The sequence below is a fragment of the Magnetospirillum sp. genome (assembly GCA_027532905.1).
Lineage (GTDB): Bacteria > Pseudomonadota > Alphaproteobacteria > CACIAM-22H2 > CACIAM-22H2 > Tagaea.
Genome location: JAPZUA010000001.1, coordinates 1414039 through 1470086 on the forward strand (window position 1 = coordinate 1414039; position 56048 = coordinate 1470086).

Consider the following 56048-nt stretch of genomic DNA (forward strand, 5'->3'; position numbering starts at 1 on the left):
AAGTTCACGGAGCGCGGGGCAGTCGTGGCGTCGGTCGCACTGCTGAACCAGCCGCTCGGCGGCAAACCTGCGCGCATCGCGATCGAAGTGCGCGATTCCGGTATCGGCATGACGCCAGACCAGACCGCCAAACTCTTCCGCGCCTTCACGCAAGCCGATTCCTCGACCTCGCGCAAATTCGGCGGCACGGGTCTCGGCCTGTCGATCAGCCAGCGCTTGGCCGAGATGATGGGCGGCGAAGTGGGCGTGCGCTCCACGCCCGGCGAGGGCTCGACCTTCTGGTTCCATCTGCCCGCCGACATTCTCGAAAAAGCGCCTTCGCGCCCGACCGTGGACATCTCCGACGCCAAAGTCGTGGCATTCGGCTTCGACGGGGCCGCGCGCCAAGCGCTCGAACATGTGCTGCGTACGGCCGGCATCGCCATTCCGCCGCAGCACGATCTCGAAACCGAGATCGACGGCGACATTGCGGCGTTGCCCAAAGATGCGCTGCCGATCGTGCTGCTGCGTGGGGCGTCGAGCGAAGCCATCGAGCTTTCGCGCCGCTTGACGCAAGCGCATCCCGAAGCGCGCGCCATTCTGGCGGCCCCGCGCACGCTGGCCTCGACGCTCAAAGCGGCCCCCGAGGCAGGCGCGTTCGACGCCATCACCATGCCGCTGCGCCGCCAGCGCGTGTGGCTTGCCATCGCCGCCGCCCTCGACCGCGCCAGCCTCGACCAGGCGCGTGCGGCGACCACGACCAGCGACGGCAACTTCCTGCCGCCCGCGCTCGAGGCGGCACGCGCGGCGAACGTCGCAGTACTCGTCGCCGAAGACAACAAGACGAACCAATACGTGATCAAGCGCGTGCTCGACCGCGCGGGCTTCGCCTCGCGCTTTGCGTTCAACGGCGTGGAAGCGCTGAAGATCATGGATGCCGAGCCCGGCTACGGGATGCTGCTGACCGATTACCACATGCCCGAAATGGACGGCATGGTGCTGACGCGCACCTTGCGCGCACGCGAAGCGGCGGCCGGTGCGCGCCGCATGCCGATCATCGTGCTGACGGCCGACGCATTGCCCGAGACTGGCAAGCTCGTGTCGGATGCGGGCGGCGACGACTATCTGACAAAGCCGATGCGCTACGAGATCGTGCGTGCCGCCCTCGAGCGCTGGCTGCCCGCCGGCATGGGCTTGCGCAAAAACGCCTCGAGCCGTGCGGATGAAGCCGCACCAACTGCGGCCACCGCCGCGCCCGAAGCCCCGCCTATCGACCGCGCGGTGCTCGAAGACCAGCTCGGCTCGAAGAGCGACGACGACATCCGGGCGGCCCTGCAGTTCTTCTGGGAATCCTCGAGCCAGGGACCCGCCGATCTTGACGCGGCCCTTGCGACCGGCGACGCCAAGGCCGTGCGCGAAGCCGCCCACGCGATCAAGGGTACGACGGCATCGGTTGGGGCCGCATGGCTCGCCGATCTGTGCCGCGAGGCCGAAGATGGTGCTCGAGCGGGCGATCTTGCGCGCGTACGCGCAGTTTCGCCGCAGATTCACGCTGGCTTTGCCCGCCTCGGCCGCTATATTTCCACCTTCTGAGCACAAGACATGCGAGGACAAGCATGAGTGGCACTTTCGACCGGCCTTTGACCGGCATGCGCGTCCTGGTGATCGACGACCAGAAATTCATCCGCGGCATGATCGCCCAAGGCCTCAAAGGCTTCGGCGCCCAGGTCGTCGAAGCGAGCGACGGGTTCGAGGGGCTCTCGATCCTCGGGCTCGGCGAGGAGATGGCGGGCGGCAGTGCGCTTGACGCGATGAAACAGCAGCGCCCGGACATGTTCCAGAGCAGCGGCATGCATGGGCGCCAGAACATCGACTGCATCGTGACCGACATCCGCATGCTGCCGATGAACGGGCTCGAAATGCTGAAGGCCATCCGCGCCGGTTTCACGGTCGCCAAGCGCGACATCCCGGTCGTGATCATGTCCGCGCATTCGGACGAAGCGCTGATCGGGGCCGCGATCGCGCTCGACGCGCACGGTTTCGTCTCGAAGCCCGTAAGTCAGAAGGCGATCGCCGACCGGCTGATCCGCGCGCGCAAAGTCGCGATGCCGCTCAAACCCGCCGAAGTCTACCGCATGCTGATCATCCCCGAACTCGACGCGGCAATGATCGAAACCGACGTCGGGCGGCTTGCCGAAAGCGTGGTCGCCGTCATCCGGGCGGGCGACGTTGCCGCCGCGACGGGCCAGCGCGCGATTTCGGTTCCGCTCGCCGAGCTGATGATCGGCGATGCGCTGGCCGAGAATCTCACGACGGCGGCCGGGCGCTTGGTCGCCCCCTCGGGCACCAACGTGACCGAAGTGCTGCTGTCGGCCTTGCGCGACCTGTCGGCGGTAATCGAGCTCAAGCCCGCCGTGATGGTCCGCCGCAAAGTCGTGTGAAGCTGCTGCCGCTCAGGCGGCCGACAGCCATTTGGTTTCGAGCGTTTTGAAGAACCCGGCCGCCGTCTTGGCCTGCACCCAAGCGTTGACGTAGGCGCGCCATTCCGGCTCGTCGGGCGGCAGACCAAAAGCACCCGGGCGGCGATCGCGCGGATCGCGCGCGGCGTCGGTCAGCACGAGCTGGCGATTGCGCTTGACGAGCATTGCGGCATCGACATTGCTCGTCAAAGTAAGATCGGCAAGACCGTCGAGAACCTCGCGATAGCCGGTCGAAGGGGCGGCCAAAGCGCGCACATTGGCGCGCGGAAAGTGGCGCTTGGCAGCTTCCTCGAACGCCGTTCCGGCGGTCACGGCCACGCGCACGCCGGGCGCGTTCATGTCGTCCCAGCTTTTGAGGCGCAAGGCCGCAAGGCGCGAGACGACCGGCACGCTCGAAAATTCGAAATAAGGATCAGCGAAGGCGATCTGCGCTTCGCGCGCGGGCGTCACGGATGCGCCCGAGAATATGTCGAACCGGTTGTCGCGCAAGGCCGCCACGAAGCGCCCCCATTCGGTCGCGACCCATTCGACGCGCACGCCGATGTCGGCGGCGAACTGCGCCATCGCGTCGATGTCGAGGCCGCGATATTCGGCTGCACCTGCGATGCGGAAACTCATCGGCTCGAAATCGCCGGTGGTGCCCACGCGCAACGTGCCGCGCGCGCGGATTGCCTGCAAGCGCGCACCCGAAGCTTGGCCACCCCCCGATTGGCCAAAAGCCGCAGGCGCCCCCAGCGCCAACAACCCGGCACTGCTGCCGAAAATGAAATTTCGCCGTTCCATGCTCACCTGCTTCGCAGTTCTACTCTGGGATAACGCAGGCGATTGCCGCGCACAAGGCTGCCGACATTGCAGCAGGGTTGCCGCTGCACTAACGTCGCGCCAAACGGGAGTGAAGTCGTGACGAGCGTCAACCAGCCGCAGATCGATCTTTGGGATGGCCGTGTGGGCGCCAAATGGGCGGCGATGCACGAAGCGCTCGACGCCATGTTCGCACCGGCCGCCGAGTTTCTCGCCGCGCGCGTGGTCCCGGTTGCGGGCTTACGCGTGCTCGATATCGGCTGCGGCAACGGCGATCTGTGCGCGCGCCTGCTCGCCCAAGGGGCAGACATGACCGGCATCGACGTATCGCACGCGATGCTGGCAGTCGCGGCCGCCCGCACGCACGGCAAAGCAGCACTGGTGCGCGCCGACATCGCCGATTGGCGAGCACCCGTTCCGTTCGATCTCGCGGTGTCGCAGTTCGGGCTCATGTTTTTCGCCGACCCGGTCGCCGCCCTTGCCGCAATCGCCGCCACGCTACGGCCGCAAGCGCGACTGGTTTTCACCTGCTGGCGTGGGATGGCTGAGAACGACTGGGCCGCAATCCCGCTGGCGGCAGTCGCCGATCTGCTGCCGCCATCGGCGCCGCTCAATCCAAAAGCGCCGGGACCGTTTTCGTTCGCCGACCCGGCCCATGTCGAAAAAATACTGACGGGGGCGGGCTTTGCCGGGATCTCGATCGCGGCGCACGATTTCGACGTTTGTTTTGCGGCAACGGGCGGCGTTGCGGCCGCAGTCGATTTGGCATTGCAGATCGGCCCTGCGAGTTCGGCCCTTGGGGGCACCGACAAAACTGTGCGCGCGGCGGCGGCCGAACGCCTGCACGCCGCCTTGGGCCGCCACGAAAAGAACGGGGCCGTCGCGCTCGGCGGTGCGATCTGGCTTGTCGAAGCCTCGCGCGCCTAAACCACCACGTCGCCTTGCGGCAGCGGCAGTCCGCGCGATACGGCTTGGATATTGGCGAACATGCGCTTGACGGTGGGGGCGAAACTGTCGGCCGTCATCGCCGCGATGTGCGGCGTGATCACGAGATTGTCGAGCCCGTAGAGAATACTGTCGGCCGGCAAGGGTTCGACGGAGAACACGTCCATGCCGGCGGCGTGGATGATACCTTCGCGCAAGGCGCGTACGAGATCGGCCTCGACCACCACGCCGCCGCGCGCGACGTTGATCAGGATCGCCGTGCGTTTCATCGTCGAGAGCGCGGCAAAATCGATCATGTTCGCAGTCTGCGGCGTGAGCGGGCAATGCAGGCACACGACGTCGCTGGCGCTGAGGAGTTCTGGCAAGCCTACGAACCGCCCGCCGGTGGCGGCTTCGATTTCGGCATTCGCGCGATTGCGCTGCGTGTAGAGGATCGTGCAGCCGAACCCCGCCAGCAGTTTTGCCACAGTCTGGCCGATGGCGCCGAAGCCGACGAGACCGACGGTCTTTTTCGACAGCATGAAATTGTCGCGCGGCAAGCGACCGCCGCGCCACTCGCCGCGCTGCAGATGCAGATGCCCGAACGCGATATGGCGCAAAGTCGCAAGGATCAGCCCCAGCGTGAATTCCGCGACCGAAACGGCGTTTGAGCCCGTCGTGCGCGCGACCTTGATGCCGAGTTCGCGGGCGGTTTCGATGTCGAGATTGTCCACGCCCACGCCCCATTTGTGCAGGAGCTTGAGCTTTTTGGCGGCGCGCAGAACGTCGCCCGTGACCGCCAACTGGCCGGAAATCGCATAGTCCGCATCGGCAAGGATTTCCTTGAGATGGTCGTCGCCCCGCGCCGTCCCGTGCGTCAGCACAAAACCTTCGGGCAGCAAAGCGCGCAGACGCGCCGCACTCGCATCGCTCAACATATCGACGACGACGATTTTTTCGGCCATTGGCTACACCGTGAAACGCACGCCCGGGCGCGCAAGACCGCCCGAAACGGCCACCGGCGTACCGTCCGCGCGCCAGCACGCCGCCCCCGTAAGCATGCCGTCTTCTTCGAAGCGCACACAACCCATTCCGCCCGCGATGCGCTTGACGCGCTGGATGCGATGGCCGCGACGCGCCAGCTCTTCGGCGACCGGCTCGGCAATGCCGAGCTCGATCTCAAGCACGCCGCCCTCAGTCCAGATGCGCGGCGCTTCGACGGCTTCCTGGGCGCTCATGCCGTGGTCGATCAGATTGACGATCGCCTGCATCGCCGACGGGAAGATGCGCAAGCCGCCCGGCAAGCCCAACGCAAAAACCGGCTTGCCGTTGCGTTTGACGATCGTCGGCGCCATCGAGGTGTAGACGCGTTTGCCCGGTTCGATCGACAGCGCGTTGCCCGGATGCGGATCGAAATTGTGCATGTAGTCGTTGGCGGCGAGCCCCGTGCCCGGAATCGCCACGCAAGCGCCGAACACGCCGTTCAGCGTCTGCGTGCTCGCCACGATGTTGCCGAACGCGTCGGCGACCGTCACATGCGTGGTGTTGGCGGATTCGCCGGCGGCCAAACCCGGGCCCCAATCTCGCGTGCGCTCGAGCTTGAGATCGCGCCCGCGCGTCGCCGCGTAATCCTTCGAGACGATCCGCGCGACCGGCACGTCGACGAAGGCCGGATCGGCGGTGGCGACCGCGCGATCCGCAAAAGCGATGCGCATGACTTCGGCCAATAGATGCGTGGCATCGGCCGAGCCGAAGCCCATTTTTTGGAGATCGTATGGCTCGAGCAGATTGAGCATCTGCGCCACATGAACGCCCGCCGAAGACGGCGGCGGCGGGCCGACGATTTCGTAGCCGCGATAGCTTCCCGCGACCGGTGCGCGCTCGATCGGTCGGTACGCGGCTAAATCCTGCGCATCGACCAAACCGCCATTGGCGGCCATGTAGGCGACAAGTGCCTGGCCGAGCGGCCCGTCGTAAAGGGCTGCAGGGCCTTGCTCGGCGACCATACGCAGGCTTGCCGCCATATCGGCGCGCACCACGCGCGCACCGGCCGCCAAGGGCGCACCGCCCGGCAAGAAAGTCGCCGCATAGGTGGGATCGTGGGCAAGATGCGGTGCCATGTCGGCCACGCAATCGGCCAGATACGACGTGGCGCGAAAGCCCGTCGCAGCAAAACGGATCGCGGGAGCGACCGCTTCGGCCAGCGGCATCGTGCCGTATTTGTCGAGGGCCAAACACCAACCCGCCAAAGCGCCCGGAACAGCCACGGCAAGCGGGCCGAATTCGTTGGCGCGGCCTTTGGTGTCGCGCCGTTTGGCAAGCTCGGTCGAAACGGGTTCGTACATGTCGGGCCGCGCTTTGCGCGGTGCAGTCCCGAGCGCATCGATCACGCGATGGCTGCCGTCGGCAAGCCTTATATGCGCAAGGCCGCCGCCGAGCGGGCCCACCATCATCGGCTCGACCACGCTCAGCGCAAACAATGCCGTGACGGCCGCGTCGATCGCGTTGCCGCCGGCAAGCAGACATTCGGCTGCGGCGGCCGAGGCCAGCGGATGGTTCGTGACGACCATGCCGCGCGAGCCCATGGCCGGGCGCTTTTCGCAGACAAAATCCACGCCCATGGCCAACTCCCTCGCGTTTGACTTCCCCGCCGATCGACCGCAGCTTAGGCACAAGCAACGATACGGTCAAAACCGGGGAGAGACGATTCCGACATGCCAGCAGCCGAAGCCTCATCAGCCCTCAAACGCTTCACCGTTCTCGACCTCACGCGCGTGCGCGCAGGCCCCGCCTGCGTGCGCCAGCTGGCCGATTGGGGTGCCAATGTCGTGAAGATCGAACTGCCGCTGCATATGGAAGACGGCGACCCGATGGGATCGGCGCGCGACGGGGCGGATTTCATGAATCTGCACCGCAACAAGCGCAGCCTCACGCTCGATCTCAAAGCGCCCGCAGGCGTGGCGCTGTTCCGCCGGCTTGTTGCCAAAGCCGATGTCGTCGTCGAAAACTTCCGGCCCGACGTCAAAGACCGGCTCGGCATTGCCTACGACGATCTCAAGGCGATCAATCCGCGCATCGTCTATGGTAGCATTTCGGGCTTCGGACAGGACGGGCCCTATGCGACGCGCCCCGGCTTCGACCAGATCGCACAAGGCATGGGCGGGCTCATGTCGGTGACCGGCCTGCCGGGGCAAGGCCCGCTGCGCACCGGAATTCCGCTGGCCGATCTCACGGCGGGCCTGTTTTGCGCGCTTGGGATCCTCACAGCCCTGCTCGAACGCGAGGTTTCGGGCCAAGGCCAATGGGTGCAAACGTCGCTGTTGCAAGCACAGGCCTTCATGCTCGATTTCCAGGCCGCGCGCTATCTCGTGGCGGGCGAAGTGGCGGGCCAAGCCGGCAACAACCATCCGACCATCATCCCGACCGGCGTGTTCCAGACACGCGACGGATATCTCAATCTCGCCACGACCGGCCAGGCGATCTGGGAGCGCTGCGCGCAGGCGATGGATCTCGGCGGCTTGATCGCCGAGCCCGCCTACGCCACGCCCGAGCTGCGTTCGGCCAATCGCGACGCGCTCAATGCGGCCCTGCAAACACGCTTTCGTGATCTCGACACAGCCCAATGGATCGCGAAGCTCAACGAAGCCGGCGTGCCGTGCGGGCCGATCTACCGGATCGACGAAATGTTCGCCGATCCGCAGATCCAGCATTTGGGCGTGGCCCAGCATGTGGCCGACAGCGATCTTCGGCTGATGGGGCAGCCTGTGGCCCTAAGCCGCAGCCCAAGCCGCCTTGCGAGCGCCCCGCCGCCGCGCGGCGGCCACAGCGATGAGATTTTGGCCGAATTCGGCTTGGCTGCCGCCGAGATTGCGGCCCTCAAAAAAGCCGGCACGATCTGAGGAGCGAATAAGACATGACCGAGCGAATTTTGGCGCGCAAAGACGGCCGCATTGGAATCCTCACATTCAACAATCCCGAGAAACGCAACGCCCTGTCGCTCGAGATGTGGCAGCGCATGGGCGAAATTCTCGACGCGTTTGCGGCCGACGCCGATTTGCGCGTCGTGGTGCTGACGGGAGCGGGCGACAAGGCATTTGTGTCGGGCGCGGACATCTCGAAATTCGCCAGCGAGCGCGCATCGGCCGAAGCGGCGGTCGTCTACAACGAGACCGTCGATCGGGTCTGCGAGCGTCTCTACGCGTTCCCGAAACCGACCATCGCGATGATCAACGGCTTCTGCATGGGCGGCGGGCTCGCGATCGCGGTCTCTTGCGACATGCGCGTGGCAAGCTCCGAAGCCGTTTTTGCGCTGCCGGCCGCGAAGCTCGGCCTTGGCTACGGCTATGCGGGCTTGCGCCGCTGCATCGAAACGATCGGCCCTGCCGCCACGAAGGAAATCTTTTTCACTGCCCGCCGCTTCGGCTGCGAGGAAGCGCTGCACTGGGGCCTTCTCAACCGCGCTGTCGCCCCCGAAGCGCTCGCGGCAACGGTCATGGAGATCGCAACCACGATCGCCGACAACGCGCCGCTGACCGTCGCGGCCGTCAAACGCATCGCAGTCGAGATCCTGAAAGATCCGGATTCGCGCGACATGGCCGCCTGCGAAGAAATGGTCGCCGCATGTTTTGCCAGCGACGACTACAAAGAAGGCCGTGCGGCTTTTCTCGAAAAGCGCAAACCGCACTTTCGCGGCCGATAGCTCACGAAGGGGGCAACAGCCCCGCCGTTGCGGCGAGCTTGCGCACGGCTTGCACGAGTTCGCTCGGCAAAAATGGTTTCGAGATCGCCGCATTGGCGCCAAGCCGCACCGACATGCCGAGGAAATCCGAGCGCTGTCCGGCAATGCCGCCCGACACGACGAGGATCGGCATGAAGGCGAAGCGGTCGCGCAGGCTGCGGATCGTTTCCATGCCCTCTTTTTCCGGCATGAACAGATCGGTCACCACGATGTCGACCGGCTGCGCCAGCGCTATCTTGAGGCCGACCGCGCCGTTTTCTGCCGATAGCGTCTGGAAGCCTGCGCGCTCGAGCGCTTCGACCATGACGTCGCGGAAGAACGGATCGTCTTCGATGACGAGCACGACGAGGGGCTTCGACTTGTCCCCGGCGATTCGGGGCGCGGCATTGTGCGGGTCCACGTTTGTCATCCTTCGGTTCTCGTATCGATAGTCTGGGCCGCGAAGCTGCGGAAATGCTGCGCACGCAGGCTGAACGTGGCGATCGCGTCGCGCAGCGTCTCGGGCGAAGCGTCGAATGCGATGCGCTCAAGCGTTTCGGCGGCTTCGCCGAGGCCCGCCGCACCGACCATGCGCGACGAGCTTTTGAGGGCGTGGCCGAGGGCTGCGACCTTAACCACATCGCCGGCCGCAAGGGCCTGGTGGAGCGAACGCATTTCGGGCTCTAGGGTTGCCGCGAAGCGCCCGATCAAGGTTGCGGCAAAGCCCGCACCGCCGTCGGCTTCCAGCGTGCCGATGCGCGCGCGATCGATCCACGTGGCCGGGTCTGCGGCCGGTGCAGCCGGTTGCGGCGGCGTACGCGCAGCCCGCACGAGTGCGGAATCGGCCAAGGCTTCGCAAAGTTCGGCCGCACCGACGGGCTTCGTCAGAAACCGGTCCATGCCGGCGCGCAGACAGGCGTTGCGGTCGGCGGTGAAAGCGTTGGCCGTCAACGCAACGATCAGAGCGCCCTTGTTCGGGCCACTGCCGGCGCGGATTTCGCGCGTCGCGGCAAGTCCATCGATACCCGGCATCTGGACGTCCATCAGAATCGCGTCGTAGCGACGCCGGGCGGCGGCTGCGACCGCTTTGGCACCGTCGCCGACCGCGTCGACCTTGGCGCCCATCTGCTCGAGGATGCGCACGATGCCGTAGCGGTTGACCTCGTTGTCTTCGGCAAGCAGCAGCCAAGCGCCGTCGAGCCGTTCGGGCGGCGGCGGTACGGCAAGGCCGGACGCGGCCCCGACAAACGGCGGCAACGGCAGCACAAGGCGGAATGTGGCACCCCGCCCCGCGTCGCTTTCGACCGTGAGCTCTCCCGCCATGGCGATCGCAAGGCGGCGGCTGATCGCCAAGCCCAGGCCAGACCCTTCGTGGCGCCGCGCGCTGGACGAATCGACCTGGGCGAAGTCCTCGAACAGATGCGTCTGCGCGTCGCGTGCGATGCCGGGTCCGGTATCGGTCACGGCGAAGGTCACGAAGTCGCCCGCTGCCGACACCGCGACCGAGACGCGGCCGGCCATCGTGAACTTGATCGCGTTGCCGACGAGGTTGGTGAGAATCTGGCGGATGCGTACCGCGTCGCCCACGCGCACGCCGCGCGCGGAATCCGCGATCGAGACGTCGAGTTCCAGACCCTTTTTATGCGCCGTCGCGTCGAGCGGATGGATCGAATCGTTCGTCAGCAACGCCAGGTCGAACGGGTGGCGATTGAGGGTGATATCGGAAATCTCGAGCTTCGAGAGATCGAGAATGTTGCCGACCACGCTGATGAGGTGCTTGGCCGATCCGCGTGCATAGGAGACCTGCCGGCGCCCTTCTTCGTCGAGAGCGCCCTCGTCGAGCAAACCCAGCATCGACACGATGCCGGCAAGCGGCGTGCGCAACTCGTGGCTCATGTTGGCAAGGAAGCGCGTTTTGGCTTCGCTGGCGGCTTCCGCGGCGCGCTTGGCTTCTTCGAGCTCGGCCTGATAGGCCTTCTGGTCGGTCACGTCGCGCACGATGTTGAGCGAGCCGCCGGCCGCGACCGGGATGCGCGAGACGTGAATGATGCGGCCTTCGATCGAAAGTTCGAAGGTCCGCCCGTTGCCCTCGGCGAACGAGCTGCGGCGCTCGGCGATCGCCTCGTCGATCTCTTCTTGCGTACGCGCGCCGTCGGCGCGCTCGAGGGCCGCGCGCGGAATGTGGGAATAGTCGAGCCCCGGCGCAAGGATGCCTTCCAGCCACGGGCAGATTTCCAAAAGGCGCGCGTTCCACGAAACGAGGCGCTCGTTGGCGTCGTAGATGAGAATGCCCTCGCGCATCGCGTTGATGGCGCTCGCAAGCGTTTCGCGGTCGCGCTCGGCCGCACGGCGCAGCGTTTCGAGATCGGTGTAGTCGAGTACGGTTCCGAGCGCCTGCACGCCGCCAGCACCGCTTTTGCGCGTGATCAAGCGCTGCGAGCGGACGTAGCGCACGCTGCCGTCGGGGTGGACGGCGCGGTAGTTGCGCACATGGCGGCCGTCGGCAAGCTCCAGCGAATCTTCGATAGTGTCCCTGTCCTCGGGATGCAGACAGGCGCGCCAGGCAGCAACGCTCGGCTCGACATCCGGTGAAATGCCCCAGATCTCGCGTGCCCGCGCGCTCCAATAGTCGCGCCCGTCGACAGTGCGTTCCCACCAGCCGAGATTGGCCGTCTCGAGCGCAAGGGCCAGCCGCGCCTCGGACGCGTGCAGCACCTCGTTGGCGCGGCGCAGCTGCTCGGTCGCGCGCCGTTCTTCCGTCACGTCGCGATACACGTACATGATGCCGCCGTCGGGAAGCAGCGTGCGCCGAATGACGACCGTGCGGTCGCCGACCGCCAGCTCTTCTTCGTGCATGTGCGGCTGGCGATGGGCTGCAATACGCGCTGCCGCCTTGGCGGCGCGCGCGGCCGGCGAAAGTGCGGGCTCGCGGATCTCGAGCGCGCGCAGCGTGATCTCCTGGATGCTCATGCCCTCGCGCGCGAAGTCCTCCGGCAGACCGAGCTTGGCCACGAACTGCGCATTCCATTTCAGCATGCGGTCCTGGGCGTCGAACAGCACCAGCCCCTCGCGCATCGCGTCCATGGCGTTGCGCAGATGGCCGTGCGCGACGGTGGCGACCGCAAGATTGCGTTCGGCTGCGGACTTGGCGGCGGCGAGATTGGCGAGCTGCTCGCGTTCGCGCGTTACGTCCGTTTGGATCGCGATGAAATGCGTGAGTTCGCCCAGTTCGTCGCGCACCGGCGACAGCCGCACGCGCTGCCAATAGGCCTCGCCGGCTTTGTTGTAGTTCAGGATCTCGACGTCGCAGCTGCGCTGTACGGCAATCGCGTGGCGCAGCGTTTCGATTGCCGCAGGATCGGTGCCGGGCCCCTGCAGCATCGCGCCCGGCCGCTGGCCAAGAATCTCGGACGCTTTGTAGCCGCTCTGCCGCTCGAAAGCCGCATTGACCCACAGGGCGCGACCCGCGAGGTCGGAAATGACGATCGATTCGCCGGTGTTCTCGACGACGGCCGCCTGCAGCGCAAGCCGGTCCATCAGGCGCCCGCGCAATTTGTCGGCGCGATGTGCAAGAGCCGCAAATGCAATGACCAACGCCGCAAAGGCCGTTGCAGCAATCGTGATTCGGTTGCGCTCGGCGCGCCACGCGGCGAGGCCCGCATCGAGATCGAGCGTCGCGACCAGCACCAAGGCGCGATTGCGCAGCGCATGGACGGCGACGGCACTTTGCGCGCTGCTGCCGCGCCAGGCGCCGACCATGGGCTGGCTGTCGGGCTCGAGCAAGGTTGCGGGCAGCTTCGGGCGCTCTTGCCCCATGCCGAATTCATCGTGCGGTGCGGCGGCGATCAGATGGCCGTCGCGCAGCTCGATCGACATGCGCCGTTCGAGTCGAGCGCGGTCGACGATCAACTCGGACAGCACGCGAATCTCGACTTCGCCAACCGCGAGTGCTTCGCCCACGCCCGTGATTTGGACCGTGCGGCCGACCAGCGTGACCCACTCGCCCGTAATCCGGTTGCGCTGCGGCAAGGCGATGGCCGCCGCTTCGCCCGCCCCGCGCGTGAACGTGGCGAGCAGGTCGGCCAGCGTTTCCGGCGGGAGGCGTGCGGCGGCAGGCAAAGCCGACGCAAGCAGGCGGCCGTCGGTTGCGATGACGAATATGTCGCGCAGCAAATTCGACTGGTCCGCGAACAGCCGCAATTCGCGGCTCACGAGGGTTTGCCGCGCAGCGCCGTCGAGCGACCCCAGAATCAAGGGCACGCGGGCCAGCAGCGTTTCGGTCTGCAGCAATTCGCGGTCGATGCGCGCACCCGTGTTTGCCGCGATACTGGCGACCGAACTGCGAAGCGTGGCAATTGCTGCGGTCTGGCTGCGCACGAGAACGAGCGACGTCGTCGCCGCCAGCAGCGCGCACAAACCCAAGCCCACACCGAAAGCCAAAGTACGGCGGCGTTTTTTCGCCACGCGAGGCTCGTACGGGGGCTCGCTCATGGGATCGCCATGCGCGAATCGGCTCCGATCGTATCGTTCCAAGCACTGCGGCACGTTTCGCCGCAGCGCGCGATCCAGTCGGGCAGGACGACGGTCCGCAAAACATCCTGCAGACGCCGCTGGTCGGCCGCGGAGGCGGGCACAAGCTTCATCGCACCGCGTTCGCCTTGCCGGCAAGGATCGGCGCCGGTGTTGCAGGAAATGCCCTCGCGCGTCGCCGCCTCCGACATGTCCCAAACTTCGGCTTCGAGCGTCGCGAGTTCGGTGCGCACGATGTCCTGCAGGTCCTTGGGCAGGCGGCGCCACGCGGCACCGTTTGCAAGGAACCCGATCGGCCCGAACGTGAGGGAGATCGGGCTGATATGCGTCGTCACGCGATGCAAGCCCAGAATATTGCCCGACATCGCACCCGTGATGACGCAGTCGACGACGTTCCTTTTCACAGATTCGATGATCTGGGCAAAAGGCATGATCACGGGTACGCCGCCCAGGGCTTCGATCATGCGCGACATGGCCGCACCCGAAACCCGCAGCCGCCGGCCCGCGAGCTGCGACAGATCGGCGAACGGTGCCGCACAGAACACGACCTGCGCCGGGTAGGTGTAGACCGCCAGCAGTTCGACATCGTATTCGCTGCGCAGCCTTGCCTCTATCGTGGGGCGAAACGCCGCCGCATGCGCGCGCAAGGTGGCAAAATCCAGATTGAGACCCGGCAAATCGTAGCCCATAAGCAGCGGGTCGGACAGAAACGTCGACCCGAAATGAATCGCGCCGAACGGCACGACTCCGAGTTGGATCAAGTTCAGCATCTCTTCGGCGCGGATGCCGCCGCGGTCGAACGGCGTGATCTCGCCCCTTAGACGCCCGCCGGTCGCGGCCACGATACGCGACTGCCAGAAGGGCGCTTCCTTGGTCGTGTAGACCGGCTGACCCATGAGGCCGCCGACGATTCGCAGCGTGATCTTCGGCTCGGCGGCACGCGCTTGGTACGACCCTGCGAACCCAGCCCACAACAAGGCGATCGCGGCAGTCAGCAGCCAACGCATGGTTTTGACCCTTTCATGCCTGCAAGCCAAGAGTGGGGTCAATTTCAGCACCGGATCGACCTCGACGCCAGCCTCAAGCGGCGCGCATGTCCGCGGGGAAGCGCGCTACCGCGCGGCTGATCGTGCTGAATTGCCCAAACAGCGACTTGATGTCGCCGAGCTGCGGCAAAGCCGATCTCCCGAGCGCCAATTTGAGCGCCGGGTCCAGCGCAATCCCCGCAACGATCCGCGTGTCGATGCAAAAACGACCGCTCAATGCCTCAAGCGTTGCCATATTTCCGGCTTCTTCCCCACATTTGACTTACTTATAGTACAAGTGAGGCAAGTTTATCGATTAGTCAATGTGTTGGAACTGCGATCGACCGTCTCTTTAGTCGCCGTGTGAGCTTTTCTTTTGTATACTTTTGTCTATACCGAGTCCTGGAAAACCAGATCTCCATACGGACCCAGCGCGAATGTCCAACCCCGCGGACCTGGCCTCTTTCGCAGATAACACTCTGATTCTATTTGATGTTTCGAAGTCCGGAACTTTTTCGCGGTTGAAGACGCAGGGCGTTCCTGCGTGGTGGGGCCCGAGCCACGCCGACACTGCCTCCGTTTCAGCGTTGTTGGACCTGCCATCGGACTCGGCCCTGACAGCATCCATCGCAGGCATGCATGGCTCGGCGACGCACGCCACCGGGGTTGAGGCGATCCGCCTGCATGGCATCGGCGCGCGCCTCGTGCGATATCGCGTGCAGCAAAACGATACCCAAACGGACTTCGCATACCGCGTCGAATTGACGGCGGACGCAAGCCTCGCAGCGCTCGAAGAGCTGCTCGCAAAACTGCACAAAGCCTCGCACGACCTGCACACCACGTCTGCGACGGTGCTGGCCTCCGCACAGCTGCTGGCGGATGCGGCACCGCCAAGTGCAGCGAGCGCGCGCAACCGCGGTCGCATCGAGCGCGCAATCCGGGCCGCCCTCGCGGCCGACGCGGAAAATCTCGACCAAGCGCGCCGCAAGTTGGCGGCTTTGGGCGAGGCGCTGACGCGCGCGACTTAAGTGCCGAGGTCGTTTTTGACGGCGTAAAGGGCAAGTTGCACGCGATTGCGCAAGCCCGTCTTGGCTAGAATGCGCGTGACATGCGCTTTGACCGTGACTTCTTCCACCTGCAACGCGGCGGCGATCTGCTTGTTCGGCTGGCCGCAGGCAATCGCCTTCAAGATCGCGCGCTCGCGTGCCGTGAACTTCGGCGCATCAGGATGCGACGACGCCGGGGGCTGGGCCGGGGGCTGGTCGGGAAAATAGGTTCCGCCCTCGGCGATCAGCAGAATAGCTGCACGTAGCAGCGGCGGGCGCAGCGTCTTGGGCACGAAGCCCGACGCACCGAGTGCCCGCACGCGTTCGGCAGCCGGATGCGGCGCTTCGCCCGAGACAACGGCAATGGGCGCGTCCGGGGCGGCCGTGCGCAAGAGTGCGATGCCCGCACCGCCATCCATGCCCGGCATATTGAGATCGGCGACCACGAGCTGAACCGAACCCAAGCGCCCGAGTGCGGCTTGCCCTTCCGCGACCGAACCGGCCGCGATTATTTCGATCTCCGGCCGCCCGGCACGCAGGAACACGCCGAGAGCCTCGGCAAACAACGGATGGTCGTCGAGCACCAGAATGCGCATGGGGACATATTGCCAATTCCGAGCGCTGCGTCGAGCGGTGATTCGCGCGGCGGCGGCGCGATTGCAAGCGCTTCGATTGCAAGCGCTGCCGACTTCGTGCATTTTTGCCGACAGCAGAGATCGGAAGGATTGCAGCCCGCATGCAGGAGCGAGCTTCGTCGATCTACCGGAAACTGGCGGCCGATGCCGCCAGCGTGACGGCGCTGCGCAATCGACGGCTGTTCGAATGGTGGCAGGTTCGCGCGGGCGCGCGGACGATGCCACAGCGCAGCGAGCTCGAGCCGACCGAGCTCGCCTGGGCACTCGGGCATTTTTCGCTGATCGAGATCGGTGCGGACGGGCAGTTCACCTACCGCGTCGACGGGACGCATATTGCCGCACTGACCGGCATCGACATGACCGGCAAACGCGCCGATCTCTATCCGCGCGCGCGCAGCCGCCAACTGATCCTCGATTCCTACCGCGAACTTGCCGCGACCGGCCGCCCGCTTTGCATCTATATGGACACCGAGCTCGACGGACGCTGGGTCAATCTCGAGATTCTGCTGCTGCCCTTGGCCGATGCAGCGGGCCGCGTGTCGCATCTGATGTCGGCCATGGCCGCCAAGGCCGATCTGCCGCGCCGCTGACCCTTCAGGGAAAGTGTGCTGCGGCGAGAGCGCGCATTTCGTGCTCGTCGCGGCCGGGCCCGCTTGCCACCGCCCACAGATCGTAGGCCGGATGCGGGCGGCGCACGGTGGCGAGCAGCGGAAAGCCGCCATGGGCGAGCGTGTGCATCAGCACCTTCTCGGTGAAGCCGCAGCGATGCGCCATGAAGAGATTGCCGTTTTTCATCGACGGGCGATGGCCGTAGAGAATGTCGATGGCCGCGATCGGCCCCGCGGGGCTCATATAAGCGGGCTCGGTCAGCTTGCCTTCGGCCACCAGCGCGCAGACCGACTGGAGATCGGGGCAGGTCACGACCACGAACCCGTCGGGCTTGACGATACGCCGGAACTCGGCGAGGGCGAGCGGCACTTCGTGCGGATAGAGATGCTCGAGATTGTGGCTCGAGAAGATCGCATCCACTGTGCCCGTGGGCACCGCCGACATGTCGGTCATCGTGCCGACGAGATCGGGCCTGGCGTTGGGGTCGATGTCGAAGCGCAATTCGCGCCAGGCATCGGAGGCGAAGGTACGCGTGGTCTGCTGCTTGGTGTTCTGGCCGCAGCCGACATGCACGAAGGTTTTGGGCGCTTGCTGCATGGGCCTTCAAGCTGCCGTGCGCTTGGCGATCGCGTCGGCGAGCGCCACCGTGCGGCGCGCGCTCTCGACATGCAGATGCTCGACGAGCTTGCCGTCGACGACGATCACGCCCTCGTGGTTGGCGGCCGCCGCTTCGAAAGCCGCAATCACCTTGCGCGACCATTCGATGTCGGCCGCCGAGGGTCCGAAGGCGGCATTGCAGGCCGCGATCGTTTTGGGATGGATCAGCGTTTTGCCGTCGAAGCCCATGTCGGCCCCTTGGCGGCAGGCGGCGGCAAAGCCGGCATCGTCGTTGAGATCGAGATGCACGCCGTCGAGGATCGGCAGCCCGGCCGCGCGCGCGGCGAGCAGGCACAGTCCCAAGGACGGCATGATCGCGAGCCGATCTTCCGAATGGCGCGCGCGCAGATCCTTGACGAGATCGGAGGTCCCCATCACGAGGCACGCCAGATGCGGGCTTGACAGCGCGATTTCCTGCGCACGCAAAACGCCGAGCGGCGTTTCGATCATCGCCCACAAAACGACGTTTTCGGGGGCTCCTGCGGCCGCAAGCCGCAAGGCCGCATCGCGCACTTCCTTGGCACTCTCGACCTTGGGCAGCAGCACCGCATGGCAGCCCGAGCGAGCGGCGGCTTTGATGTCGGCCGCACCCAGTTTGTCGCTGAGCGGATTGATGCGCACGACCGTCTCGGCGCGGTAGCCGCCTTTGCGCAAGGCCGCGATAACCTGATCGCGCGCGAGATCCTTGCGGTCGGGATGCACGGCGTCTTCAAGATCGAAAATCAGCACGTCGGCGTCGACTTCGCGCGCCTTGTCGAGCGCCCTTTGATTGGCGCCGGGTACATAAAGTGCGGAACGGCGCGCGACGGTGCGAAAATCGGCCATGTCTGTCGGAGTCCTCCCCAAAACGAAGCCTATCCTGTCAGCCCGCCCGATGCTTTGCAAAGGGCATTGCGAGGGGAGGGGGACGTCGGCATGGCAGGGCCGAAGCGAAATCGGCTATGAAGGTCGGACATGCAGATTCTGTCCCTCCAATCTTCCGTCGCGACCGGTGCCGTCGGCAATTCGGCGGCGGTGTTTTGCCTGCAGCGCTTGGGCTACGACGTGGCGCGCATCGACACGGTGCGCTTCTCGAACCATCCCGGCCATGGCGGCTTCGCGGGTGGGCCGGCCGATGCCGCCGAGATGGCAGGACTCGTTGCCGGCATTGATGCGCGCGGGCTGTTCGCAGGCTGCCGCTGCGTGCTGTCGGGCTATCTTGGCAGCGGTGCGCAAGGGGCCGTAGTTGCCGACGCGGTCGCGCGCGCCAAACGCGCCAACCCGGCGGCGTTTTTTGCGCTCGATCCCGTGATGGGCGATCGCGGCCGCGTGTTCGTGAAGCCCGACACGGTCGATGCCGTGCGCGCGCTCGAACCGCTCGCCGACCTGCTGTTTCCCAACGCGTTCGAGCTCGCCCTTTTGACCGGCGACACGGTCGCGACTGCCGCCGAAGCGCTGGCGGCCGCACAAAAATTGCGCACCGGCAGGCCAACACGCATCGTCGTGGCAACTTCGGTGCCGCTCGCCGACGGGATCGGCACCTTGGCCGTCGGGCCTGCGGGCAGCTATCTTGCGCGATCGCCTGCCATCGACCATCCGGCCTTCGGGGCGGGCGATACTTTTGCGGCCCTTTTCCTCGCGCACTATCTGGCCGGCGACACGCTTGCCGATTGCCTTCAAAAAGCCGTTTCGGCCGTCCACACTGTTTTGACGGCAACGGCCAAGGCGGGCGTGCTCGATCTGCTTTTGGTGGCGTGCCAGCAGGATTTGGCGCATCCGCCTGCACTTTTCCCGGTCGCCGAACTTTAGTATAGGGACAATCGGGACTTTCGCAGGCCCGAACTTTCTCTGGCACAGCAGGCCGAATGCTCGAGTGGATCTTCGTCAAAGGGGTTTTGGTCGGCTTGTTGATCGCCGCACCGGTGGGCCCGGTGAATGTTCTCGTGATCCGGCGCACGCTGGTGCACGGGCGCTTGGCCGGACTGTTTTCGGGGCTCGGCTCGGCGCTTGCCGACGCGACCTTCGGCGCCATCGCCGCCTTCGGCATTTCGATGCTGCAGACCTTCCTCGAGCGCGAGCGCGATGTGGTCTCGCTCGTGGGTGCGGCCATTCTGTGCGTGATGGGCTTCAAGCTTCTCTATCGCCCACTCCCCTCGATCGCCGGCGACAAAGACCACGGCAATCTGATCGGCGACCTCACCTCGGCGTTTTTCCTCACCATCACCAATCCGATCACGGTGCTGTCGTTCCTGGCGATCTTCGCGGCCTTCGGCGTCAAATCCGACGGCACGGTGTTGGCCGACGATTGGCTGCTGATCGCAGGCGTGCTCGCGGGTGCGGCGTTCTGGTGGGCGATGATCGTGGAAGCGGTGTGCCTGTTCCGCGACCGCTTTACGACCACGGGGCTTGCCTGGGCCAACCGCATCGCCGCCTACATTATCTTGGCATTTGCCGTCGGCGTGGTCGGCGAAGTGGCGCTGCGCTTCTGGGGCTATCTCTAAAAAGAATAGGTTACCAAGCGCGACAACCGGCAACCGTCGCCCATTTAGCGCGTTGATTTCCCACGCATGTAACCGCCGCGACGATTTCGGTTACGCCTTTCCGGCGCTGCATATCTTGCTGATTTCGTCGATATTCACTTTTCAAACAGCACACGCCGCACGCGCATGTGCAAGCGATCATACATCCTATCACAAAACTGATTTTCGTTCGATTCGGATGTGCATGGCGGCGGTACATCAGCCGCCGATCAACGCTTTAACTTGCCGGCACAAGCTGGTCGAGCAGTGCCGGAAAACGGGCGCGCACCTGGGTTTGGCGCGCGTGCCAGCGTTCGGGCGACAGATATTGCGGCCGGTAGGTCGGACCCGGCTCGATATCGACCGTGCGCGTGAGCATGCCCGGGCGCAGCGGCTGTTCGCGCGCGACCGTACCCGGCGTTTCGAGCTGGCGGGCGATCTCGCGCGGGCCCGCCATGCAGATATCGTCGTCTTGCGGGCGGCGGGCGGCGAGGCTCTGTTCGAGTGCCAAGGCTTCGTTGCGCAACCGCACGCGGCGCTCTTGCGGCAGATTGCGCGCGTAGTGAAGCAGCGCCGCACGCGCGGCGAGGATTTGGCGCACGCGCATGTCGGCGGCTTCCGTATCGGCGCATTTGGCACCGTCTACCGCGACGGCCAAGATCGTCGAGATCAGCACGAGGGCCGCTTCGGCGCGCAGCGGATCGTTGCGCTGGCCCTCGCCGATCTGCCACAGCAGATCGCCGTAGGCCACACCGATCAGATGCGGGGCACCCGCCTGCAGCCGCGCTTGCGCCCAGCTCAGAACGGCACGCGCTTGCGCTTCGGCGCGCGGTTCGAACATCGCTTGCGCCGTCGCCTTGTATTGGCGCGCGGCATAAAGCCGGTCGAGTTCGGCAAGATTGGGCGGTGCCGCCGCCGGCGCTTGGGCGAGCGCCTGCAGCGGATACAGGAGCAGCAGCAGAAATGCCGCTGCCAGCCGCTTCATTCGTGCTCGGCCAACGCGAGTGCGACCGTCACGATCGGCAAAGACAACGCCGCACGCAGATTGTCGGCCGCAAGCCAGAAGGCAAGGCCGTTGGCGACCGAGGGATCGTCGCGCAGGCGGCTGATGAAGATCTTGGTTTCGCCTTGCGTCTCGAGCGGCGTGACAAAACCTTCGGCAGCACGGTGGTCGACGAGGCCGATATCGTCGTCGCGGATGAGGAGACTGCGCGCTTGTGCCACACCCATCGGCTCGGTGAATTCGACCGCAACCGAAATGCCGTGCCCGACGAAGGCGGGAACGCGCACGCACGTCGCCACGATATTGAGATCGCCACCCAGGATCTTGCGCGGCTCGAGTGCGAGCGCTTTTTCCTCGGAAGTCCGGCCGTCGGTTTCGAAGGCGCCGCAATGCGGGATCGTGTTGAACGCGATCTGCTTGGCGAAATGCTGGCGCTCGAGCGTCTGGTTCACATAGACCGAGCGCGTCTGGTTGAAGAGCTCGTCCATCGCAGGCCTGCCTGCTTCCGACACGGCCTGGTAGGTCGACAGCACCGCGCGCTTGGCCTTGGCTTTGTCGTGCATCGGATGGAGGGCCCGCGTGAACATGCTCACGCAAGCGCCCGGAACCGCGACGATGCGGCGCTTGGCGCGCGCGAAGGTGGCGGGCGTGTCGTTCACACCGGCCACGACGAGCGGCACGTCGGCTTCCATGCGGAAATGCGCCGAGGTATCAACGACCCAGGCCCCGGCCTTGGCGGCTTTGGGCACGGCGGCGGCCGACACGGCGGCAGCGGTGCAGAAGATGGCGACCTTGGCCGTCGAAAAATCGAACTGGGCGAGGTCTTGGGTGGTGAGGTCGGTTTCTTCGCCATAAGAAAGTGTGGCCCCGATCGACCGTTCGGAGGCGAGGGCCACGACATTGTGCGGATCGATCCCGCGCTGCGCCAATTCCTGCAGAACTTCGCGCCCGATCGTGCCCGTCGCACCGACAACCGCTATTTTATTTGCCATTCCAACCCCTTACCCGAGCCTTGCCGGATTGCCTTAATAATTTCATATTGGCTTGAGAGAAGCCCTGCCGAAGCATCGTTGCGCCTGAGGATCGATAGACCTTCCTCGCGCCCTTGGAAAGCCCGTTGTCGCCATGAAAAAAGATACGCTCGAAAGCCTGCTGTTTTTCAAACGCTGGCTTGCGAACCCGATGAAGGTGGGGGCGGTCATCCCGTCGTCGGCCAATTTGGCGCGCCTGATCGCCAAGCAAGTGAAGCTCGAGGCGGACCAATGCGTGGTCGAACTCGGGCCGGGTACGGGGCCTGTGACCAAGGCGCTGCTTGCCTCGGGCATTCCGGTCGAGCGGCTGTTCCTCGTCGAGATCGACGGCGATATGGCCGCCTATCTGCGCCGCGAGTTCCCGAACGTCAACGTGATCCACGGCGACGCGACGAAACTCAAAGACCTCTTGCCCGCGCAATGGGTCGGCAAGGTTGCGACCGTGATCTCGGGCATCCCGATGCTGCCGCTGCCGATCGAACTTCAGCGCGGCCTCATCGACGCCGCCTTCGAGGTGATGGCGCCCGGCGGCGAGATTCTGCAATACACCTATTCGCTTGCCTCGCCGATCAAGGAAAAGCCGCTTGGCCTCAAGGGTCGGCGCAAAGGCATCTCGATGCTCAACGTGCCGCCCGCCTGGGTGTGGAGCTACGCCCCCGCCGCTTAAAAATTTTGCGGCGTGAGGCGTGCGCTGGCCGCTTTACGCGGCCAGCTTGTCGAGTTCGGCCAGCAACGCATCGCCCATTTGGGTGGTCGAGACCGGCGTTTCGCCGGGCATCGCGATGTCGCGCGTGCGAATGCCCTTGGCGAGCACGTTCTTGGCCGCCTGTTCGACGAGATCGGCGTCGGCCGGCAGATCGAACGAATAGCGCAGCATCATCGCGAACGACAGCAGCGTGGCCATCGGGTTCGCCATGTCCTTGCCGGCAATGTCGGGGGCCGAGCCGTGCACGGGCTCGTAGAGCGCCTTGCGCCGACCGGTTGCGTCGGGCGCACCCAGCGAGGCCGAGGGCAGCATGCCGAGCGAGCCCGTGAGCATCGCCGCACAATCCGACAGCATGTCGCCGAACAGATTGTCGGTCACGATCACGTCGAACTGTTTGGGATTGCGCACGAGCTGCATGTTGCAATTGTCGGCCAGCATGTGCTCGAGCTTCACGTCGGCGAATTCGGCCTTGTGGGTCGCGGTCACAACTTCGCGCCACAACACGCCCGTGTGCATCACGTTCGATTTTTCGACCGAGTGCACCTTGTTGCCGCGCTTGCGCGCGAGTTCGAACGCCACGCGCGCGATGCGCTGGATTTCCGACGTCGTGTAGACTTGCGTGTCGACGGCTTTCTTCTGGCCGTCGGGCAGCGTCGTCACGCCGCGCGGTTCGCCGAAATAGACCCCACCCGTGAGCTCGCGCAGGATCAGAATATCGAGGCCCGACACAAGCTCGCGCTTGAGGCTGGAGGCGTCGGCGAGCGCGTCGAACACCAGGGCCGGGCGCAGATTGGCGAACAGGTCCATGTCCTTGCGCAGGCGCAAAAGGCCGCGCTCGGGTTTCTTTTCGAACGGTAGTGCATCCCATTTCGGGCCGCCGACGGCACCGAACAAGGTCGCGTCCGAATTCATCGCGACGTCCATCGTGGCGTCGTCGATCGGCCAGCCATGCTTGTCGATCGCCGCCCCGCCCACGAGACCTTCCTTGACGTCGAACGACACGGTGCGGCGCTTGTCGAACCAGCCGACCACGCGATGCACTTGGCGCATCACTTCGACGCCGATCCCGTCGCCGGGCAGAACAAGCAGTTTGCGATTGGAAGCCATGGATCCGTCTCCGTTCAGCGTGCGGCGAAGAGCCAGGGCTGGCTCTGGCGCTGTTTGTTTTCGTAAGAGTCGATGTGTTCGGCCTTCTGCATTGTGAGGCCGATATCGTCGAGCCCATTCAGCAGGCAGTGTTTGCGGAATTCGTCGATGTCGAATTTGACGCTGCCGCCGTCCGGGCCCTTGATCTCCTGCTTTTCGAGATCGACGGTGAGCGTGGCGTTCGAGCCGCGCTGCGCGTCGTCCATGAGCTTGGCGAGATCTTCCTTCGACACGCGGATCGGCAGGATGCCGTTCTTGAAGCAGTTGTTGTAGAAAATGTCGGCGAAGGACGTACTGATCACGCAGCGAATGCCGAAATCGAGCAACGCCCACGGGGCATGCTCGCGCGACGAGCCGCAGCCGAAATTGTCGCCCGCGACCAGGATTTGCGCCTTGCGGTAGGCGGACTTGTTCAGCACGAAATCGGGCTTTTCCTTGCCGTCGGGCGTGAAGCGCATCTCTTCGAACAAGGCGCTACCGAGGCCGGTGCGCTTGATCGTCTTCAGATGCTGCTTGGGAATGATCATGTCGGTATCGACATTGATCATCGGCAGCGGTGCGGCCACACCGGTCAGAACCGTGAATTTGTCCATGGCGTTTCTGTCGCTCCCCTTCAGATGTCGTCGCGCGCAACCACGCGCGTGCCGGCGAGAATGTCGTGCAAGGCCTGGCCCGAGCCGGTGAGGCCGCCGAGCAGATAGCCCATGCCCGTCGATGCGATGTCGCAGATTTTCAAGAGCTGGCGCGAGATCGCGCGCAGCGGCGAAAGACGGCGGCCAGCAAGGTCGACCACTTCAAGCCGCATCCAGCGCTTGCCCGGCGTTGCTTGGCGCGCACCCGCTTCGAAAAAGGCAAAATAAGCGAAGGGCAGCAGCACGATCGCGATCTGTGCGGCGACGAGTTGGAGTACGGCGCGCACATTGCGGCCGACAAGCGTTTCGCTGCGTACCGGCTCGACGCGGCCGTCGTCGGTGCGGATCACGCCCTCGACGATCGAATAGATCAGCACGGTACCGTCGGCATAGCGGCGCGTTTCGGCGACAAAATCGACCGTGCGCTGGCCGCTATTGTCGTACATGCGCTCGTCTTCGCGCTGAACCACTTGACGTTCGACCGATACGACGCGCGCTTCGTTCCACGGCATCGTCCACAGATCGCCCGTACCCAGCAGCGCTTTGGCGCCCGACGCCAGCGCCCAAAGCGCGAGCAACAGAATTGCCGCATCGATCGCCAAAGCCGCCACGCGCCGGCCGAACGGCGCGGATCCGGCCGTCATATTGCCGATCGACATGGCGGCGACGCTCAAAACGCGCTCCTCATTTCAGCGCGCGCACGTCGGCCAAATGGCCCGCGACGGCAGCCGCTGCGGCCATGCCCGGCGAGACGAGATGCGTGCGCCCGCCGCGACCCTGGCGGCCTTCGAAATTGCGGTTCGAGGTCGAAGCGCAACGCTCGCCCGGCTCGAGCTTGTCGGCGTTCATCGCGAGGCACATCGAGCAGCCCGGTTCGCGCCATTCGAAGCCCGCTTCGAGCAGGATCTTGTCGAGGCCTTCGCTCTCGGCCTGTTCCTTGACGAGGCCCGAGCCCGGGACGACGAGAGCCTGCACGTGCGCCGCGACTTTGCGGCCCTTGGCGATGGCCGCAACCGCGCGCAGATCTTCGATGCGCCCGTTCGTGCAGCTGCCGATGAAGACTTTGTCGATGCGAACTTCGGACAGTTTCTGGCCGGGCGTGAGCGCCATATATTCGAGCGAGCGGAGCGTGGCGTTGCGCTTGCCTTCGTCGGCGATCTTGGTGGGATCCGGGACCACGGCGTCGATCGGCAGCACGTCTTCGGGCGATGTGCCCCACGTGACCATCGGCGGGATGTCGGCGGCGTTGAGCACCACTTCCTTGTCGTAGAAAGCGCCCTCGTCCGAGGGCAGCGTCTTCCAGTAATTCACGGCCGCTTCCCACTGCGCACCCTTGGGCGCGTAGGGGCGGCCTTTGAGATAGGCGAAGGTTTTTTCGTCGGGTGCGATGAGGCCCGCGCGCGCACCGCCTTCGATCGTCATGTTGCAGACGGTCATGCGGCCTTCCATCGACAGGTCGCGGATGACCGAACCTGCGAACTCGACGACGTATCCCGTACCGCCCGCCGTGCCGATCTTGCCGATGATCGCGAGGATCACGTCTTTGGCGGTCACGCCGGGCGCCAAGCGCCCGTCGACCGTCACGCGCATGTTCTTGGCCGGGCGCTGCAGCAGCGTTTGCGTCGCCAGCACATGCTCGACCTCGGACGTGCCGATGCCGAAGGCCAGCGCGCCGAACGCGCCGTGTGTAGCCGTGTGGCTGTCGCCGCACACGATCGTCGTACCCGGCTGGGTCAGACCCTGCTCGGGCCCGATGATGTGCACGATGCCCTGGCGCACATCGTCCATGCCGAAATGCGTGATGCCGAATTGCTTGGCGTTGGCTTCCAGCGTTTCGACCTGGATGCGGCTTTCGGGATCGGCAATGCCCTTGGAGCGGTCGGTCGTGGGCACGTTGTGGTCGGCAACCGCGATGGTCGCATCCGGGCGGCGCACAGTGCGGCCCGTGAGGCGCAGGCCTTCGAAAGCCTGCGGGCTCGTGACCTCGTGCACGAGGTGGCGGTCGATATAGAGCACGCAAGTGCCGTCGTCCTGGCGGTGAACGACATGGCTGTCCCAGATCTTGTCGAACAAGGTGCGCGGCTTCGTCATCGATGCTCCTCCCACAATCGTACGGACGCCGGTTCCCGCCCCCTCGTTTGCCGAAGGGTGGCGGGAGCCGGCCTTGTCCGGTCTTTTTACTTCGTCTCGTTGGCTGCCGCTTCGAGATCGGCAGCCGACAGGTCGGCGGCGGTCGCCGGAGCGTTGGTGCCCGACTTCTCGAGAATGCGGGCAGCCTTGCCCGTGCGGCCGCGCAGGTAATACAGCTTGGCGCGACGCACGTCGCCGCGACGCACGACCTCGATGCCGCCGATGCGCGGCGAGTAGAGCGGGAACACGCGCTCGACGCCTTCGCCGAACGACATCTTGCGCACGGTGAAGTTCGAGGCGATGCCCGAATTCTTGCGCGCGATGCACACGCCTTCGAAGGTCTGCAGACGCTCGCGCGTCCCTTCCAGCACCTTCACCTGGACGCGCAGCGTGTCGCCGGGGGCGAAGTCCGGCACTTTGCGCGCCGCGACGAGCTTGGCGATCTGCTCTTTTTCGAGCTGCTCGATAATGAACGACATGGTCTTTCTCCTTTTCGATCTCTCAGTGTTGCGTGCGCGCCGGGTGCTTGGCCCACAGATCGGGGCGTCGCTCGGCGGTCAGGCGCAAAGCCTGTTGCCGCCGCCAGGCGCGAATTTTGGCGTGGTTGCCGGAGGTCAGAACCGCCGGCACTTCGCGGTCCTGCCACAGGGCGGGCCGCGTGTAGTGGGGATATTCGAGAAGTCCGTCTTCGAAGCTTTCTTCGCCGAGCGATTCGGCCGCACCCAAAACGCCGGGCAGCAGCCGCACGCACGCGTCGATCACGCACATCGCCGCAGGCTCGCCGCCCGACAGCACGAAGTCGCCGATCGAAATTTCGCGAAGTGCGCGCGCTTCGATCACGCGCGCATCGATCCCTTCGAAGCGCCCGCACAGCAGCACCACACCCGGTGCCGCCGCAAACTCGCGCGCGAGGCTCTGGTCGAAGGGCTGGCCCGACGGCGACAGGCAGATCGCGATCGCACCTTCGGGGGCGCGCGAGATCGCCACGGCCAAAGCCGCATCGACCACGTCGGGCTTCATCACGAGACCCGGACCCCCGCCAAAAGGCAGATCGTCCACCGTGCGGTGCTTGTCGGACGCGAAGTCGCGGATGTCGATCGTGTCGAGCGCGAAAGCACCGTCTTGCGCGGCACGGCCGACGATGCCGGCACCGAGCGGCCCCGGGAACATGCCCGGATAGAGCGTGAGCACGAGCGCATGCCACGGCGCTTGCGCACCGCTGCCGCTCGTTGCTTGGCTCTTCTGTTCGCCGCCGACACTCATTCGTCGCTTCCGTCTTCTTCCTTTGCTTCGACTTCGACGGGCGGATCGATCACGACCCGTCCGTTTGCGATATCCACTTCGGGCACCGTGCGCTTGGTGAAAGCGTACAGCTGCGTCTCGCCCGCCATCGTCGTCACCTCGAGAATGTCGCCGGCCCCGTAGTTGGCGACATTCTTGACCGTGCCGAGTGCTGCGCCGTTGGTGTCGACCGCCGCCAACCCGACCAGGTCGGCGACGAACCAACGCTCGCTGCCCTTGGGTGCGCGCTTTGGCTTCTTGCCGAGGGCGGCACGCGGCACGTAGAGCCGCAGACCCTTCAGCGCCTCGGCCGCGTTGCGATCGCCGACCCCATCGAGGGAAGCGATCACGAGCCCCTTGGCTTCGCCCCGGATCTTGATCGCAAAGCGGCGGGTGCCGCTTTCGTCTTCGACCGGGCCGTAGGCAGCAACGTCGCGCACCTGCTCGGTGAAACTCTTGATCTTGACCTCGCCGCGCACGCCATGTGCGCCCGCGACCGCCCCGACCAGAATCCGCCGCTCCGATGCGTCAGCCGCCACGCTTCAGCCTCAGGCAGCCGGCGCTGCTTCGGCCGCCTTGGCAGCGGCTTCGGCGGCAGCCGCCAGACGCTCTTGCGCCTTCTTCTTCGGCGCCGACTTCTTGGGCTGCGGACGGATCACCGGCTTCGGCACCAGCGACAGAGCATGCAGGAACAACGCGACGCGGTCGGACGGCTGCGCGCCCTGGCCGAGCCAATGCTTGGCGCGCTCGACGTCGATGACGACGCGCAGCGGGTCTTCCTTGGTACGCATCGGATCGTAGTAGCCGATCTTTTCGATGAAGCGGCCGTCGCGCGCCATGCGGCTGTCGGCAATCACGATCTTGTAGTGCGGGCGGTTCTTGGCACCGCCGCGGCTCATGCGGATTTTGACGGACATTGTCGGATCGATCCTTTCGTTTGGTTTTTCAGGTGTTGCTAGCGGCGGAACAGGTTTCCGATCCCGGTCCGCATCATTCCTTTTTGGCCGAGCTTGCCCATCTGCTTCATGACGCGGCTCATTTCCATGAACTGCTTCACAAGGCGATTGACCTCCTCGACCGACGTACCCGAGCCCGTCGCGATGCGGCGCTTGCGGCTGCCGTTCAGCAGCTTCGAATCGCGGCGTTCTTTTTTGGTCATGGCGCGGATGATGGCGGTCTGCCGACCGACGACCTTCTCGTCGATATTGGCGTTGGCCATCTGCGCCTTCATCTTCTGCACGCCCGGCAGCATGTTCATCACGCCGCCGAGGCCGCCCATCTTCTTGAGCTGCTCGAGCTGCGAGAGCATGTCGTTGAAATCGAAATCGCCGGATTTGAGCTTGCGCGCGAGCTTCTCGGCGTCTTCGGCGGCGACGTTTTCCTGCGCCTTCTCGACGAGGCCGACAATGTCGCCCATGCCGAGAATGCGGCCGGCGATACGGTCGGGATAGAAGACGTCGAGCGCGTCCATCTTTTCGCCCAAGCCCACAAATTTGATGGGCTTGCCGGTGACGGCGCGCATCGAGAGTGCCGCACCGCCGCGCTGGTCGCCGTCGACGCGCGTCATCACGATGCCGGTCACACCCAGGCGCGTATTGAACTGGGTCGCCGTATTGACGGCGTCTTGGCCCGTGAGCGCATCGACCACGAGCAGCGATTCGGTGGGGCCGACCGCGTCGCGCACGGCGGCTGCTTCGGCCATCAGCTCGTCGTCGATCGACAGGCGCCCGGCCGTGTCGAGAATGACGATGTCGTAGCCTTCGTTGCGGCCGACATCCATCGCGCGCTTGGCGATCGCGACGGGATCTTGGCCCGCGACGATCGGCAGCGTTTCGACTTCGACCTGGCGACCAAGCACAGCCAACTGCTCTTGCGCTGCCGGGCGGCGCACGTCGAGCGAGGCCAGCAGAACTTTCTTGCGGTCTTTTTGCGCCAGGCGCTTGGCGAGCTTCGCCGACGTCGTGGTTTTGCCGGAGCCCTGCAGGCCCAGCATCAGGATCGCCACGGGGGGCGTTGCGCGCAGATTTAGTTCGACTGCAGTCGAACCCAATGTTTCGACGAGCTTGTCGTTGACGATCTTGACGACCATCTGGCCCGGTGTGACCGAGCGCACGACCTGCTGGCCGATCGCTTCGAGCTTCACGCCGGCGACGAAGTCTTTGACGACCTGCAGGGCGACGTCGGCTTCAAGCAGGGCCACGCGCACTTCGCGCAGTGCGGCATCGACATCGGCCTCGACGAGCGCACCGCGCCCACGCAGCTTGTCGAAGACCGACCCCAACTTGGTTGAAAGCGACTCGAACATCGAACCCTTCGGCACAAAGCCAATCGCACAAAACGAAACGACCGCCGTGCGCGACACTCGCGGACGGCGGGAGACCCGTAGGCCCAGAGGCGCTAAATTTCCCCTGAACGGGCGCGGTTCTACGTCTTTGCAGCCCAAGCGTCAAGCGGCCGACGGGCCGACGGTCCTGCACATATATACTGTCGCCGATCCTTGAACATTGGTTCGTGTTTCGTTCGAAAACTGGGGTAATAGACAAGGGGCCAACTCCGGCCCTATATCCCGGCCATGGAAGCGCTGCCGTTTTTGAAGATGCATGGGTTGGGCAACGATTTTGTCGTGGTCGATGCGCGCGAGAAGCCGCTCGATCTCGACACGGCGCGCGTGCGCGCCATCGCCGACCGCCACAAAGGCGTGGGCTTCGACCAGATGATCGTGCTGGAGAAGGCGCCCGATCCGGCGGCCGACGTGTTTTTCCGGTTTCTGAATTCCGACGGCAGCGAGGCAGGTGCGTGCGGCAACGGCACGCGCTGCGTGGCCGATCTCGTGATGCGCGAAAAGCAACGCGCTGATCTGCGCATCCAGACGATCGCCGGTGCCCTTGCCGCGACGCGCGACAAAAACGGGCGTGTCGCCGTCGATATGGGCCCGGCCCGACTCGCGTGGCAGGAAATTCCGCTCGCCCATGCGGTCGACACGCTGCATGTGCCGCTTGCATCCGGCCTGCTTGCCGATCCGGTTGCGACGAGCATGGGCAATCCGCATGCGACGTTTTTTGTCGCCGACATCACGGCGATCGATTTGGCCGCCCTCGGCCCCGGTCTCGAGCATCATGCGATTTTTCCGCAGCGCGCCAATATCGGCGTGGCGCAGATCCTCGACGATGCGACGATGCGGCTGCGCGTGTGGGAGCGTGGTGCGGGCATCACCCTTGCCTGCGGCTCGGGTGCTTGTGCGGCGACGGTTGCGGCTGTGCGGCGCGGGCTGCTCGCCGGCCGCAAGGCGCGCATCATCGTCGACGGCAGCGAGAGTGCCGACGATGCGCTCGATATCGAATGGTTGGCCAATGGCCATGTGCTGATGGCGGGACCGGTCGCCCTCTCGTTTACGGGTGCGTGGGCGCGATGAGCGCCCCGCGTCCGGCCCCACGCGTCGTCAATTTCGGCTGTCGGCTCAATGCGGCCGAGGCGGCCGGCATCGAAGCGATGCTGGCCCAGGCAGGCGACGACGACACGATCGTGATCAACAGCTGTGCAGTGACGCAAGAAGCCGAGCGCGATGCGTTTGCCGCGATCCGCCGCTTGAAGCGTGCACACCCCACGCACCGTATCGTCGTGACGGGCTGTGCCGCCCAAATCGATCCCGCGCGCTTTTCGGCGATGGCAGAAGTCGCGGCCGTCGTCGGCAATCGCGACAAGCTCGCACCCGAAACCTGGGCCACGCGTGCGGCCGGCGTGTCCGACATCATGGTGCGGCAGGATTTCGTCGAAAGCGATGCAGCCCTCGCACCGGGCCGCACGCGCGCCTTCGTCGAGATCCAGCAAGGCTGCGACCATCGCTGCACCTTTTGCGTGATCCCCTATGGGCGCGGGCCCTCGCGTTCGTTGCCGCAAGCTCGCGCGATCGCACGCGTCGCCGCTGCCGTCGCGAGCGGACGGCGCGAAGTGGTGCTGACCGGCGTGGATCTGACCGCGTGGGGCAACGATCTGCCGGGCACGCCGCGGCTTGGCGAACTATGTGCGGCCATTCTTGCGGCTGTACCCGACCTCGCACGTTTGCGCCTGTCGTCGGTCGATCCGGCGGAGCTTGATGCGCGCATCTTCGATCTGCTGGCAAACGAGCCGCGCTTTGCGCCGTTCCTGCATCTGTCCGCGCAAGCGGGCGACGATCTCATCTTGAAGCGCATGAAGCGCCGCCACAGCCGCCAGCAGATTCTCGACGTCGTCGAACGCGCGCGCGCCGCGCGCCCCGATATCGCCATCAGTGCCGATCTGATCGCGGGCTTTCCCACCGAAAGCGACTCGGCATTTGCGCAGAGCGTGTCGCTCGTGGAAGCTACGGGCATGGCAAACGCGCATGTCTTCGCCTATTCGCCGCGCCCGGGCACGCCTGCGGCCCGCATGCGCGCGATCCCGCCTGCCATCGTTGTGCAGCGCGCCAAGCGGTTGCGCGAGGCGGTCGCAGCCGCGCGCGCGCGCTATCTGGATTCGCGTATCGACAGCTTTGCCGAAGTGCTCGTCGAAAAATCCGGACGCGACGGCCTCGATGCCCAAGGTGTTCGCGTGAAATTGGCGCAGACTGCCGCGCAAGGTACGCTGCTGCGCGCCCGCATCGTCAGCCATGACGGCGTTTCGGCCGAAGGTGTGGCCGCATGAGTTGGCTCAAGAAACTCAAAGACGGTCTTCGCAAATCTTCGGACAAGCTCGTCGAGGGCATTGGCCGCGCGCTCAATCTTGGCCGACTCGACGCCGAATCGCTTGAAGCGCTTGAAGAAGCGCTGATCGCCGCCGATCTCGGGCCCGCGGTCGCGGCAAAACTCGTCGAAGGCATTCGCGCGCGCAAATTTCCGGCAGGCACGCCGGCCATCGACGTGCGGCGCGCCCTTGCGGCCGACATTGCCGCGATCTTGGCGCCCGTTGCGCAAACATGGGCGCCTAACGCAGCGAATCGGCCGCATGTGGTGCTCGTGGTCGGCGTCAACGGCAGCGGCAAGACCACGACGATCGGCAAAATCGCGGCGACGCTGAAGGCGCAAGGCAAATCCGTGATGCTGGCGGCGGGCGATACGTTCCGTGCGGCGGCCGTGCATCAGCTCGAGATTTGGGGCACGCGCAGCGGTGTGGCCGTCGTCTCGGGCAAAGAAGGGGCGGATCCCGCGGCGCTTGCGTATGAAGCGCTCGAAAAAGCGCGCGCAAACAACATCGACGTGCTGCTGATCGACACGGCCGGCCGCTTGCACAACAAAGCCGACCTCATGGACGAGTTGAAGAAGATCGTGCGCGTGATCAAGAAGCTCGAACCTTCCGCACCGCACGACACGATGCTCGTCCTCGATGCGACGATCGGACAAAACGCGCTGCAGCAGGTCGAGACCTTCAAGAGCATCGTTGCAGTCGACAAGTTGGTCGTCACAAAGCTCGACGGCAGTGCCAAAGGCGGAGTGTTGGTCGCGATCGCGAATCGATTCGCGACTCCGACGGTGCTTATCGGTGTCGGAGAGGGAATCGACGACCTAAAATCCTTCGATGCACAAAATTTTTCTGCGAGTCTTTTGGACCTCGTCGACGACGAAAAACAGTGACGAATTTCATCCGCATCATGCGGACCATAGACCTTCACTTTGTTTCGATTTTATGCGGGTTTCTTGCATGCGCTTTACTAAATCTAGCGTCGTGTTTTTTCCTTTCCGCTAGACTCGGCAGATGCCGCTACGCGTAGTGGGAAGCGCGATGTCAACCCCCCTCATATTGTTTTTCCTTGACATGCCCTTGTTCAAAATGATGTTCTGTCCATGGTCGGATCGTGTTCAGGGAGGGCTCCAACTCCGTTAGTGGTCGAAAGTGCAGGGATAAACACCCAGCTCCGCTCCGCCCGCTAACGTGCCTTTCCGGGTCCGACTCCATCGGAAACAAGGAGTCACATCATGGCTGCGAAGAAAAAGGCGAAGAAGAAGGCCGCTAAGAAGAAGAAGTAAGCGGCTTCTGCTCGGTGCATTTGGGGGCGTGGGGGGTTCTTCTCTCCGCGCCCCTTCCGTTTTGGGGCATACGAATTCGATATCGGCCTTGTATGGCCGCAATTGAGCGCTAGTTTGGGATCCGCATGGAACACGAAGCTTCATTGCGGCTCGCAATTTTTTTCGGACTGCTGATCGGCATGGCGTTGTGGGAAGTGGCCGCCCCGCGCCGCCCCGCCACGCTGGGGCGCAAAGGCCGCTGGCCCGCCAATCTCGGCATCGCGATTCTCGATTCGCTCGTCGTGCGCATTTTGCTGCCGGGCGGTGCGGTTGCGTTTGCGGCCGCCTATGCATCGACCGGGTACGGCTTGCTGCCGCTGCTGGGCGTGCCCGACTGGCTCGCCTTCGTGCTCGCGATCGCCGCTCTCGATCTGGCGATCTATTTCCAGCACCGCCTATTCCATGCCGTGCCCGTGCTGTGGCGGCTGCATCGCATGCACCACAGCGACGTCGATCTCGACGTGACCAGCGGTGCGCGTTTCCATCCAGCCGAAATCCTGCTGTCGATCGCCATCAAGCTCGGCGCCATTGCCGTGTTGGGTGCGCCGGCGGCGGCCGTTCTGGCGTTCGAAGTGATCCTCAACGCCTGTTCGATGTTCAACCACGCCAATGTCGCGATGCCCGCCTGGCTCGAGCGGGCGTTGCGCTTCGTTTTGGTCACGCCCGATCTGCACCGCATCCACCATTCGCGCGAGCGGATCGAGACCGACAGCAATTTCGGGTTCTCGGTGCCATGGTGGGACCGGCTGTTCGGCACCTATCGTCCTGAGCCCGAACGCGGCCAGCTCGGCATGACAATCGGGCTCGATGTTTTCAACACGCGCCAAGACCAGAAGCTCGCCGCCCTTCTGGTGCAGCCGCTGCGCAAAGCGCCTTAATCGGCGGGATTTGTTTCGGGCGCGAAGACCGGTGCATCACCGATGCGCCGCCAGGCGGCGAGCGCCCACGCGACGGTCGGGAACGCAAGCTGGTCCCACGGGATCGCCTCCCAATCGAACAACGCGACCTCGAGGCTCTCTTGGCTCGGCCCGAAATTGGGCGTTGCGAGGGCTGCGCGATAGATGAGCTGCACTTGGCTGATGCGTGGCAGCGAATAGACCGCCAGCAGCGCATCGATTGCGATTTCGGCGCACGCCTCTTCAAGGGCTTCGCGCGCCGCACCCTCGACCGGCGATTCGCCAAGCTCGAGATAGCCGGCAGGCAGCGTCCAATAGCCGATGCGCGGTTCGATGGCGCGCTTGCACAACAGCACGCGGCCCTGCCATTGCACAACCGCGCCCACCACGATCTTTGGATTGTCGTACTGCACGAAGCCGCAATCGGCGCACACAAGGCGCTCGCGATTGTCGCCTTCGGGCACTGTGCGAAGCGTGGGGCCGACTGGTTTATCCGCTGCCATCTCGACACAAAGTGTCGGCCGCGCGCGGGCGCCCGCGCAAGCGTTAGATAACGAGATCGACGAGCGAGCCGCGCGGCAAGGTACGCGCCGGTTTCGTTTCGTCCGAAAAATTCGCAGCGATCGCGAGCCGAACTTCGGCCAAGGCCGAGCCGCGCGCCGGGATCGGCAGGTTCTGCACGAACTCCGCCGAAACCGCTGCAGCCGTACGCGGCGGCGTGCCGGTGCGCCCATTGCCGACCCGCGCCGAATCCGGACGGATGCCGTTGTTGCCGATGGCAGTTGTTGCTGTTTGGATATTCATAGATTCGATTATTGGCAAAATTGGATAAATTTTTCGTTAACTCGCGGAAATTCAGTAAATTTTGCTTCTTTATGACCCTTTGAAACGTTCAGCCATTGCAAAATGCAAAGCCGGGTGCACTGCGGCAACGACATCCGCAAAAGCGTGCCGAACTCCGCAGGCGGCGCTAGCTTAGGCGACGAGTCGAGCGTTAGACTAACTAATGAACGCGCTGGTAATCTTGGACCAGAAAATACGCGTCATAGGACCGATACACGCATGACGACGCCGTTCGACAGTACACAACTGCAAGGCTTGCTGCTTCTTGCCCAAGACAAGCGCCCGGATGCCCGCGCCCATTTGGCGACGCGCATGGGCGACATGATTCTGGGCACCGATTTGGGTGCCATGTCGGCGCGCGAGCGCGAGCTTGCCGAAGAAATTCTGCAGCGCCTGCTGCATCAGCTCGAAATGCCGATCCGGCGCAGCCTCGCCGAGCGCTTGGCGCAGGAAGACGTGGCCCCGCGTAATCTGATCGTGCAGCTGGCCAACGACCGCATCGAAGTGGCGTGGCCGGTGCTGCTGCATTCGGGCTTGCTCGACGACAACGAATTGCTGAGCGTGATCCGCTCGCGCACCATGCAGCACCGCCTGGCGATCGCGCGGCGCGAGAAGATTTCCGAGCCGGTCAGCGACGCGCTTGTGCGCCCCGGCGAACAAGACGTGGTGCGCGCCGTGCTCGAAAATCGCGGTGCAGCGATCGCGGTCGGCACGTTCGAAACACTCGTCGAAAATTCGCAGGCCGACAGCGACCTGCAGGAAATCCTGCTGAAGCGCGACGATCTCGATCCGCGCCTTGCAGGGCGCATGTATGGCTGGGTTTCGGCCGCGTTGCGCCACTACATCGTCGAGAATTTCGAGATCGACCATTTCGTGCTCGACAAGGCGATCAGCGAAGCCTTGGCCGACGTCGTTGCCGACCAACGGCGCGCGGCGGCCATCAACGGCACGCTGCAGCGCATCCGCTTTGCGGTCGACCGCAACGAGGTGCAGGATCTGAAGATGCTGTTCCCGCTGATCCGGGCTGGCGAGCGGTCGCTGTTCGAAGCTTTGTTCGCCAAGCTCACCGGCATTTCGGTCGCGACCGCGCGGCGCTGCCTCTACGAAACCGGCGGGCGGGCACTCGCGGTCGCCTGCCGCGGCTGCCAGATCGACAAGGCGTTGTTCACCGAATTCTTCATCGCCTTGCGCCAGCTCGGCGAAGAGTCCGGCACCAAGGTCGATCCGGGCGAGCTGTTCGAAGCGCTGTCTTTCTACGACCGCATCGACCAAGCGACCGCCGAAGCGCGCGTGGCCGCTTGGCGGCGCGGCGAAACGCGCGGGGCACTCGTCGAAGAAATCCCGGCTGCCGAAACAAGCCCGCGCCCGAGTGCGGCCGAAGGCCCGACGCGCAAAATGTACGCGGTCCCTGAACGGCGCAAAACGCCGTTCAGCCGGATGCACTGAGCGTTATCTCGCGCTTAAGGCAGCGTCAGGCGCTGCGCACGTAAAGCGCTGCCACACCCGGCAGTTCTTTGCCTTCGAGCCATTCGAGAAACGCCCCGCCCGCCGCCGACACATAGTCGAACTTGTCGACAACGCCGGCATGGGCAAGGGCTGCGACCGTGTCGCCGCCGCCGGCGACGGCCATGAGCTTTCCGGCCGTGCACAGATCGGCCGCCCCGCGCGCAAGTGCCGTCGTGCCGTTGTCGAACGGCTTGAATTCGAAAGCGCCGACGGGGCCGTTCCACACCAATGTTTTGGCGCCCGAAAGGATCCGCAGCGTTTCGGCGACCGACAGCGGGCCAATATCGAGGATCATCTTGTCGTCGGGGACCGCACCGATCGCGACGGTCTGCGCGTCGGCACCGTCGGTGAGGGCACCCGCCACGACCGCATCGACCGGCAGCACGATCTGTTTGCCGCCCGACTGCGCGTCGGCAAGGATGCGCCGCGCGGTCTCGGCCATGTTGGCCTCGCACAGCGAGCGGCCGATACCGATGCCTTTGGCGTGCAGAAACGTGTTCGCCATGCCGCCGCCGATCACCAGAATATCGACGCGCGCGAGCAGATGGCCGAGCAGATCGAGTTTGGTCGAAACTTTCGAGCCGCCGACGATGGCCGCCACCGGCCGCTTGGGCCGGTCGAGAGCCGCCGACAGCGCATCAAGCTCGGCCTGCATGGCGCGGCCGGCCGCACAGGGCAGCAGATGCGCAATGCCCTCGGTCGAGGCGTGGGCGCGATGCGCGCACGAGAACGCGTCGTTGACGTAGATGTCGCCCTGTTCGGCGAGCGCTTTGGCAAAGCTCGGCGCGTTTTTCTCTTCGCCCTTGTGGAAGCGCAGATTCTCGAGCAGCAGCACGTCGCCGTCTTTCATCGCCGCCACCGCCGTTGCGGCCGGTTCGCCGATGCAGTCGGTCGCAAACGCCACTTGCTTGCCGATCGCCGCCGCCAGCGCCGGCGCGATCGGGGCCAGCGACTGCGTCATGTCGCGCCCTTGCGGCCGGCCGAAATGCGACATCACGATCGTGCGCGCCCCCTTGGCGGCGAGCTCGCGCACGGTGGGCGCAAAACGTTCGATGCGCGTGGCGTCGCTGACTTTGCCGTCCTGCATCGGCACGTTAAGGTCGGCGCGCACGAGCACGCGCTTGCCGGCGAAGGCGAAATCGTCGAGGGACTTGTAGCGGTTCATGGCACTGGCAATCCTGAAGAAAACGAGCGTATACCCAAGCGGCGGCAAGGGCCGCTTCTATCGCCCAACGGGGAGTGATTTTCAATGGCCGATGCGTTGCCGTCCGTGTTCGTCGCGATCGACCGGGCCGACCCGGCTGCGGCTGCTGGCGATCTGACGGCCTTGGGCCACAAGGGCTTTGCGCTGAAGCTGGGTCTCGAGTTTTTCGTCGCCAACGGGCCTGCGGGCGTGCGCGCCGTAGCCGGCGACCGGCCGCTGTTCCTCGATCTGAAGCTCCACGACATCCCGAACACGGTCGCGGGCGGCGTGCGCGCGGCAAATGCCTGTGCGCCCGCCTTCCTCACCATCCACGCAAGCGGGGGCCCGGCGATGATCGCCGCGGCACGGGCCGCCGCCGATGCCAGTACGCAGATTCTCGCCATTACAGTGCTGACCAGCCTCGACGATAGCGATCTCGACGCGGTCGGCCAGATGGGGCCCTCGGGCGACCAGGCGCTGCGCCTTGCACTTGTGGCAAAAGCCGCCGGTGCCAATGGCGTGGTGTGCTCGGCCCACGAAATTGCGCGGCTGCGCGCTGCCTGCGGGCCCGATTTCAAACTCGTCGTGCCCGGCATTCGTCCCGCCTGGGCCGCAACGGGCGACCAGAAACGCGTTATGACGCCGCGCGAAGCCATGGATCTGGGTGCCGACCATCTCGTAATCGGCCGGCCGATCACGCAGGCGGCCAACCCGAAAGCCGCCCTCGACCGCATTTTGGCCGAGATCGCCGCGTGAGCGTGGCCGTCAAAATCTGCGGCCTCAATGCGCCGGCCGCGATCGAAGCGGCAGCCGGTGCGGCCTATGCCGGCTTCGTGTTTTTTGCGCGCAGCCCACGCCATGTGAGCCCCGCGACCGCCGCACATTTGGCGCGCGGCCTGCCACCTTTGGCGATCCGCGTGGCGCTTGCGGTCGATCCCAGCGACGCCGATCTCGATGCGATCCTCGCCGACTTCCGGCCCGATCTGTGGCAATTGCACGGCGCCGAAACGCCCGCGCGTGTGGCCGAAATCAAAGCGCGCACGGGTCTGCCGGCCATGAAAGCGATCGGCATTTCGCAGGCCGAAGATCTGGCACAAGCCGAGCCCTATCTTGAAGTCGCCGACCGGCTGCTGTTCGACGCCAAGCCGCCCAAGCGGCCGGACGCGCTGCCTGGCGGCAATGCCGTGCGCTTCGATTGGACGATTCTGGCCGGTACCGAATGGCCCTTGCCGTGGATGCTGTCGGGCGGACTTACGGCCGCCAACGTCGCCGAAGCGGCGCGCGTTTCGGGGACCTTGTGCGTGGACGTGTCGTCGGGCGTGGAAGACCGGCCCGGGCACAAATCGCCGCGCTTGATCCGACGCTTTTTGAGCGCTGCCGCCGAGGCTTGAGGCGGGCTTGGCCCTTCGCGTTTGCTCGGCTATAACCCTGCGGCCATGAACCAGATCAATTCCTTCCGCGCCGGCCCCGACGAGAACGGCCATTTCGGCCTGTTCGGCGGCCGCTATGTGTCCGAAACCCTGATGCCGCTGATCCTCGAGGTCGAGCGCGCCTATATGGCCGCCCGCAAGGACCCGGCCTTCCAAAAAGAGCTCGACTATTACCTCGCCCATTATGTCGGCCGGCCGTCGCCTTTGTGGTTCGCCGAGCGCCTGACCAAAACATTGGGTGGCGCCAAAATCTATCTCAAGCGCGACGAGCTCAACCATACGGGTGCGCACAAGATCAACAGCTGCATGGGCCAGATCCTGCTGGCCCAGCGCATGGGCAAGCGCCGCATCATCGCGGAGACGGGTGCGGGCCAGCATGGCGTTGCGACCGCCACCGTGTGCGCCCTCTTCGGCCTGCCCTGCACGGTCTACATGGGGGCGACCGACATTGCCCGCCAAGCGCCCAACGTGTTCCGCATGAAACTGCTGGGTGCCGAAGTGAAACCCGTCACGTCGGGGACCGCCACGCTCAAAGACGCGATGAACGAAGCGCTGCGCGACTGGGTCGCCAATGTCGAAGACACCTACTACATCATCGGCACGGTCGCGGGCCCGCATCCCTATCCGATGATGGTGCGCGATTTCCAGAGCGTGATCGGCAAAGAAGCGCGCGAGCAGTTCCTGGCCGCCGAAGGCAAATTGCCCGACAAGCTCGTGGCCTGCATCGGCGGCGGCTCGAACGCGATGGGGCTGTTCCATCCGTTCCTCGACGACCGCGACGTGTCGATGGACGCGGTCGAAGCCGCCGGCCTCGGGCTCGATTCGGGCAAACACGCGGCCTCGCTGCAAGGCGGGCGGCCCGGCGTGCTGCACGGCAACCGCACCTTCCTGCTGATGGACGAAGACGGCCAGATCGACGAAGCCCATTCGATTTCGGCTGGTCTCGACTATCCCGGCATTGGCCCCGAGCATTCGTGGCTGCACGACATCAAGCGCGTGAAATACGTCGCCGCTACCGACGACGAGGCGATCGAAGGCTTTAAACTTCTGTCGCGCACAGAAGGCATTCTGCCGGCTCTCGAGCCCGCCCATGCCGTCGCCCACGTCGCGCGCATCGCGCCCGCCTTGCCCAAGGACTACACGATCATCATGAATCTGTGCGGCCGCGGCGACAAAGACATCTTCACGATCGGCGAACGCCTCGGGGTGAAATTGTGAGCCGTATTGCAGCACGCTTCAAAGCCCTCGCCGCCGAGGGCCGTGCGGGCCTCGTCACCTACGTGATGGCGGGCGATCCGGATGCCGCAACGTCGCAGACGATCCTCGACGGGCTGCCCACCGCCGGGGCCGACATCATCGAACTCGGTCTGCCGTTCTCCGATCCGATGGCCGACGGCCCGGCCGTGCAGGCAGCCGCTTTGCGTTCGCTCAAAGCCGGCGGCTCGACGCGCAAGGCGCTCGCCCAGCTTGCCGCTTTCCGCAAGACCGACCAGACCACGCCGGTCGTGCTGATGGGCTACTACAACCCGATCTATATCTACGGCCCCGAGCGTTTCTGCCGCGATGCCGCCGCAGCCGGTGCCGACGGGCTCATCGTCGTCGATCTGCCGCCCGAAGAAGATGCCGAGTTGCGCCCGTTCGCGCAGGCTGCCGGCCTCGATCTCGTGCGGCTTGCAACGCCGACAACCGACGACAAGCGCCTGCCGACCGTGCTCAACGGCGCATCGGGCTTTCTCTACTACGTCGCCGTGCTCGGCGTGACCGGCACGCGCTCGGCAGCATCCGACGAGGTCGCCACAGCCGTTGCCCGCATCCGCCGTTCGACCAAGCTGCCGATCGCCGTCGGCTTCGGCATCAAGGATGCGGCCGGAGCCGCTGCGATCGCGCGCCATGCCGATGCCTGCGTCGTCGGTTCGGCGTTGGTCGCACTGTCAAACAAGCCTGCATCGCTGCACGGCCTCGTGCGCGACCTCGCCGCCGCCGTGCGCGGTGCCCGCACCAAACAAATCGCCTGATAGGGACCCCATGAGCTGGCTGACCAACTTCGTCCGCCCCAAGATCCGCGCCCTCGTCCGCAAGACCGAGGTGCCGGACAATCTGTGGGACACTTGCCCCGCCTGCAGCAAGATGATCTTCCATCGCGATCTGGAAGCGGCCCAGCGCGTGTGCCCGCATTGCGGCCACCATATGCGCCTGCCGGCCAAGCGGCGGCTCGAGACGTTGTTCGACGAGGGTGTTTATGCCCGCATCGAACTGCCGAAGGTCATTGCCGATCCGCTCAAGTTCCGCGACCAGAAGAAATACGTCGATCGCCTGAAGGCCGCGCGCGAAAAAACCGGCGAACAGGACGCGATCCTGGTGGCGCATGGCCGCATCGGCGGCATGTCGGCGGTCGTCGCGGCCTTCGATTTCGACTTCCAAGGCGGCTCGATGGGCATTGCCGTGGGCGAAGGGCTCGTGGCGGCGGCGAAGCTTGCCGTGTTGCAGCAGGCGACCCTTATCGTCGTCCCGGCTTCGGGCGGGGCGCGCATGCAGGAAGGCATTTTGTCGCTGATGCAGATGCCGCGCTCGGTCATCGCGGCCGAAGAGGTCAAGGAAGCGGGCCTGCCCTATATCGTACTGCTGACCGATCCCACGACGGGTGGGGTGTCGGCTTCGTTTGCGATGCTGGGCGACATCGCCATCGCCGAACCGGGTGCGACGATCGGCTTTGCCGGCGCGCGTGTGATCGAAGAGACGATCCGCGAGAAACTGCCGGCCGGATTCCAGAAGGCCGAATATCTGCTCGAGCACGGCATGGTCGACATGGTCGTGCATCGCCACGAGCTGCGCGCCACGCTCATTCGGCTGATCGGCCTGCTGACCGAGCCCAAGCCGCGCGCCGAGATCGTAGCCATGCCGATGCCGCAGCTCGAGATCCCCGACGCCAAGGCGTGAGTGCCGATCCGATCCTGGAGCGGCTGAAGACGCTCCATCCCAAAGCTATCGACATGTCGCTCGACCGTCTCGTGCGGCTGATGGCAGCCCTTGGCAATCCGCAAGACCGGCTCGCACCGGTCGTGCATGTGGCCGGCACCAACGGCAAGGGCTCGACGCTTGCTGCCTTGCGCGCCATGCTCGAGGCAGCCGGCAAAATCGTGCATGTCTACACCTCGCCGCATCTCGTGCGCTTCAACGAGCGCATCCGCGTCTCCGGCACGCTGATCGACGATGCGACGCTTGCGGCCCTGCTCGAAGAGATCGAGACGGTGAATGCGGGCGCACCCATCACCTTCTTCGAGGTCACGACGGCCGCCGCCTTCCTCGCCTTTACGCGGACAAAGGCCGACTATGTGCTTCTCGAAACCGGCATGGGCGGCAGGCTCGATGCGACGAACCTCGTCGCCAAGCCTGTCGCGATCGGGCTCACGCCGATTTCGTTCGACCATATGCAGTATCTGGGGAACACGCTCGCGGCCATCGCGGGCGAGAAGGCCGGCATCATCAAGCCCGGCGTGCCCGTCTATGTGGGTGTGCAGCCGCCGGAGGCCGCTGCCGTGTTCGACGCCAAAGCGCAGGCGCTGAGTGCGCCCTTGTTCCGCTTCGGTCGCGAATGGAATTTCGCGCCGACCTCGGAAGGCTTCGTATGGCGACGCGACGGCCGACACTACGATCTGCCGCATCCGGCCCTGCCCGGTCGCCACCAGATCGAAAATGCGGCCCTCGCCGTCGCCATTGCCGACGGGCTTGGCCTGTCGGCGCACGCGATCGCCGCCGGCGTTGCCGCCACCCAATGGCCCGCGCGGCTCCAGCGCCTTGCAAAGGGGCCGCTGGCGGATTTGCTGAAGCCCGAAGTCTCGCTTTATCTCGATGGCGGCCACAACGAGGCGGCGGGCGAGGTGTTGGCGGCCTGGGCCAAAGGCCGAAAAATCGATCTTGTGTTCGGCATGCTCTCGACCAAAGAGCCCGCCGATTTTCTGCGCCACGTGGCCCCGTTCGTGCGGCGCTTGCGCGCCCTCGCGATCGAGGACGAGCCGTTGTCGAGGCCCGCGTCCGAGATCGTTGCGGCGGCCCGCACGGTCGGCATTGAAGATGTTGCGGCCGCAGCGAGCCCGCAGGCCGCAATCGCCGATCTCGCGGCCCAAGCGGATGCGCAAACGCCGGTGCTGATCTGCGGCTCGCTCTATCTGTGCGGCCGCATCCTCAACGACAATTCCTGACATTAGCGGCGAACCGCTGTTAGAGTTGCAGCCATGGCGTGGGGCAAATTCTTCGGCAAACAAGAGAACGAGCAGGCAAGCGGAGCGGCAGCTTTCCTTGCCGCAGCGCCGATCGGCTTCTTTGCACTCGACGCGGCGGGCCGCTTCGTATTCGCCAATCCGGCCTTTGCCGAATTGCTGGGCCGCCCGGTCGAGGAAATCTGCGCCGGGTTGCGGCTGCACGACGTGCTGGCAGATCCGGTTCCACCCGAGGCGGCCCCGTTCCAGGCTTTTGCCGACCCGCAGGCGAGCAAAGGCGAAGTGCGCTTGCGCCGCGTGGGCTCGGCGCCGGTCTTGGTCACGATCGAGCAAACGATCGATCCCGACCGGCGCGACGGCATTGCGCTGCGCGGCCTTGCGCGCGATGCGGCACCTTCGCAAGCGATGGCCACGGCCCTCGCGCGCAGCGAGACGGGCTTTCGCCGCTTTTTCGAGAATGCGCCCGTCGGTATTGCGCTGATCGACCCCGACGGCCGCCTGACCGAAACCAACCGCGCCTTCCAGCGCCTGTGCGGGGCGACGCGCGAAGCGGCCGTGGGGCGCAATGTGGCGATGTTCGCGGCCCCCGAAGAACGCGCCGAACTCGTCGCCAAACTGCGGCGCCTTGCCGCCGGGGCTGCCGCCAGCGACGCTGCCGGCGGCGTGCCGGATCGGCTCAATCTGCGGCTCGTGGCCGAAGACGGGAAAGAACACATCGTCGCCGTTTTCGCACGCGCCCTCGACGAGGAAGCGGGCAGTGCGGGAGCCGTCATTCTGCATTTTCTCGACATCAGCGAACAGCGCAGGCTCGAGCAGCAATTCGCGCAGTCGCAGAAAATGCAGGCGGTGGGCCAGCTCGCGGGCGGCGTCGCGCACGACTTCAACAATCTGCTGACCGCGATGATCGGCTTTTGCGATCTCTTGCTGCTGCGCCACCAGCCCGGCGACGCGTCCTTCGCCGACATCATGCAGATCCGCCAGAACGCCAACCGGGCCGCCAATCTCGTGCGCCAGCTTTTGGCCTTTTCGCGCCAACAGACGCTGCAGCCCAAAGTGATCGACGCGACCGATGCGCTGACCGAGCTTTCGCATCTGCTGCGCCGCCTCATCGGCGCGGGCATCGAGCTCAAGGTCGTGCATGCGCGCGATCTGTGGCTCGTGCGCGTGGACCAAGGCCAGCTCGAACAGGTGATCATCAATCTCGCCGTCAATGCGCGGGACGCGATGCAAGGGGGCGGCACGCTCACGATCCGCACCGGCAATGCGGTGAAGACAGCACCTGAGCGCCACGGCGACGAAGAAATCCCGGCGGGCGACTATGTGCGCATCTCCGTCGAAGATACCGGTACCGGCATTTCGCCCGAAATTCTTGGCCGCATCTTCGAGCCGTTTTTCTCCACCAAAGCGGTGGGCTCAGGTACGGGCCTCGGGCTTTCGACCGTCTACGGCATTGTGCGCCAGACCGGCGGCTTCGTGCAGGTCGACAGCCGACCCGGCCAAGGTTCCACCTTCACGCTGCTGCTGCCGCGCTGGATGGGAGCGGCCCAAGCCGAAGGGGCGGCCGAGCCCGCGGCACGGCGCCGCGACTTGACCGGTGCCGGGACCGTGCTGCTCGTCGAGGACGAAGACGCCGTACGCCTGTTTGGCGCCCGCGCCTTGCGCAACAAGGGCTACAAAGTGGTCGAAGCCAAAACCGGCGACGCCGCACTTGAGATCGTGCGCGAGATGGGATCGAGCATCGACCTCATGATCACCGACGTGGTCATGCCACAGATGGACGGCACGACCTTGATCCGCGAATCGCGCAAGCTCTTTCCCAATCTCAAGATCATCTGCATTTCGGGCTACGCCGAAGAACAATTCCGGCAGACGCTGGAAGGCTTCGACAACGTGCATTTCCTGCCCAAACCCTTCAGCCTCGATCAGCTCGCCGCGAAGGCCAAAGAAGCGATGCGCCCGGCCTGAGGCCGCACGCCAGCACTAGCACGCATGAAAACCGCCGCCCGGAATGGGTGCGGGCATCCAGATGCCGAGAATGCGCCCGTGCGGTGCGACAGGCTCGAGCACGATCGCCGCCCCTTCCGGAAAAGCGCGCCCGCCGACGGGCTCGCCCAACACCATGATCGCGGGCGTGCGATGGCCGACGAGCAAGCGGTTCGCACCCGCCGGCACAGGCGTGCTGAACAGCCGCGCGTGTGCGGCCAGGACTTCGCCCAGGCGCGTACCGGCATAGTCGTCGGCTAGAAGATCGTCGGTCACGCGCACTTGCGCTTGCCCGAAGGCGAACTCGGCCGTATCGCGCGCGCGATAAACCGGACCCGCAAGCACAGGCATCTCAACCGGAATGCGGTGCGCCGCGAACGCCTGGCCGATCGCGCGCGACTGCGCTTGCCCGGCTGCCGAAATGTTGCGCTGGCCCTCGCGGTCGCCGATGCGAAACGAACGGTCGCACGGCATGCCGAGTGTGTCGGCATGGCGGAAATAGAGCACAAGCCCGCCCGCTTGCATCCGCGCGATCAAAGCTTGGCCTGCCGCTGAATCGCTCGGCGCCGGTGCAAGCGTCTGCGCTGCGGCCGCATTCGCAAAGAAAAGCGCGAAGGCAAAGATCAGGCGCTTGAACATCTGCGCGCTAGTTCGACAGCCCCGCCACCCGCCATGGCTCGGGCAGGAGTTGCACCGGAACGGCGTTAGCGAGGGTGGCGGCGTGCGGCAGACCCAGCGTTTCGCGCAAGGCCGCGAAGCTGCCGCCGTGCGCCACGATCAGCAAAGGGGCCGGATAGGCCAATGCGCGTGCGACGGCGTTCGCGATGCGCACGCAGAATTCGGCGAAGGGTTCGGCTCCCACGGGCGTTTCGCCCGCATACCATTTGGGCAGCAGCCCGTCTTCGGCTGTCCCTTCGCGCGCACCCCAATGGGTTTCGGCCAAGCCCAGTTCGTAAACGATTTCGAGACCGCGCGATGCCGCGACGATTTCAGCCGTGCGGCGTGCGCGCAGCAACGGGCTTGCGACGATCGTTGCGATTTCGACATTACGCAACGCGCTGGCGGCCGATTGGGCTTGCGCGAGGCCCGTGTCGTTGAGCGGGATATCGCGGCTGCCTTGCAGCAGACCTTGGCGATTCCAGTCGGTCTCGCCGTGGCGCAGAAAGAAAAAAGGAACAAGCGAGATATTGCCCGGCTTGTTCCTTTGATCGGTACCGTACACGCGAGCAGACCCTAGATCGTGCGCGCGACTTCTTCGATTTCGAAGCACTCGATGAGGTCGCCCTCGCGAATGTCTTCGTAGTTTTCGAAGGCCATGCCGCACTCGTAGCCGTCCTGCACCTCGCGCACTTCGTCCTTGAAGCGGCGCAGTGTCTTGAGCGTGCCCTCGTGGATGACGGTCTGGTCGCGCAGCAGGCGCACTTTGGCGCCGCGCTTGACCATGCCTTCGACCACGCGGCAGCCCGCGACCTTGCCGACCTTGGTGATGTTGAAGATCTGGCGGATCTCGGCGTTGCCGAGGAACTTTTCGCGCAAGGTCGGCGAGAGCATGCCCGAGAGGGCCGCTTTGATCTCGTCGATGACCTGGTAGATGATCGAGTAGTAGCGGATCTCGATGCCGTCGCGCTTGGCCATTTCGCGCGCCTGGGGATTGGCGCGCACGTTGAAGCCGACCACGAAGCCCTGGCTTGCCTTGGCAAGTGCTATGTCGCCTTCGGTGATGCCGCCGACCGCCCCGTGCAGCACGCGCACAGCCACTTCGTCGGTGCGCAGCTTCGTGAGCGAGGCCACGATGGCTTCGAGCGAGCCTTGAACGTCGGTCTTGACGACGACCGCGAGTTCTTTGGCTTCGCCTTCCTGGATCTTCGTGAACATCTGCTCGAGCGTGCCGCGCGCGCGCAAGGCGGACGACGCGTCGCGCGCCCGGCGTTGGCGGAACTCGGTCACTTCGCGCGCACGCGCATCGGTTTCCACGACCTGGAAATCGTCGCCCGCAAGCGGCGTGCCGTTGAGGCCGATGACTTCGACCGGCGTGGAGGGCCCGGCCGCATCGATCTGCTTGCCGCGCTCGTCGACGAGGGCGCGCACGCGGCCCCATTCTTCGCCGGCCACAAAAATGTCGCCGACGCGCAGCGTGCCCTTCTGCACGAGCACGGTCGCGACCGGACCGCGGCCGCGTTCGAGCTTGGCCTCGACGATGGCACCTTGCGCCGAACGGTTTGGGTTGGCGCGCAGCTCGAGGATTTCGGCCTGCAGCAGGATGGCTTCTTCGAGCTTGTCGAGGCCGGTGCGGGCCTTGGCCGACACGTCGATGCCGAGCACGTCGCCGCCGAAACCTTCGATGGCGATCCCGTGCTGCAGAAGATCGGCGCGCACGCGGTTGGAATCGGCACCCGCCTTGTCGACCTTGTTGATCGCGACGATGACCGGCACGTTGGCGGCCTTGGCGTGCGCGATGGCTTCGATCGTCTGCGGCTGGATGCCGTCGTCGGCGGCTACGACCAGCACGACGATGTCGGTCACTTTGGCGCCGCGCGCGCGCATCGCCGTGAAGGCTTCGTGGCCCGGCGTGTCGAGGAACGCGATCGCCTGGCCGTTCTTGAGCTGCACCTTGTAGGCGCCGATATGCTGCGTGATGCCGCCCGCCTCGTGCTTGGCAACGTCGGTCTCGCGGAGTGCGTCGAGCAGCGATGTTTTGCCGTGGTCCACGTGGCCCATGATGGTGACGACGGGGGCGCGCGGCTCGAGCGCTTCGTCCTGGTCGCCGGCACCTTCGAGGCCGATTTCGACGTCGGCTTCGGCCACGCGTTTCACCTTGTGGCCGAATTCGGCGACGATGAGTTCGGCCGTGTCGGCGTCGATCGTCTGGTTGACGGTCGCCATCACGCCCATCTTCATCAGGCTCTTGATCACGTCCACGCCGCGTTCGGCCATGCGGTTGGCGAGCTCCTGCACGGTGATCGCCTCGGGCACCACCACATCGCGCACGACCTTGGCCGAAGGGCCCTGCTGGAACATGCGCGAGCGTTCTTTCTCGCGCGCGCGCTTCATGGCGGCGAGCGAGCGCACGCGGATCGTTTCTTCCGATTCGAGCGCTTGGGTCACCGACATCTTGTTCTGGCGGCGCTCCTTCAAGTCGCGCCCGCCTTCGGGGGCGGCCTTGCCGGGGCCCGGACGCATGCCGACCCCGCCTCTGCCCGGCGCTTGGCCGGGGCGGAAGGCGCCGGGACGGCGCGGGCGTTCTTCGTCTTCGGCCGTGGCGGCAACGCCGGCGCGCGCCAGCATCGCAGCCGGTACTGCAGCCGTCGTCGCAGGGGCTGCAGGGGTGGCCGGGCTTGCGGCCGCACGCGCGACTTCGGCCGCCTGGCGGCGCTTGCCTTCTTCTTCGTTGAGGCGGAGCGTTTCTTCTTCGGCCTTCTTCTTCTGCGCTTCGTCGATGCGCTGGGCTTCGACCGTGTCGGTCTTTTTCTGGACCGCGTCTTCCTGCTTGCGCTTGGCGTCTTCGACGGCCTTGCGCTTCATCTCTTCTTCGAAAACCTTGGCTTCTTCTTCCGAGCGGCGCTTGGCTTCGATGTCGGCGCGGATCGCGCTCTGGATCGCGCGCTGGCGCGCGGTGCGCTCTTCTTCGGTCAGCGCACGCAGCACCTGGGGCTTGGCGGCGGGCTTGGCGACCTGGGCGGTCTGCGCGCTCGACGGCGCTTCGGCGGCGGGGGCGGCCGCAGCACCGGCTGCAGGAGCCGCACCCGGTGCGCGCTTCTTGCGCACTTCGACCTGCACCGTCTTGGAGCGGCCGTGCGGGAAGCTTTGGCGAACCTGGCCTGCGTCGCCGCCGGCACCGGAACCGGCGCGCAGCTCCAGCCGCCCGCCGGTTTTGCCGGCAAGGGCGAGCTTCTTTTTGGCGTCTTGGGCCAGATCGATGTCTTTGCTGTCCGTCATTTGTTGCCTGTCGTCGCTTTCATTCGTTGCGCGCACTCTGGCGATAGCTCGCCAGACGCGCCAGATCTTCCTGCACGCGCAGCGCGAGCGCGCCGGATGCGATGGCCGCGTGCACGGCGTGCTCGCGGCCGAAGGCTTCGCCCATTTCAGTTGCCGTCAATCCCGTCGCCACCGGGATGTCGTGGCCGCCCAGCCGTGCACGCTCGGCAAGCGAGCCGTCGGCCGCAGCAACCAGCACCGCACAGCGGCCTTTTTCGATCTTTTCTTTGACCTTCGCAAAGCCCGACGCCGCCTGGCCCGCCCGCCGGCACAGCGCCAAACTTTCGACCGCGCGGCGCATCAGCAGAAAGCCGACGCGCTCGGCCAAATCGGCGCCCACCGTCACGCGCGCGCGCGCGGCTTTGGCGAACAGTCCCTTGGCGACGGCCGTATCGACCGCCGTGCGTGTGGCCGTAACCCAGATGCCGCGCCCCGGCAGCTTGCTGGCAATGTCCGGCACGATCGTGTTGTCCGGGCCTACGACAAAACGCACGAAATCGGCGCGCGGACCCGACTTGCCGCTGACGATGCAGCGGCGCAGCGGCCCGCTGGCATCGGCGTCGATGTCGGCAGGCGTTTCGGGTGCGAGGGCGAGCGCTTCGATCACGGGTTCTTGCCGGTTTCCTTACTTCTTCTCGGCCGCGAACCAATGTTCGCGGGCCTTCATGATGATGGCATTGGCGGTTTCTTCGTCGAGCGTGTCTTTGCCGACGATCTCGATGAGTTCGTCGCCGGCAAGGTCGCCCAGATCGTCGAGCGTTTTCACACCCTTCTCGCCGAGCTTCACGAGCAGGCCGGGGCCGAAGCCCGTCGTATCGACCACGTCGTCGGACACGCCCAAGCGCACGCGCTCGGCTTCGAAGCGTTCGTATTCCTTGGCGACGAAGGCTTCGGCGCGCGTCTTGAGTTCGCCCGCCACGCCCTCGTCGAAGCCTTCGATGTTGGCGAGGTCGTCGAGTTCGACCGACGCCACTTCGTCGACCGTGGTGAAGCCTTCGGTCACAAGAAGCCCTGCGATCACGTCGTCGACGTCGAGCGCGTCCACGAACACCTGCGAGCGTTCCTTGAATTCCTGCTGGCGGCGTTCGGATTCTTCGGCTTCCGTGAGGATGTCGATGGCCCAGCCGGTCAGCATCGAGGCCAGGCGCACGTTCTGGCCGCGCCGGCCGATGGCAAGCGACAACTGCTCGTCGGGCACCACCACTTCGATGCGGCGCGCTTCCTCGTCGAGCACCACTTTGGTGACTTCCGCCGGGGCAAGCGCGTTCACCACAAACGTGGCGGGATCGTTCGACCACGGAATGATGTCGATTTTTTCGCCCTGCTGCTCGGCAACGACCGCCTGCACGCGGCTGCCGCGCATGCCGACGCACGCACCCACGGGGTCGATCGAATGGTCGTGGCTGATGACCGCGATCTTGCCGCGGCTGCCCGGATCGCGCGCCACGGCCTTGATCTCGATGATGCCGTCGTAGATTTCCGGCACTTCCTGCGCGAAAAGCTTGGCCGTGAACTGCGGATGCGTGCGCGACAGGAAGATCTGGGGGCCGCGCGCTTCGGCGCGAACGTCGTAGATGTAGGCGCGAACGCGGTCCTGCACGCGGAAGCTTTCGCGCGGGATCGTCTCGTCGCGGCGCAGGATGGCTTCCGCCCGGCCGAGATCGACCGTGATGTTGCCGAACTCGACGCGCTTGACGAGGCCGTTGACGATTTCGCCGATGCGGTCCTTGTACTCGTCGAACTGGCGGGTGCGCTCGGCTTCGCGCACGCGCTGGACGATGACTTGCTTGGCCGTCTGCGCCGCGATGCGGCCGAAATCGATCGGCGGCAGCGGATCGGTCAGATAGTCGCCGACCTTGGCGTCGGGGTTCTTGCGCAGCGCGTCTTCGACCGACATTTCGGTCGCGTCGTTGGTGACGGGATCCGCCACCATGCGGTAGCGCAGCAGCTGCATTTCGCCGTTGTCGCGGTCGATATGCGCGCGGATGTCGTGCTCGAGGCCGTATTTGGCGCGGCCGGCCTTCTGGATGGCCTGCTCCATGGCTTCGAGAACCTGCTCGCGCTCGATGCCTTTTTCGCGTGCGACCGCGTCGGCAACCTGGAGCATTTCGATGCGATTGTAGGCGGTCGTGCGTTCCATGGTCTTCTTGTCTCTTGTTCGGGGATTTCGGTCGTGGCGTATGAAAGGCGTTGGTATCAGGCGCTTGCGGCGGCCGCTTCGGCGGCACGCGTCGCGGCGATGAGTTCGTCGGTCAGCAGCAGTTTGGCGCGGGCGATTTCGGCAAGCGGCACGTCCGCCGGTCCTTCTTTGGTTTCGATGCGCACGCGGTCTTCGGCCACGCCCAGAAGCGTGCCCGAAAAGCGCTTGCGCCCATCGAGCGGGTTTTTGGTCTCGATCTTGGCGGCGTGGCCCGCAAAGCGCGCATAGTCGGAAGCGCGCACCAGCGGCCGGTCGATGCCAGGCGAGCTCACTTCGAGCACATAGGCCGATACGATCGGGTCTTCAACGTCGAGCTTGGCCGAAAGCGCGCGCGACAAGGCTTCGCAGTCTTCGATGCGCATAGCCTTGCGGTCTTTGCGTTCTGCCATGATCTGCAAGGTCGGCCGGTCGCGGCCTGTGACGACCGCGCGCACAAGCTCGTAGCCCAGACCGTCAATGGTCGGGCTTACCAACTGTTCGAGATTGCGACTGCGCTGTTCCATCGGTACGCGTTGTTCCATCGTTCCTAGCGCGGCTGGTTCCAACCGGCAAAAGCCGCTCGCAAAACCAGGGGGCCAAACAAAAAAGTGCGCCGGTTTGGGCGCACTTGGTACCTATCGCCCGAGCCAAACGTCGGACGTTATGACGCGCGCAATATACGCTTTTTGGCGTTCGAATCAAGTTTTCCCAAGAGGGGTCCAAACGCCTCGAAAACCGAGGTAAATTTACCCCTTCACGCGGCCTGTCGCGAGCCCCCATTGCCGGCTCCTATTGCCAGTCCCCATTGGAAGCCCCGGCAAGCCGCGCTAAGGTGCCGATCCGGGTTGCGATTCGCAAATGCCCGCAAAGTTGGGTGCGACCAGAATGGCGAGCATGATGCGTGCGGGACCCTTTGCAGCCGTCGGGCTCGCGGCAAGCGTTGTTGTGGGCTGCGCGCAGATGGCGCAAGACCGTGCCCAGTTGCCGACTGCACCCGACAATATCGTCTATACGGCATCGGGCAGTTTCCTTGCCGCCCAGCACGCCCAGCGCACGCGCGACGTTGCGGCCGCCGCCGACTACAGCCTGCGCGGGCTCGAAGCCGAGCCCAACAACATCGATTTTCTCGGCCGCGCCCATCCGGCCCTCGTCGAAGCGGGCCGCATCGACGAAGCGGCGGTCGTGGCCGCCAAGCTCGTCGCGTACGATCCGAGCTACACGCCCGCCCATCTGACGCTCGCGGTGGTCGAAATGCGCGCCGACCAGCTCGAGGCAGCGCGCGCGCGTTTGACCCGGCTGCCGATCCAAGGCGTGAACCGCCTTGTGCATCCGCTGATGATCGCATGGATCGACATGGCGCTGGGACGGCCTGCGGCAGCTCTCAATTCGCTGCGTCCGGTGCAGGAGGTGCAGGGCTTCCGCTCGATGCACGACTACCATGCCGGACTCATGAACGAGCTTGCCGGGCGCTTCGACGATGCGGAAGCCGCCTATCGCCGCGCGATCGAGGGCGATGCAGTTGCCCCACCGCGCCTCATCGAGGCGTTCGGCGGGTTCCTCGAGCGGCGCGGCCGGCCGGCCGAAGCGCGGGCATTGTATCTGCGCGTGCGCGGCACGCAGGGCGATTCCCCGATCGTGCGCGCCGGCCTCGCGCGCACGGCCGGCGGCGGCGCACCCGGTCCCGCCCCCGCTTTGTCGACGGCCAACGGCCTTGCGGGTGCGGGCGAAGCGCTTGCCAATCTCGCTGCCGCCTTCCGCCAGGAAAACACCGTTTCGCTTGCACTCGCCTATGCGCGCTTGGGGCTCTATCTCAACCCCAACGATGCGGCTGCCCTTGCGAATGCCGGCGACATTCTCGACCAGCTCGACCAGCGCGACAAAGCCGATGCGCTCTATATGCGCGTCGATCCGGCCTCGCCCTACGGCTTTGCCGCACGCCTGCGGGTCGCCGAAAATCTGCACGAGACCGGCAACACCGATGCGGCCGTGCGCATGCTCGACCAGATTGCCGCCGAGCGGCCCGACCGCATCGAGCCGCTGGTCACGATGGGAAATGCGCTGCGCGAGAAAGAGCGCTTCGTCGAAGCCGCAGCCGCCTACGGGCGCGCCATCGCGCGGCTCGGCGTGCCCGAGGCGCGCCATTGGTCGCTGTTCTATGTGCGCGGCATCGCCTTCGAGCGCGCCAAGAATTGGCCGGCCGCCGAGCAGCATTTCAAGCGCGCGCTCGAGCTGCAGCCCGACCAGCCGGACGTGCTGAACTATCTCGCCTATACCTGGGTCGACAAGGGCCTCAACATCATCGAGGCCGAGCGCATGCTCAAGCGCGCGGTCGAGCTGCGGCCCAATTCGGGCCATATCGTCGACTCGCTTGCGTGGGCCTATTTCCGGCTCGGGCGCTTCGAGGAGGCGGTTCCGCTGCTCGAGCGCGCGGTCGAATTGCTGCCGCAGGACGCCGTGGTGCTCGACCATCTGGGCGACGGGCTGTGGCGCGTCGGCCGCCAGCTCGAGGCAACGTTCCAGTGGAAACGCGCGCTCGACAACAATCCCGAGCCCGAGCTCAAAATCGAAATCGAAAAGAAGCTGCGCGGCGGCCTGCCGCCGCTCGCCCCGGCTCCCGCCGCTACGCGCTGAGCGCCAGCAGCAAGCCCACGCCGGCCAGCACCAGCGCCAAGCCGAGCGCTTCGCGCAACGCAAGGCGCTGGGCAAACATGCGACGGCCAACGAAAAACGCGTACAGCATTTCGACGAGGCCGAGCGTGCGCACCAGGGCGGCCGAGGCCAGCGAAAAGGCCGTGAACCAGCCCGCCGACGCAAGCGCCCCCATCAATCCCGCAAACAGCGACGGCCGCCAAGCGGCGACCACGCGGGCCAGCACGTCGCGGTCGCGCAGCGCGAGATAGGCCGAGCCTGCGACCGCTTGCAGACCCAGGGCGAGCGCGAGGGCTGTCAAGGCGGCGATCCAGAATTGCGGTTCGTCGAGTGCGAGAATGCCGCCGCGATAGCACACGGCCGACAGCGCGAAGAACGCACCGGCCGCCACGCCGAACGCAGCCGCGCGCCAATCCCCACCTTTGGTCGCCCACGGATTGCCCGACAGCACCATCACGCCCAACGTGGCAAGGGCGATCGCGGCAAAGCCCGCGAGCCCGACCGGCTCTTGGAGAACAGCGGCCGCAAAAATCGCGACCTGCACGGGCTCCGTCTTTGTAAAGGCGATCGACACAGCAAAAGCCTGCGTGCGCATGGCGGCCAGCATCGCGGCCGTTGCCAAGATCTGCGCCAGAGCGCCCGCGGAAATCCACCCGAGCGCCGAAGCGTCGGGCATTGGCGGCAAGCGCCCGGCAAAGCCGCAAGCGACCGCCAGCATCGCCAACGCGAACGGGAAGCCGTAGAGAAAGCGCACATGTGTGGCGCCCACCGTGCCGAGGCTCGCGGTCAAATGCCGCTGCATGGCATTGCGCGCCGTCTGTGCGGCGGCGGCGGCCAAAGTCGCGGGAATCCAAAGCCAGCTTGGATCGAAACTCATCCGCCGCGCGTCAGCACGAACAGACCTTGCTCGCCGAGCAGGTTGGCCAGGCGCCCGGGCGCTTGCAGGCCTTTGGGGCGGCCGACCGAATCGAGCACCATCGCCTGCTCGATCGTGACGTCCAATGCGCGGCACAGATCGACGAAATCGTCGAGCGTGCACAGATGGATGTTCGGCGTTTCGTACCATGCCGAGGTGAGCGTGCCCGTGACCGGCATCTTGCCGCCGAACAGCAGGCGCAGACGCACATGCCAGACGCCGAAATTGGGGAACGACACGATGGCGCGGCGCGAGATGCGCACGAGATGCTCGAGCACGGCCTTGGGATCCCACGTCGCCTGCAAAGTCTGCGACAGGATCGCGTAGTCGAAGCCGCGCGTCGGATAGTCCTTGAGGTCGGTGTCGGCGTCGCCCTGCACGACCGACAGGCCTTGCGCCACGCACGCATTCACGCCCGCCTGGC

General features: G+C 65.4%; 55 protein-coding genes (2 of these 55 only partly in view). 23 read left to right on the plus strand and 32 right to left on the minus strand.

Annotation, left to right across the window (positions count from 1 at the left end):
* Nucleotides 1–1572, plus strand: partial view of a PAS domain S-box protein gene (locus O9320_06855; protein ID MCZ8310553.1) — the 3' end only. 4320 nt of this gene lie to the left of the window's left edge; 1572 of the gene's 5892 nt are visible here — the last part of the coding sequence; its start codon lies beyond the left edge, outside the window; its stop codon occupies nt 1570–1572.
* Between the two features lie 23 nt (nt 1573–1595).
* Entirely contained in the window at nt 1596–2420 is an 825-nt protein-coding gene (locus O9320_06860; protein MCZ8310554.1) for a response regulator, read from the plus strand.
* 12 nt (nt 2421–2432) lie between these two features.
* Here O9320_06860 and O9320_06865 read toward each other — a convergent pair whose 3' ends face one another.
* The gene (locus O9320_06865; protein MCZ8310555.1) at nt 2433–3242 is read right to left on the minus strand and encodes a transporter substrate-binding domain-containing protein; all 810 of its coding nucleotides are present in this window, start codon (nt 3240–3242) and stop codon (nt 2433–2435) included.
* 117 nt (nt 3243–3359) lie between these two features.
* Here O9320_06865 and O9320_06870 point away from each other — a divergent pair, with 117 nt between their 5' ends.
* On the plus strand, nt 3360–4187 hold the full coding sequence (locus O9320_06870; protein MCZ8310556.1) for a class I SAM-dependent methyltransferase: 828 nt from the start codon (nt 3360–3362) through the stop codon (nt 4185–4187).
* Here O9320_06870 and O9320_06875 read toward each other — a convergent pair.
* On the minus strand, nt 4184–5149 hold the full coding sequence (locus tag O9320_06875) for a 2-hydroxyacid dehydrogenase (GenBank protein ID MCZ8310557.1): 966 nt from the start codon (nt 5147–5149) through the stop codon (nt 4184–4186). The genes O9320_06870 and O9320_06875 overlap by 4 nt on opposite strands.
* A gap of 3 nt (nt 5150–5152) precedes the next feature.
* Nucleotides 5153–6805: a gamma-glutamyltransferase gene (gene ggt, locus O9320_06880; protein ID MCZ8310558.1), complete on the minus strand. Its 1653-nt coding sequence runs from the start codon at nt 6803–6805 to the stop codon at nt 5153–5155.
* Between the two features lie 93 nt (nt 6806–6898).
* Here ggt and O9320_06885 point away from each other — a divergent pair, with 93 nt between their 5' ends.
* On the plus strand, nt 6899–8083 hold the full coding sequence (locus tag O9320_06885) for a CaiB/BaiF CoA-transferase family protein (protein ID MCZ8310559.1): 1185 nt from the start codon (nt 6899–6901) through the stop codon (nt 8081–8083).
* Between the two features lie 14 nt (nt 8084–8097).
* Nucleotides 8098–8883 (plus strand): enoyl-CoA hydratase, encoded by a 786-nt coding sequence (locus O9320_06890; GenBank protein MCZ8310560.1) that lies wholly within the window; start codon nt 8098–8100, stop codon nt 8881–8883.
* Nucleotide 8884: 1 nt separating this feature from the next.
* Here the strand turns inward: O9320_06890 and O9320_06895 are convergent, their stop codons facing one another.
* The 4 genes from O9320_06895 to O9320_06910 form a co-directional block, all read right to left on the minus strand.
* The gene (locus O9320_06895) at nt 8885–9331 is read right to left on the minus strand and encodes a response regulator (protein ID MCZ8310561.1); all 447 of its coding nucleotides are present in this window, start codon (nt 9329–9331) and stop codon (nt 8885–8887) included.
* Nucleotides 9328–13365, minus strand: coding sequence for a PAS-domain containing protein (locus tag O9320_06900; GenBank protein MCZ8310562.1), 4038 nt, complete (start codon nt 13363–13365; stop codon nt 9328–9330). Before O9320_06900 ends, O9320_06895 begins: the two co-directional genes overlap by 4 nt.
* A gap of 23 nt (nt 13366–13388) precedes the next feature.
* Complete coding sequence (locus O9320_06905; GenBank protein ID MCZ8310563.1) at nt 13389–14438, minus strand: TRAP transporter substrate-binding protein; 1050 nt, start codon at nt 14436–14438, stop codon at nt 13389–13391.
* 73 nt (nt 14439–14511) lie between these two features.
* On the minus strand, nt 14512–14712 hold the full coding sequence (locus O9320_06910) for a hypothetical protein (GenBank protein ID MCZ8310564.1): 201 nt from the start codon (nt 14710–14712) through the stop codon (nt 14512–14514).
* Nucleotides 14713–15091: 379 nt separating this feature from the next.
* Between O9320_06910 and O9320_06915 the strand changes: the two genes are divergently transcribed.
* A complete protein-coding gene (locus O9320_06915) occupies nt 15092–15484 on the plus strand; it encodes a hypothetical protein (protein ID MCZ8310565.1) in 393 nt (130 codons plus the stop codon).
* Here the strand turns inward: O9320_06915 and O9320_06920 are convergent.
* A complete protein-coding gene (locus O9320_06920; protein ID MCZ8310566.1) occupies nt 15481–16098 on the minus strand; it encodes a response regulator transcription factor in 618 nt (205 codons plus the stop codon). The two genes, O9320_06915 and O9320_06920, sit on opposite strands and share 4 nt — an antisense overlap.
* Before the next feature lie 140 nt (nt 16099–16238).
* On the opposite strand from O9320_06920, the gene O9320_06925 reads away from it, so the two are divergent.
* Nucleotides 16239–16727: a PAS domain-containing protein gene (locus O9320_06925; protein MCZ8310567.1), complete on the plus strand. Its 489-nt coding sequence runs from the start codon at nt 16239–16241 to the stop codon at nt 16725–16727.
* Nucleotides 16728–16731: 4 nt separating this feature from the next.
* Here the strand turns inward: O9320_06925 and O9320_06930 are convergent, their stop codons facing one another.
* Complete coding sequence (locus tag O9320_06930; protein ID MCZ8310568.1) at nt 16732–17343, minus strand: methyltransferase domain-containing protein; 612 nt, start codon at nt 17341–17343, stop codon at nt 16732–16734.
* A gap of 6 nt (nt 17344–17349) precedes the next feature.
* Complete coding sequence (locus tag O9320_06935) at nt 17350–18228, minus strand: CoA ester lyase (protein ID MCZ8310569.1); 879 nt, start codon at nt 18226–18228, stop codon at nt 17350–17352.
* Between the two features lie 129 nt (nt 18229–18357).
* Between O9320_06935 and pdxY the strand changes: the two genes are divergently transcribed.
* Both pdxY and O9320_06945 read left to right on the plus strand, forming a co-directional pair.
* The gene (gene pdxY / locus O9320_06940; protein ID MCZ8310570.1) at nt 18358–19191 is read left to right on the plus strand and encodes a pyridoxal kinase; all 834 of its coding nucleotides are present in this window, start codon (nt 18358–18360) and stop codon (nt 19189–19191) included.
* Between the two features lie 56 nt (nt 19192–19247).
* On the plus strand, nt 19248–19883 hold the full coding sequence (locus tag O9320_06945) for a LysE family transporter (protein ID MCZ8310571.1): 636 nt from the start codon (nt 19248–19250) through the stop codon (nt 19881–19883).
* 256 nt (nt 19884–20139) lie between these two features.
* Here O9320_06945 and O9320_06950 read toward each other — a convergent pair whose 3' ends face one another.
* Both O9320_06950 and O9320_06955 read right to left on the minus strand, forming a co-directional pair.
* Nucleotides 20140–20886 carry a hypothetical protein gene (locus O9320_06950; GenBank protein MCZ8310572.1) on the minus strand — a complete coding sequence of 249 codons (747 nt, stop codon included), beginning with the start codon at nt 20884–20886 and terminating at the stop codon, nt 20140–20142.
* A complete protein-coding gene (locus O9320_06955; protein MCZ8310573.1) occupies nt 20883–21896 on the minus strand; it encodes an aspartate-semialdehyde dehydrogenase in 1014 nt (337 codons plus the stop codon). Before O9320_06955 ends, O9320_06950 begins: the two co-directional genes overlap by 4 nt.
* 133 nt (nt 21897–22029) lie before the next feature.
* Here O9320_06955 and O9320_06960 point away from each other — a divergent pair, with 133 nt between their 5' ends.
* On the plus strand, nt 22030–22602 hold the full coding sequence (locus O9320_06960; protein ID MCZ8310574.1) for a methyltransferase domain-containing protein: 573 nt from the start codon (nt 22030–22032) through the stop codon (nt 22600–22602).
* A 33-nt stretch (nt 22603–22635) separates the two neighbouring features.
* Here O9320_06960 and leuB read toward each other — a convergent pair whose 3' ends face one another.
* From leuB to ffh, 9 genes are all read right to left on the minus strand, one after another.
* Nucleotides 22636–23748 carry a 3-isopropylmalate dehydrogenase gene (leuB, locus tag O9320_06965; protein MCZ8310575.1) on the minus strand — a complete coding sequence of 371 codons (1113 nt, stop codon included), beginning with the start codon at nt 23746–23748 and terminating at the stop codon, nt 22636–22638.
* A 14-nt stretch (nt 23749–23762) separates the two neighbouring features.
* On the minus strand, nt 23763–24380 hold the full coding sequence (gene leuD, locus O9320_06970; protein ID MCZ8310576.1) for a 3-isopropylmalate dehydratase small subunit: 618 nt from the start codon (nt 24378–24380) through the stop codon (nt 23763–23765).
* Between the two features lie 20 nt (nt 24381–24400).
* On the minus strand, nt 24401–25093 hold the full coding sequence (locus O9320_06975) for an RDD family protein (protein MCZ8310577.1): 693 nt from the start codon (nt 25091–25093) through the stop codon (nt 24401–24403).
* A 10-nt stretch (nt 25094–25103) separates the two neighbouring features.
* Nucleotides 25104–26510, minus strand: coding sequence for a 3-isopropylmalate dehydratase large subunit (leuC, locus tag O9320_06980; GenBank protein MCZ8310578.1), 1407 nt, complete (start codon nt 26508–26510; stop codon nt 25104–25106).
* An 86-nt stretch (nt 26511–26596) separates the two neighbouring features.
* On the minus strand, nt 26597–27028 hold the full coding sequence (gene rplS, locus O9320_06985) for a 50S ribosomal protein L19 (protein MCZ8310579.1): 432 nt from the start codon (nt 27026–27028) through the stop codon (nt 26597–26599).
* 22 nt (nt 27029–27050) lie between these two features.
* Entirely contained in the window at nt 27051–27812 is a 762-nt protein-coding gene (gene trmD / locus O9320_06990) for a tRNA (guanosine(37)-N1)-methyltransferase TrmD (GenBank protein MCZ8310580.1), read from the minus strand.
* Nucleotides 27809–28369 (minus strand): ribosome maturation factor RimM, encoded by a 561-nt coding sequence (gene rimM, locus O9320_06995; GenBank protein MCZ8310581.1) that lies wholly within the window; start codon nt 28367–28369, stop codon nt 27809–27811. The genes trmD and rimM overlap by 4 nt, the downstream gene beginning before the upstream one ends.
* Nucleotides 28370–28378: 9 nt before the next feature.
* The gene (gene rpsP / locus O9320_07000; protein ID MCZ8310582.1) at nt 28379–28747 is read right to left on the minus strand and encodes a 30S ribosomal protein S16; all 369 of its coding nucleotides are present in this window, start codon (nt 28745–28747) and stop codon (nt 28379–28381) included.
* A 38-nt stretch (nt 28748–28785) separates the two neighbouring features.
* A complete protein-coding gene (gene ffh, locus O9320_07005) occupies nt 28786–30135 on the minus strand; it encodes a signal recognition particle protein (protein MCZ8310583.1) in 1350 nt (449 codons plus the stop codon).
* A 267-nt stretch (nt 30136–30402) separates the two neighbouring features.
* Between ffh and dapF the strand changes: the two genes are divergently transcribed.
* The 4 genes from dapF to O9320_07025 all read left to right on the plus strand — a co-directional run bounded on the left by dapF (nt 30403) and on the right by O9320_07025 (nt 34725).
* Complete coding sequence (dapF, locus tag O9320_07010; GenBank protein ID MCZ8310584.1) at nt 30403–31242, plus strand: diaminopimelate epimerase; 840 nt, start codon at nt 30403–30405, stop codon at nt 31240–31242.
* Nucleotides 31239–32489: a tRNA (N(6)-L-threonylcarbamoyladenosine(37)-C(2))-methylthiotransferase MtaB gene (gene mtaB / locus O9320_07015; GenBank protein ID MCZ8310585.1), complete on the plus strand. Its 1251-nt coding sequence runs from the start codon at nt 31239–31241 to the stop codon at nt 32487–32489. Before dapF ends, mtaB begins: the two co-directional genes overlap by 4 nt.
* Complete coding sequence (gene ftsY / locus O9320_07020; GenBank protein ID MCZ8310586.1) at nt 32486–33415, plus strand: signal recognition particle-docking protein FtsY; 930 nt, start codon at nt 32486–32488, stop codon at nt 33413–33415. Before mtaB ends, ftsY begins: the two co-directional genes overlap by 4 nt.
* 536 nt (nt 33416–33951) lie before the next feature.
* On the plus strand, nt 33952–34725 hold the full coding sequence (locus tag O9320_07025) for a sterol desaturase family protein (protein MCZ8310587.1): 774 nt from the start codon (nt 33952–33954) through the stop codon (nt 34723–34725).
* On the opposite strand, the gene O9320_07030 is transcribed toward O9320_07025, so the two are convergent.
* Nucleotides 34722–35246, minus strand: coding sequence for an NUDIX hydrolase (locus tag O9320_07030; protein MCZ8310588.1), 525 nt, complete (start codon nt 35244–35246; stop codon nt 34722–34724). The two genes, O9320_07025 and O9320_07030, sit on opposite strands and share 4 nt — an antisense overlap.
* 43 nt (nt 35247–35289) lie before the next feature.
* Entirely contained in the window at nt 35290–35547 is a 258-nt protein-coding gene (locus O9320_07035; protein MCZ8310589.1) for a hypothetical protein, read from the minus strand.
* Nucleotides 35548–35805: 258 nt separating this feature from the next.
* Here O9320_07035 and O9320_07040 point away from each other — a divergent pair, with 258 nt between their 5' ends.
* Nucleotides 35806–37032, plus strand: a complete 1227-nt coding sequence (locus O9320_07040) for a DUF2336 domain-containing protein (GenBank protein ID MCZ8310590.1) — start codon at nt 35806–35808, stop codon at nt 37030–37032.
* 25 nt (nt 37033–37057) lie between these two features.
* On the opposite strand, the gene O9320_07045 is transcribed toward O9320_07040, so the two are convergent.
* The gene (locus O9320_07045) at nt 37058–38257 is read right to left on the minus strand and encodes a phosphoglycerate kinase (protein ID MCZ8310591.1); all 1200 of its coding nucleotides are present in this window, start codon (nt 38255–38257) and stop codon (nt 37058–37060) included.
* Nucleotides 38258–38341: 84 nt separating this feature from the next.
* On the opposite strand from O9320_07045, the gene pyrF reads away from it, so the two are divergent.
* The 7 genes from pyrF to O9320_07080 are packed head-to-tail and all read left to right on the plus strand — an operon-like array spanning nt 38342 to nt 45887.
* On the plus strand, nt 38342–39031 hold the full coding sequence (pyrF, locus tag O9320_07050; protein ID MCZ8310592.1) for an orotidine-5'-phosphate decarboxylase: 690 nt from the start codon (nt 38342–38344) through the stop codon (nt 39029–39031).
* Complete coding sequence (locus O9320_07055; GenBank protein MCZ8310593.1) at nt 39028–39666, plus strand: phosphoribosylanthranilate isomerase; 639 nt, start codon at nt 39028–39030, stop codon at nt 39664–39666. Before pyrF ends, O9320_07055 begins: the two co-directional genes overlap by 4 nt.
* 45 nt (nt 39667–39711) lie before the next feature.
* Entirely contained in the window at nt 39712–40923 is a 1212-nt protein-coding gene (trpB, locus tag O9320_07060; GenBank protein ID MCZ8310594.1) for a tryptophan synthase subunit beta, read from the plus strand.
* Nucleotides 40920–41720, plus strand: coding sequence for a tryptophan synthase subunit alpha (trpA, locus tag O9320_07065; protein MCZ8310595.1), 801 nt, complete (start codon nt 40920–40922; stop codon nt 41718–41720). The genes trpB and trpA overlap by 4 nt, the downstream gene beginning before the upstream one ends.
* Before the next feature lie 10 nt (nt 41721–41730).
* The gene (accD, locus tag O9320_07070) at nt 41731–42642 is read left to right on the plus strand and encodes an acetyl-CoA carboxylase, carboxyltransferase subunit beta (GenBank protein ID MCZ8310596.1); all 912 of its coding nucleotides are present in this window, start codon (nt 41731–41733) and stop codon (nt 42640–42642) included.
* On the plus strand, nt 42639–43904 hold the full coding sequence (locus O9320_07075; protein ID MCZ8310597.1) for a bifunctional folylpolyglutamate synthase/dihydrofolate synthase: 1266 nt from the start codon (nt 42639–42641) through the stop codon (nt 43902–43904). Before accD ends, O9320_07075 begins: the two co-directional genes overlap by 4 nt.
* A 33-nt stretch (nt 43905–43937) precedes the next feature.
* Nucleotides 43938–45887 carry a PAS domain-containing protein gene (locus O9320_07080; GenBank protein MCZ8310598.1) on the plus strand — a complete coding sequence of 650 codons (1950 nt, stop codon included), beginning with the start codon at nt 43938–43940 and terminating at the stop codon, nt 45885–45887.
* Nucleotides 45888–45902: 15 nt separating this feature from the next.
* Here O9320_07080 and O9320_07085 read toward each other — a convergent pair whose 3' ends face one another.
* The 6 genes from O9320_07085 to rimP are packed head-to-tail and all read right to left on the minus strand — an operon-like array spanning nt 45903 to nt 52601.
* Complete coding sequence (locus O9320_07085; GenBank protein MCZ8310599.1) at nt 45903–46544, minus strand: hypothetical protein; 642 nt, start codon at nt 46542–46544, stop codon at nt 45903–45905.
* A 7-nt stretch (nt 46545–46551) separates the two neighbouring features.
* Nucleotides 46552–47127 (minus strand): histidine phosphatase family protein, encoded by a 576-nt coding sequence (locus O9320_07090; GenBank protein MCZ8310600.1) that lies wholly within the window; start codon nt 47125–47127, stop codon nt 46552–46554.
* Nucleotides 47128–47138: 11 nt separating this feature from the next.
* Nucleotides 47139–49841, minus strand: a complete 2703-nt coding sequence (gene infB / locus O9320_07095) for a translation initiation factor IF-2 (GenBank protein ID MCZ8310601.1) — start codon at nt 49839–49841, stop codon at nt 47139–47141.
* 19 nt (nt 49842–49860) lie between these two features.
* Nucleotides 49861–50487 (minus strand): RNA-binding protein, encoded by a 627-nt coding sequence (locus tag O9320_07100; GenBank protein ID MCZ8310602.1) that lies wholly within the window; start codon nt 50485–50487, stop codon nt 49861–49863.
* An 18-nt stretch (nt 50488–50505) separates the two neighbouring features.
* Nucleotides 50506–52020 (minus strand): transcription termination factor NusA, encoded by a 1515-nt coding sequence (gene nusA, locus O9320_07105; GenBank protein MCZ8310603.1) that lies wholly within the window; start codon nt 52018–52020, stop codon nt 50506–50508.
* Between the two features lie 56 nt (nt 52021–52076).
* Complete coding sequence (gene rimP / locus O9320_07110; protein MCZ8310604.1) at nt 52077–52601, minus strand: ribosome maturation factor RimP; 525 nt, start codon at nt 52599–52601, stop codon at nt 52077–52079.
* A gap of 316 nt (nt 52602–52917) precedes the next feature.
* On the opposite strand from rimP, the gene O9320_07115 reads away from it, so the two are divergent.
* Nucleotides 52918–54690 (plus strand): tetratricopeptide repeat protein, encoded by a 1773-nt coding sequence (locus O9320_07115; protein ID MCZ8310605.1) that lies wholly within the window; start codon nt 52918–52920, stop codon nt 54688–54690.
* On the opposite strand, the gene O9320_07120 is transcribed toward O9320_07115, so the two are convergent.
* A complete protein-coding gene (locus tag O9320_07120) occupies nt 54680–55585 on the minus strand; it encodes an EamA/RhaT family transporter (GenBank protein ID MCZ8310606.1) in 906 nt (301 codons plus the stop codon). The genes O9320_07115 and O9320_07120 overlap by 11 nt on opposite strands.
* A protein-coding gene (gene metW, locus O9320_07125; protein ID MCZ8310607.1) for a methionine biosynthesis protein MetW crosses the window boundary here: on the minus strand, nt 55582–56048 show its 3' portion. It continues 184 nt past the right edge of the window; 467 of the gene's 651 nt are visible here — the last part of the coding sequence; its start codon lies beyond the right edge, outside the window; its stop codon occupies nt 55582–55584. The genes O9320_07120 and metW overlap by 4 nt, the downstream gene beginning before the upstream one ends.

Excerpts from the sequence above, each read along its gene's own strand:
- O9320_06860 (MCZ8310554.1), top strand. The coding sequence starts at position 1,596 with ATGAGTGGCACTTTCGACCGGCCTTTGACCGGCATGCGCGTCCTGGTG.
- O9320_06865 (MCZ8310555.1), bottom strand. The coding sequence starts at position 3,242 with ATGGAACGGCGAAATTTCATTTTCGGCAGCAGTGCCGGGTTGTTGGCG.
- O9320_06875 (MCZ8310557.1), bottom strand. The coding sequence starts at position 5,149 with ATGGCCGAAAAAATCGTCGTCGTCGATATGTTGAGCGATGCGAGTGCG.
- ggt (MCZ8310558.1), bottom strand. The coding sequence starts at position 6,805 with ATGGGCGTGGATTTTGTCTGCGAAAAGCGCCCGGCCATGGGCTCGCGC.
- O9320_06885 (MCZ8310559.1), top strand. The coding sequence starts at position 6,899 with ATGCCAGCAGCCGAAGCCTCATCAGCCCTCAAACGCTTCACCGTTCTC.
- O9320_06890 (MCZ8310560.1), top strand. The coding sequence starts at position 8,098 with ATGACCGAGCGAATTTTGGCGCGCAAAGACGGCCGCATTGGAATCCTC.
- O9320_06895 (MCZ8310561.1), bottom strand. The coding sequence starts at position 9,331 with ATGACAAACGTGGACCCGCACAATGCCGCGCCCCGAATCGCCGGGGAC.
- O9320_06905 (MCZ8310563.1), bottom strand. The coding sequence starts at position 14,438 with ATGCGTTGGCTGCTGACTGCCGCGATCGCCTTGTTGTGGGCTGGGTTC.
- O9320_06910 (MCZ8310564.1), bottom strand. The coding sequence starts at position 14,712 with ATGGCAACGCTTGAGGCATTGAGCGGTCGTTTTTGCATCGACACGCGG.
- O9320_06915 (MCZ8310565.1), top strand. The coding sequence starts at position 15,092 with ATGCATGGCTCGGCGACGCACGCCACCGGGGTTGAGGCGATCCGCCTG.
- O9320_06920 (MCZ8310566.1), bottom strand. The coding sequence starts at position 16,098 with ATGCGCATTCTGGTGCTCGACGACCATCCGTTGTTTGCCGAGGCTCTC.
- O9320_06925 (MCZ8310567.1), top strand. The coding sequence starts at position 16,239 with ATGCAGGAGCGAGCTTCGTCGATCTACCGGAAACTGGCGGCCGATGCC.
- O9320_06930 (MCZ8310568.1), bottom strand. The coding sequence starts at position 17,343 with ATGCAGCAAGCGCCCAAAACCTTCGTGCATGTCGGCTGCGGCCAGAAC.
- O9320_06935 (MCZ8310569.1), bottom strand. The coding sequence starts at position 18,228 with ATGGCCGATTTTCGCACCGTCGCGCGCCGTTCCGCACTTTATGTACCC.
- pdxY (MCZ8310570.1), top strand. The coding sequence starts at position 18,358 with ATGCAGATTCTGTCCCTCCAATCTTCCGTCGCGACCGGTGCCGTCGGC.
- O9320_06945 (MCZ8310571.1), top strand. The coding sequence starts at position 19,248 with ATGCTCGAGTGGATCTTCGTCAAAGGGGTTTTGGTCGGCTTGTTGATC.
- O9320_06950 (MCZ8310572.1), bottom strand. The coding sequence starts at position 20,886 with ATGAAGCGGCTGGCAGCGGCATTTCTGCTGCTGCTCCTGTATCCGCTG.
- O9320_06955 (MCZ8310573.1), bottom strand. The coding sequence starts at position 21,896 with ATGGCAAATAAAATAGCGGTTGTCGGTGCGACGGGCACGATCGGGCGC.
- O9320_06960 (MCZ8310574.1), top strand. The coding sequence starts at position 22,030 with ATGAAAAAAGATACGCTCGAAAGCCTGCTGTTTTTCAAACGCTGGCTT.
- leuB (MCZ8310575.1), bottom strand. The coding sequence starts at position 23,748 with ATGGCTTCCAATCGCAAACTGCTTGTTCTGCCCGGCGACGGGATCGGC.
- leuD (MCZ8310576.1), bottom strand. The coding sequence starts at position 24,380 with ATGGACAAATTCACGGTTCTGACCGGTGTGGCCGCACCGCTGCCGATG.
- leuC (MCZ8310578.1), bottom strand. The coding sequence starts at position 26,510 with ATGACGAAGCCGCGCACCTTGTTCGACAAGATCTGGGACAGCCATGTC.
- rplS (MCZ8310579.1), bottom strand. The coding sequence starts at position 27,028 with ATGTCGTTCATTATCGAGCAGCTCGAAAAAGAGCAGATCGCCAAGCTC.
- trmD (MCZ8310580.1), bottom strand. The coding sequence starts at position 27,812 with ATGAGTGTCGGCGGCGAACAGAAGAGCCAAGCAACGAGCGGCAGCGGT.
- rpsP (MCZ8310582.1), bottom strand. The coding sequence starts at position 28,747 with ATGTCCGTCAAAATCCGCATGAGCCGCGGCGGTGCCAAGAACCGCCCG.
- ffh (MCZ8310583.1), bottom strand. The coding sequence starts at position 30,135 with ATGTTCGAGTCGCTTTCAACCAAGTTGGGGTCGGTCTTCGACAAGCTG.
- dapF (MCZ8310584.1), top strand. The coding sequence starts at position 30,403 with ATGGAAGCGCTGCCGTTTTTGAAGATGCATGGGTTGGGCAACGATTTT.
- mtaB (MCZ8310585.1), top strand. The coding sequence starts at position 31,239 with ATGAGCGCCCCGCGTCCGGCCCCACGCGTCGTCAATTTCGGCTGTCGG.
- ftsY (MCZ8310586.1), top strand. The coding sequence starts at position 32,486 with ATGAGTTGGCTCAAGAAACTCAAAGACGGTCTTCGCAAATCTTCGGAC.
- O9320_07030 (MCZ8310588.1), bottom strand. The coding sequence starts at position 35,246 with ATGGCAGCGGATAAACCAGTCGGCCCCACGCTTCGCACAGTGCCCGAA.
- O9320_07035 (MCZ8310589.1), bottom strand. The coding sequence starts at position 35,547 with ATGAATATCCAAACAGCAACAACTGCCATCGGCAACAACGGCATCCGT.
- O9320_07040 (MCZ8310590.1), top strand. The coding sequence starts at position 35,806 with ATGACGACGCCGTTCGACAGTACACAACTGCAAGGCTTGCTGCTTCTT.
- O9320_07045 (MCZ8310591.1), bottom strand. The coding sequence starts at position 38,257 with ATGAACCGCTACAAGTCCCTCGACGATTTCGCCTTCGCCGGCAAGCGC.
- pyrF (MCZ8310592.1), top strand. The coding sequence starts at position 38,342 with ATGGCCGATGCGTTGCCGTCCGTGTTCGTCGCGATCGACCGGGCCGAC.
- trpB (MCZ8310594.1), top strand. The coding sequence starts at position 39,712 with ATGAACCAGATCAATTCCTTCCGCGCCGGCCCCGACGAGAACGGCCAT.
- accD (MCZ8310596.1), top strand. The coding sequence starts at position 41,731 with ATGAGCTGGCTGACCAACTTCGTCCGCCCCAAGATCCGCGCCCTCGTC.
- O9320_07080 (MCZ8310598.1), top strand. The coding sequence starts at position 43,938 with ATGGCGTGGGGCAAATTCTTCGGCAAACAAGAGAACGAGCAGGCAAGC.
- O9320_07085 (MCZ8310599.1), bottom strand. The coding sequence starts at position 46,544 with ATGTTCAAGCGCCTGATCTTTGCCTTCGCGCTTTTCTTTGCGAATGCG.
- infB (MCZ8310601.1), bottom strand. The coding sequence starts at position 49,841 with ATGACGGACAGCAAAGACATCGATCTGGCCCAAGACGCCAAAAAGAAG.
- nusA (MCZ8310603.1), bottom strand. The coding sequence starts at position 52,020 with ATGGAACGCACGACCGCCTACAATCGCATCGAAATGCTCCAGGTTGCC.
- rimP (MCZ8310604.1), bottom strand. The coding sequence starts at position 52,601 with ATGGAACAACGCGTACCGATGGAACAGCGCAGTCGCAATCTCGAACAG.
- O9320_07115 (MCZ8310605.1), top strand. The coding sequence starts at position 52,918 with ATGCCCGCAAAGTTGGGTGCGACCAGAATGGCGAGCATGATGCGTGCG.
- O9320_07120 (MCZ8310606.1), bottom strand. The coding sequence starts at position 55,585 with ATGAGTTTCGATCCAAGCTGGCTTTGGATTCCCGCGACTTTGGCCGCC.